Annotated in this window: 53 protein-coding genes and 4 riboswitches; of the genes, 30 read left to right on the top strand and 23 right to left on the bottom strand. The window is 42.8% G+C overall.

The window, feature by feature from the left end; all coding sequences use genetic code 11:
• Window positions 1–109 precede the first annotated feature (109 nt).
• On the top strand, window positions 110–1,408 hold the full coding sequence (locus tag FD17_RS09360) for a cation:dicarboxylate symporter family transporter (protein WP_057825927.1): 1,299 nt from the start codon (window positions 110–112) through the stop codon (window positions 1,406–1,408).
• A gap of 113 nt (window positions 1,409–1,521) precedes the next feature.
• Here the strand turns inward: FD17_RS09360 and tenA are convergent, their stop codons facing one another.
• From tenA to FD17_RS09340, 4 genes are all read right to left on the bottom strand, one after another.
• Window positions 1,522–2,205 carry a thiaminase II gene (gene tenA / locus FD17_RS09355; RefSeq protein ID WP_477218325.1) on the bottom strand — a complete coding sequence of 228 codons (684 nt, stop codon included), beginning with the start codon at window positions 2,203–2,205 and terminating at the stop codon, window positions 1,522–1,524.
• A gap of 37 nt (window positions 2,206–2,242) precedes the next feature.
• Window positions 2,243–2,827 carry an ECF transporter S component gene (locus FD17_RS09350; protein WP_057825926.1) on the bottom strand — a complete coding sequence of 195 codons (585 nt, stop codon included), beginning with the start codon at window positions 2,825–2,827 and terminating at the stop codon, window positions 2,243–2,245.
• Window positions 2,824–3,543 (bottom strand): TenA family protein, encoded by a 720-nt coding sequence (locus tag FD17_RS09345; RefSeq protein WP_057825925.1) that lies wholly within the window; start codon window positions 3,541–3,543, stop codon window positions 2,824–2,826. Before FD17_RS09345 ends, FD17_RS09350 begins: the two co-directional genes overlap by 4 nt.
• 152 nt (window positions 3,544–3,695) lie before the next feature.
• A riboswitch (TPP riboswitch) is annotated at window positions 3,696–3,786 on the bottom strand.
• A 670-nt stretch (window positions 3,787–4,456) separates the two neighbouring features.
• Window positions 4,457–4,622: riboswitch (M-box (ykoK) riboswitch) on the bottom strand.
• Window positions 4,623–4,679: 57 nt separating this feature from the next.
• Window positions 4,680–6,194, bottom strand: coding sequence for a multicopper oxidase family protein (locus FD17_RS09340; protein WP_057825924.1), 1,515 nt, complete (start codon window positions 6,192–6,194; stop codon window positions 4,680–4,682).
• Window positions 6,195–6,308: 114 nt separating this feature from the next.
• Between FD17_RS09340 and FD17_RS09335 the strand changes: the two genes are divergently transcribed.
• Window positions 6,309–6,653, top strand: a complete 345-nt coding sequence (locus FD17_RS09335; RefSeq protein WP_057825923.1) for a hypothetical protein — start codon at window positions 6,309–6,311, stop codon at window positions 6,651–6,653.
• 70 nt (window positions 6,654–6,723) lie between these two features.
• Window positions 6,724–6,969 (top strand): hypothetical protein, encoded by a 246-nt coding sequence (locus tag FD17_RS09330; protein ID WP_057825919.1) that lies wholly within the window; start codon window positions 6,724–6,726, stop codon window positions 6,967–6,969.
• Between the two features lie 296 nt (window positions 6,970–7,265).
• Here the strand turns inward: FD17_RS09330 and FD17_RS09325 are convergent, their stop codons facing one another.
• The 5 genes from FD17_RS09325 to thiS form a co-directional block, all read right to left on the bottom strand.
• Complete coding sequence (locus FD17_RS09325; protein ID WP_057825916.1) at window positions 7,266–8,513, bottom strand: dicarboxylate/amino acid:cation symporter; 1,248 nt, start codon at window positions 8,511–8,513, stop codon at window positions 7,266–7,268.
• A gap of 17 nt (window positions 8,514–8,530) precedes the next feature.
• On the bottom strand, window positions 8,531–9,751 hold the full coding sequence (locus tag FD17_RS09320) for a M20 family metallo-hydrolase (RefSeq protein ID WP_057825914.1): 1,221 nt from the start codon (window positions 9,749–9,751) through the stop codon (window positions 8,531–8,533).
• Between the two features lie 10 nt (window positions 9,752–9,761).
• Window positions 9,762–10,538: a thiazole synthase gene (locus tag FD17_RS09315; RefSeq protein ID WP_057825913.1), complete on the bottom strand. Its 777-nt coding sequence runs from the start codon at window positions 10,536–10,538 to the stop codon at window positions 9,762–9,764.
• Window positions 10,539–10,549: 11 nt separating this feature from the next.
• Complete coding sequence (thiF, locus tag FD17_RS09310) at window positions 10,550–11,197, bottom strand: sulfur carrier protein ThiS adenylyltransferase ThiF (RefSeq protein ID WP_057825911.1); 648 nt, start codon at window positions 11,195–11,197, stop codon at window positions 10,550–10,552.
• A gap of 197 nt (window positions 11,198–11,394) precedes the next feature.
• Complete coding sequence (gene thiS / locus FD17_RS09305; protein ID WP_057825909.1) at window positions 11,395–11,592, bottom strand: sulfur carrier protein ThiS; 198 nt, start codon at window positions 11,590–11,592, stop codon at window positions 11,395–11,397.
• 130 nt (window positions 11,593–11,722) lie between these two features.
• Window positions 11,723–11,815: riboswitch (TPP riboswitch) on the bottom strand.
• 142 nt (window positions 11,816–11,957) lie between these two features.
• Here thiS and thiE point away from each other — a divergent pair.
• The 8 genes from thiE to FD17_RS09260 all read left to right on the top strand — a co-directional run bounded on the left by thiE (window position 11,958) and on the right by FD17_RS09260 (window position 18,687).
• On the top strand, window positions 11,958–12,590 hold the full coding sequence (thiE, locus tag FD17_RS09300) for a thiamine phosphate synthase (protein ID WP_057825906.1): 633 nt from the start codon (window positions 11,958–11,960) through the stop codon (window positions 12,588–12,590).
• A 113-nt stretch (window positions 12,591–12,703) separates the two neighbouring features.
• Window positions 12,704–14,617, top strand: coding sequence for a S53 family peptidase (locus tag FD17_RS09295; RefSeq protein ID WP_057825903.1), 1,914 nt, complete (start codon window positions 12,704–12,706; stop codon window positions 14,615–14,617).
• A gap of 306 nt (window positions 14,618–14,923) precedes the next feature.
• Window positions 14,924–15,268, top strand: coding sequence for a hypothetical protein (locus FD17_RS09290; RefSeq protein ID WP_338092500.1), 345 nt, complete (start codon window positions 14,924–14,926; stop codon window positions 15,266–15,268).
• A gap of 210 nt (window positions 15,269–15,478) precedes the next feature.
• Window positions 15,479–15,709: a helix-turn-helix transcriptional regulator gene (locus FD17_RS09285; protein ID WP_020281415.1), complete on the top strand. Its 231-nt coding sequence runs from the start codon at window positions 15,479–15,481 to the stop codon at window positions 15,707–15,709.
• Window positions 15,706–16,053 carry a hypothetical protein gene (locus FD17_RS09280; RefSeq protein ID WP_057825900.1) on the top strand — a complete coding sequence of 116 codons (348 nt, stop codon included), beginning with the start codon at window positions 15,706–15,708 and terminating at the stop codon, window positions 16,051–16,053. The genes FD17_RS09285 and FD17_RS09280 overlap by 4 nt, the downstream gene beginning before the upstream one ends.
• A 14-nt stretch (window positions 16,054–16,067) precedes the next feature.
• On the top strand, window positions 16,068–16,955 hold the full coding sequence (locus FD17_RS09275; protein ID WP_057825898.1) for an ABC transporter ATP-binding protein: 888 nt from the start codon (window positions 16,068–16,070) through the stop codon (window positions 16,953–16,955).
• Window positions 16,956–16,959: 4 nt separating this feature from the next.
• Window positions 16,960–17,730 carry an ABC transporter permease gene (locus FD17_RS09270; protein ID WP_057825896.1) on the top strand — a complete coding sequence of 257 codons (771 nt, stop codon included), beginning with the start codon at window positions 16,960–16,962 and terminating at the stop codon, window positions 17,728–17,730.
• A gap of 762 nt (window positions 17,731–18,492) precedes the next feature.
• Window positions 18,493–18,687 (top strand): hypothetical protein, encoded by a 195-nt coding sequence (locus FD17_RS09260; RefSeq protein ID WP_057825892.1) that lies wholly within the window; start codon window positions 18,493–18,495, stop codon window positions 18,685–18,687.
• A gap of 170 nt (window positions 18,688–18,857) precedes the next feature.
• Here the strand turns inward: FD17_RS09260 and FD17_RS09255 are convergent, their stop codons facing one another.
• Complete coding sequence (locus tag FD17_RS09255) at window positions 18,858–19,337, bottom strand: Type 1 glutamine amidotransferase-like domain-containing protein (protein WP_082617185.1); 480 nt, start codon at window positions 19,335–19,337, stop codon at window positions 18,858–18,860.
• Window positions 19,334–19,603 (bottom strand): type II toxin-antitoxin system prevent-host-death family antitoxin, encoded by a 270-nt coding sequence (locus tag FD17_RS09250; protein WP_057825890.1) that lies wholly within the window; start codon window positions 19,601–19,603, stop codon window positions 19,334–19,336. The genes FD17_RS09255 and FD17_RS09250 overlap by 4 nt, the downstream gene beginning before the upstream one ends.
• A 160-nt stretch (window positions 19,604–19,763) precedes the next feature.
• Between FD17_RS09250 and FD17_RS09245 the strand changes: the two genes are divergently transcribed.
• From FD17_RS09245 to FD17_RS09235, 3 genes are all read left to right on the top strand, one after another.
• On the top strand, window positions 19,764–20,810 hold the full coding sequence (locus FD17_RS09245) for an LLM class flavin-dependent oxidoreductase (protein WP_057825928.1): 1,047 nt from the start codon (window positions 19,764–19,766) through the stop codon (window positions 20,808–20,810).
• A gap of 2 nt (window positions 20,811–20,812) precedes the next feature.
• On the top strand, window positions 20,813–21,496 hold the full coding sequence (locus tag FD17_RS09240; RefSeq protein WP_057825889.1) for an NADPH-dependent F420 reductase: 684 nt from the start codon (window positions 20,813–20,815) through the stop codon (window positions 21,494–21,496).
• Between the two features lie 148 nt (window positions 21,497–21,644).
• On the top strand, window positions 21,645–21,950 hold the full coding sequence (locus FD17_RS09235; RefSeq protein ID WP_057825886.1) for a hypothetical protein: 306 nt from the start codon (window positions 21,645–21,647) through the stop codon (window positions 21,948–21,950).
• A gap of 98 nt (window positions 21,951–22,048) precedes the next feature.
• On the opposite strand, the gene FD17_RS09230 is transcribed toward FD17_RS09235, so the two are convergent.
• The 4 genes from FD17_RS09230 to zwf all read right to left on the bottom strand — a co-directional run bounded on the left by FD17_RS09230 (window position 22,049) and on the right by zwf (window position 26,292).
• Entirely contained in the window at window positions 22,049–22,363 is a 315-nt protein-coding gene (locus FD17_RS09230; RefSeq protein ID WP_057825882.1) for a helix-turn-helix domain-containing protein, read from the bottom strand.
• A gap of 6 nt (window positions 22,364–22,369) precedes the next feature.
• Window positions 22,370–22,714 carry a type II toxin-antitoxin system RelE/ParE family toxin gene (locus tag FD17_RS09225; protein WP_235803202.1) on the bottom strand — a complete coding sequence of 115 codons (345 nt, stop codon included), beginning with the start codon at window positions 22,712–22,714 and terminating at the stop codon, window positions 22,370–22,372.
• 332 nt (window positions 22,715–23,046) lie between these two features.
• Complete coding sequence (gene gndA, locus FD17_RS09220) at window positions 23,047–24,480, bottom strand: NADP-dependent phosphogluconate dehydrogenase (RefSeq protein WP_057825876.1); 1,434 nt, start codon at window positions 24,478–24,480, stop codon at window positions 23,047–23,049.
• Between the two features lie 333 nt (window positions 24,481–24,813).
• Window positions 24,814–26,292 carry a glucose-6-phosphate dehydrogenase gene (gene zwf, locus FD17_RS09215; RefSeq protein ID WP_057825874.1) on the bottom strand — a complete coding sequence of 493 codons (1,479 nt, stop codon included), beginning with the start codon at window positions 26,290–26,292 and terminating at the stop codon, window positions 24,814–24,816.
• A 280-nt stretch (window positions 26,293–26,572) separates the two neighbouring features.
• Between zwf and FD17_RS09210 the strand changes: the two genes are divergently transcribed.
• The 3 genes from FD17_RS09210 to FD17_RS09200 all read left to right on the top strand — a co-directional run bounded on the left by FD17_RS09210 (window position 26,573) and on the right by FD17_RS09200 (window position 29,324).
• A complete protein-coding gene (locus FD17_RS09210; protein WP_057825871.1) occupies window positions 26,573–27,298 on the top strand; it encodes an Ig-like domain-containing protein in 726 nt (241 codons plus the stop codon).
• 132 nt (window positions 27,299–27,430) lie between these two features.
• Window positions 27,431–28,042 carry a sugar O-acetyltransferase gene (locus FD17_RS09205; RefSeq protein WP_057825868.1) on the top strand — a complete coding sequence of 204 codons (612 nt, stop codon included), beginning with the start codon at window positions 27,431–27,433 and terminating at the stop codon, window positions 28,040–28,042.
• 97 nt (window positions 28,043–28,139) lie between these two features.
• A complete protein-coding gene (locus tag FD17_RS09200) occupies window positions 28,140–29,324 on the top strand; it encodes an MDR family MFS transporter (RefSeq protein ID WP_057825866.1) in 1,185 nt (394 codons plus the stop codon).
• A 92-nt stretch (window positions 29,325–29,416) separates the two neighbouring features.
• Here the strand turns inward: FD17_RS09200 and nrdI are convergent, their stop codons facing one another.
• The 3 genes from nrdI to FD17_RS09185 form a co-directional block, all read right to left on the bottom strand.
• Window positions 29,417–29,881 carry a class Ib ribonucleoside-diphosphate reductase assembly flavoprotein NrdI gene (gene nrdI / locus FD17_RS09195; protein WP_225363451.1) on the bottom strand — a complete coding sequence of 155 codons (465 nt, stop codon included), beginning with the start codon at window positions 29,879–29,881 and terminating at the stop codon, window positions 29,417–29,419.
• 72 nt (window positions 29,882–29,953) lie between these two features.
• Window positions 29,954–33,070: a YfhO family protein gene (locus FD17_RS09190; protein WP_057825861.1), complete on the bottom strand. Its 3,117-nt coding sequence runs from the start codon at window positions 33,068–33,070 to the stop codon at window positions 29,954–29,956.
• A 121-nt stretch (window positions 33,071–33,191) separates the two neighbouring features.
• The gene (locus FD17_RS09185; RefSeq protein ID WP_057825858.1) at window positions 33,192–34,583 is read right to left on the bottom strand and encodes a hemolysin family protein; all 1,392 of its coding nucleotides are present in this window, start codon (window positions 34,581–34,583) and stop codon (window positions 33,192–33,194) included.
• Between the two features lie 203 nt (window positions 34,584–34,786).
• On the opposite strand from FD17_RS09185, the gene FD17_RS09180 reads away from it, so the two are divergent.
• The 3 genes from FD17_RS09180 (at window position 34,787) to FD17_RS09170 (ending at window position 36,530) form a co-directional block, all read left to right on the top strand.
• Window positions 34,787–35,152: a hypothetical protein gene (locus FD17_RS09180; RefSeq protein WP_057825856.1), complete on the top strand. Its 366-nt coding sequence runs from the start codon at window positions 34,787–34,789 to the stop codon at window positions 35,150–35,152.
• Between the two features lie 212 nt (window positions 35,153–35,364).
• Window positions 35,365–35,703, top strand: coding sequence for a toxin-antitoxin system HicB family antitoxin (locus FD17_RS09175; RefSeq protein WP_156653617.1), 339 nt, complete (start codon window positions 35,365–35,367; stop codon window positions 35,701–35,703).
• A 5-nt stretch (window positions 35,704–35,708) separates the two neighbouring features.
• Window positions 35,709–36,530 carry an SPFH domain-containing protein gene (locus FD17_RS09170; protein ID WP_057825850.1) on the top strand — a complete coding sequence of 274 codons (822 nt, stop codon included), beginning with the start codon at window positions 35,709–35,711 and terminating at the stop codon, window positions 36,528–36,530.
• A gap of 94 nt (window positions 36,531–36,624) precedes the next feature.
• Here the strand turns inward: FD17_RS09170 and FD17_RS09165 are convergent, their stop codons facing one another.
• Both FD17_RS09165 and FD17_RS09160 read right to left on the bottom strand, forming a co-directional pair.
• The gene (locus tag FD17_RS09165; RefSeq protein WP_057825848.1) at window positions 36,625–37,557 is read right to left on the bottom strand and encodes an AEC family transporter; all 933 of its coding nucleotides are present in this window, start codon (window positions 37,555–37,557) and stop codon (window positions 36,625–36,627) included.
• A 24-nt stretch (window positions 37,558–37,581) separates the two neighbouring features.
• Window positions 37,582–38,421, bottom strand: a complete 840-nt coding sequence (locus tag FD17_RS09160; protein ID WP_057825846.1) for an aldo/keto reductase — start codon at window positions 38,419–38,421, stop codon at window positions 37,582–37,584.
• 176 nt (window positions 38,422–38,597) lie between these two features.
• Between FD17_RS09160 and FD17_RS09155 the strand changes: the two genes are divergently transcribed.
• The 6 genes from FD17_RS09155 to FD17_RS09130 all read left to right on the top strand — a co-directional run bounded on the left by FD17_RS09155 (window position 38,598) and on the right by FD17_RS09130 (window position 49,432).
• Window positions 38,598–40,976 carry an HAD-IC family P-type ATPase gene (locus FD17_RS09155; protein WP_057825843.1) on the top strand — a complete coding sequence of 793 codons (2,379 nt, stop codon included), beginning with the start codon at window positions 38,598–38,600 and terminating at the stop codon, window positions 40,974–40,976.
• A 107-nt stretch (window positions 40,977–41,083) separates the two neighbouring features.
• A complete protein-coding gene (locus FD17_RS09150; protein ID WP_057825839.1) occupies window positions 41,084–41,611 on the top strand; it encodes a DUF1836 domain-containing protein in 528 nt (175 codons plus the stop codon).
• Window positions 41,612–41,851: 240 nt separating this feature from the next.
• Entirely contained in the window at window positions 41,852–44,470 is a 2,619-nt protein-coding gene (gene adhE, locus FD17_RS09145) for a bifunctional acetaldehyde-CoA/alcohol dehydrogenase (protein ID WP_057825837.1), read from the top strand.
• A gap of 535 nt (window positions 44,471–45,005) precedes the next feature.
• The gene (locus FD17_RS09140) at window positions 45,006–45,548 is read left to right on the top strand and encodes a hypothetical protein (RefSeq protein ID WP_057825834.1); all 543 of its coding nucleotides are present in this window, start codon (window positions 45,006–45,008) and stop codon (window positions 45,546–45,548) included.
• Between the two features lie 104 nt (window positions 45,549–45,652).
• Window positions 45,653–45,848: riboswitch (cobalamin riboswitch) on the top strand.
• A gap of 199 nt (window positions 45,849–46,047) precedes the next feature.
• Window positions 46,048–48,354: a DUF5776 domain-containing protein gene (locus tag FD17_RS09135; RefSeq protein WP_057825832.1), complete on the top strand. Its 2,307-nt coding sequence runs from the start codon at window positions 46,048–46,050 to the stop codon at window positions 48,352–48,354.
• Window positions 48,355–48,385: 31 nt separating this feature from the next.
• A complete protein-coding gene (locus FD17_RS09130; RefSeq protein ID WP_057825829.1) occupies window positions 48,386–49,432 on the top strand; it encodes a prenyltransferase/squalene oxidase repeat-containing protein in 1,047 nt (348 codons plus the stop codon).
• 83 nt (window positions 49,433–49,515) lie between these two features.
• Here the strand turns inward: FD17_RS09130 and FD17_RS09125 are convergent, their stop codons facing one another.
• Window positions 49,516–49,854, bottom strand: a complete 339-nt coding sequence (locus tag FD17_RS09125) for a hypothetical protein (protein ID WP_057825827.1) — start codon at window positions 49,852–49,854, stop codon at window positions 49,516–49,518.
• Between the two features lie 139 nt (window positions 49,855–49,993).
• Here FD17_RS09125 and FD17_RS09120 point away from each other — a divergent pair, with 139 nt between their 5' ends.
• Window positions 49,994–50,635, top strand: a complete 642-nt coding sequence (locus FD17_RS09120; RefSeq protein ID WP_057825825.1) for an HD domain-containing protein — start codon at window positions 49,994–49,996, stop codon at window positions 50,633–50,635.
• Here the strand turns inward: FD17_RS09120 and FD17_RS09115 are convergent.
• Both FD17_RS09115 and ybaK read right to left on the bottom strand, forming a co-directional pair.
• Window positions 50,628–51,362: a hypothetical protein gene (locus FD17_RS09115; protein ID WP_057825823.1), complete on the bottom strand. Its 735-nt coding sequence runs from the start codon at window positions 51,360–51,362 to the stop codon at window positions 50,628–50,630. The genes FD17_RS09120 and FD17_RS09115 overlap by 8 nt on opposite strands.
• 4 nt (window positions 51,363–51,366) lie before the next feature.
• Window positions 51,367–51,867 carry a Cys-tRNA(Pro) deacylase gene (ybaK, locus tag FD17_RS09110; protein ID WP_057825821.1) on the bottom strand — a complete coding sequence of 167 codons (501 nt, stop codon included), beginning with the start codon at window positions 51,865–51,867 and terminating at the stop codon, window positions 51,367–51,369.
• A gap of 119 nt (window positions 51,868–51,986) precedes the next feature.
• Here ybaK and FD17_RS09105 point away from each other — a divergent pair, with 119 nt between their 5' ends.
• The 3 genes from FD17_RS09105 (at window position 51,987) to FD17_RS09095 (ending at window position 56,016) form a co-directional block, all read left to right on the top strand.
• The gene (locus FD17_RS09105) at window positions 51,987–52,718 is read left to right on the top strand and encodes a GntR family transcriptional regulator (protein ID WP_057825819.1); all 732 of its coding nucleotides are present in this window, start codon (window positions 51,987–51,989) and stop codon (window positions 52,716–52,718) included.
• Window positions 52,719–53,061: 343 nt separating this feature from the next.
• Complete coding sequence (locus FD17_RS13195; RefSeq protein ID WP_156653615.1) at window positions 53,062–53,247, top strand: hypothetical protein; 186 nt, start codon at window positions 53,062–53,064, stop codon at window positions 53,245–53,247.
• A 381-nt stretch (window positions 53,248–53,628) separates the two neighbouring features.
• The gene (locus tag FD17_RS09095) at window positions 53,629–56,016 is read left to right on the top strand and encodes a phosphoketolase family protein (RefSeq protein ID WP_057825816.1); all 2,388 of its coding nucleotides are present in this window, start codon (window positions 53,629–53,631) and stop codon (window positions 56,014–56,016) included.
• Window positions 56,017–56,103 lie beyond the last annotated feature (87 nt).

Genomic DNA, 56,103 nt, shown 5'->3' with positions numbered 1-56,103 from the left:
AGGGTAGGACGTTGCCACGCAATTTAGAAAGTCTTCAATGGTATTTACTATTGAAGGCTTTTGTTTTATATTAAAACAGTACATATTTTAAGGAAATACGGGTGAAATTATGAAGCGGTATAAAGCTTACCGGCTGACTTTGGGCTGGCAGATCGTTATTGGTCTGGTACTTGGTGTCTTTTTTGGGGTTATCTTTTATAAAAATAACGCCGCAATAACGGTTATGCAGAACATTGGAACCATGTTTATCAACTTGATCCAAATGATTGTATTACCAATCGTTGTTTCATGTTTAACGGTTGGAATTGCCAGTATGGGTGATATTAAGAAACTTGGTCGAGTTGGATTGAAGACCATCATCTATTTTGAGTTAATGACGACCATTGCGATTGCACTTGGGATGATTGTTGCCAACGTGCTGCATCCTGGAACGTTGATTGATATTCATTCCCTGCATGGATCAGACATAAGTCAGTATATGGCAACAGCCAAAACGGCTCAACATACTGGAATTTGGGGAACGTTAATTGGGATTATTCCTACCAACATCTTCAAATCATTAGCAAATGGCGACATGATGCCGGTTATCTTCTTCTCAGTATTCTTTGGATTAGGAATTGCGGCTATTGGTGAAAAGGGAAAGATCCTGATCGATGGTTTAAATGCAGTTGCTGAAGTTATGTTCAAAGTAACCAACTGGGTTATGCATGCTGCTCCAATTGGTGTTTGTGCTTTAATCGGGGTTGCCTTGGCTGAAATGGGAATTGGTGCTTTAATCCCGCTAGGTTACTTTGTGGCGATTGCGTACGTCACGATGACAGCGTTTATTTTAGTCATCATGGGAATTGTTGCTAAGATCTTTGGCTTTAGTATCTTTGATCTACTGTTGGTGATCAAAGATGAAATCATTTTGGCGTTCTCAACAGCCAGTTCAGAGGCCGTTTTACCTAAGATGATCGAGAAAATGGATAAATTTGGGACCAGTCAGGGAATTGTTTCATTTGTGATTCCAACCGGCTATACATTTAACTTGGATGGTTCGGCAATTTATCAATCGATTGCTGCATTATTCCTCGCTCAGGCCTATCATATTAACCTCTCCATCGGCCAACAGATTACCTTGTTAGTTGTCCTGATGATTACTTCAAAGGGAATGGCCGGGGTGCCAGGAGCCTCATTTGTTGTCTTGCTGGCAACCATCTCCACCATTGGCGTTCCAGTCACTGGTTTGACCTTTATTGCTGGGATCGACCGAATTGTTGATATGGGTCGGACAGCCGTTAACGTTGTTGGTAACTCCCTTGCCACGGTTGTGATTGGTAAATCAGAAAAAGAATTTGATGAAGAAAAGTCGAAAAAATACATTGCTTCATTTAAAAAGCATTCCGTTGTCGAAAACGCTGAATAGATACTTAGGTAACGCAATCATAAACGACGACAGGAAGTATCTATAAATAATAGCTCTCAAGTGGGTTAACCATCTCACTTGAGAGCTATTTTTTGATATTAATTGATAATTATTTATTTCGTGAGTGCATCCCAATTTTCATGCTTCAATGACATTTGCCAATAGCCCAATTCATAAGCGCTGCTCTTAATGAACACATCGGTCATCTGTTGACGTTCAGCCTTATCGACTTGGCTGGCGGCGAGGTTGGTCAGTTGGATCATTTGGTTTACGCTGTCGGTGTAACCCTCGCTGTCATAAGTCTCAATCCATTGCTGGTAAAGTGAAACCGGTGATCCCTGAGAAATAACGGCTTTACCGATTTCGTTGTATAACCAGTAACATGGCAGCAACGCAGAAATCGCACGTTGTGGGGTTCCCCGGTATAGTGCTGCGTACATATGGTTGACGTAGTTATAAGCAGTTGGGGCGATTGGCGTCAAGGCGATCTCGTTTTTGGTAATATTTAGTTGGGTAAAGAAGCCCTTCCGAACGGCAATTTCGCCATTTTTCAAACCTTGGGCACCTTTTCTTAAAAAATCGATGGCAGCTGGGTCATCCAACTGATCCGCAATTAGATCGTGAAGTTTTCCAAATTCACTGAGGTAATAGCGATCCTGCAATAGATAATAGCGGAATGTGGACATTGGTAGTTCGCCGGCCGTCAGTTGTTTGATAAATGGATGGTTCACGCTTTGCAGCCACAGTGGTTGGGCGAGTTCATGTAATTGATCTGTAAATGTTGTGATTGTTTTCAAAATATTTCTCCTATCTTAGATTCAAATATAAGTTTTGCTAGTTTTTGGCAGGAGCTTCCTGGCGCCAAAGTTTATCAAATCGAAGAGTAATCAATTTCACCATGACACCGTCAAAAAGTAGGGCTGAAATGGTTCGGGTAATGAACAGCCCCAACAGCATTAATAATCCATAATGGCTGTATCCGGATGCAAAATAATCCCAGACAAAACTGGCAACGGTCGCACCAATTGCACCCAGAAGACAGCTGTTCCATGAAAATGCTTGGTATCTTTTTGTTTTAGGAAAAAAGCCAAATTCATTACCGGCACCTTGGACGATCCCATATGCCAACGTGAACGCACCCCACTGGGAACCGAGAAACATTTCAACGATTGATGCCAGCGTCTCGCCAATGGTTCCTGAACCAATAGCTGGCACAAAATACATACTGAGTGGTGCGGCAATGAACCAGAGCCCAGCAAAGAAATTATCAACGTACGGACTCAATCCGGTGGGGGTCGCTGCAACCCTGGCGATATTGTACAGTGAATTTACAACGTATTGATAAATAACACCACAGATAATTCCAATTAGTGCAACAAGGATAATTTGTTGGACGTGCCAATGTGATGATCGGGTCATAACAAATCACCTCCATCTGAGTTCAGTACATGATGTCCCCAGTTGTCCCATGTCAATTGTTTATAGGCAGCGTCCCAGAAATACCACTCTAGAAGGATGCTGCGAACAAACTGCTGCTTAACCTGTTCCAAATGTTCAGGGCTTGCATTGGCTGCCTCTCGGTCAATAACCTTAAGGAAGCGGTTTGAGATTCCATCCTGGCCTGCTAAATGGGGATCTTGAACCGCCTTGACCCAAGAATAAAAGGCGTTATCCGGTTTGACTTTCTTGGTATCAGCAAGGTATTTTCCAAGTTCGATATACAACCAGTTACCTGCCTCGAAGGGGGTAAGCAGATCAAGGAGCGAGCCTTGAGCGATTGGTGAGAGAATATGTGATCGATAAATGAACGTTACAGGTTGAATTGGTTGGTAGCGCTGATCTGTCCAGCTATCTGATGTATTTTCGGTTAGAGATTTAAAAAGTTCGTTGACGGTCCCAAGATGAGTACTCAACTGGTCTGCGAACATTCGTTGATCTTCAATTGTCGTACTTTTTGCGACCAAGTTAGCTTGAACGACTGTTTCGGCGTCGGCATATCGTAAATCTTGCTGAATATAATAATTAAGTGCTTTACTGTCCAGCCGATCATTGATAACAGCTTGAATGAAAGGATGGGCCATGTTGGCTTTTAAATATGGCTGGGCTGCTTGAATTAATTCCTGTGAAAATGACAAAGTCTTCAACTCCTTAAATATAAATAGCAACGGGCAACAATTAAAGACTGCCTCCTTCCTACCATTCTGTTTAAGGGGTCATCAAGTCCATGAAATTAAAAAAGCCCACTTTGAGATTCAAAGTGGGCTTTCAGTCATTTTCACAAAAGCTGATTGACTAAAATGGGTCTCCCTACGGCAGTATTAACTGCATCAGGTTCCATGGGTATTTCTCAGCTGTTTTCAGCGCCCCAGACCACAAAATGATTGATTTAATTAATGTACATTTGTATTACACACGAAACGCGGGTAAAAGTCAAGCAGACTGTTGATGCTCCGGACATTAAAAGCCGTCAACGAGTTTACGTTGACGGCCTTATAATAGTATTTTCGATAAGATCGCAGTTACTTTTCAAGAATCAGCTTCCGCCGGATTCTTGGAGGTTTCGTCCTCATAATTACGATTATTATCGTTTTATGTGTGGCAATTTTGATCGATTAATTGATTCCTCCCCAATTAGTTTCCTAAAAGGTGAAGTGTTTTTCGACTTTGAGTAGCCGATCAAGCACAAGTACGCCAGTACCTAAATGCTCAAGACCACCGAGAAATTGTATTAACCGAATTCCCAAAAAGTTGAATCCTCTAAACAAACGAAGTCGAGAAATTTCTTGTGATACATCTAGCGGTAAAGCTAATAATCAAGAAACAAATACGTTTAGAGTCATCAAACATTTATCAATTCGGGAAGATCGGTTATAACAATTTCTCGTTAAACTTGAGGTTGTAAGAGAGTTATCACAACCGGGCTTCCCTTGGTAGACTGATGCTTCGTCGCTCCTGGGTCTGTAAATTCGTTTGTCATAACTCTCACCTCTTTAAAGTTTTTTAGTAATGAAAAGTGTCCAGCCGCTTCGCGACTGGACACTTCAAAAACACTTACGCCAGTCGTTGAGCTTTAGCACTATGTGATGTAGTTAATAATTAACAGCCACATTAGTCCTAGCCTTACTTTGACTGGGACAGCTGACTCATTGGCGTCTTTCGACGTTTCTGAGCAGTAGCATTTTTCACATAGGAGCCTCACCTAACAGCTTTATTCATTTTTCATTCCACAGTTTATAGTATCACGTCAGGCAGACATGCGCAACAATTAAGCTTACATATCCATTCCGGGAATGTTAAGATCTTCAACTTTAACGCCACGTTCTTTGGCGAATGCATTCATTAAAGTATCCATATCCATGAGTTTATATTGCTTTGGATGATCCGGATCATAGACTTCAAATTGGGCCATCATACCGCCATCTTCGTGTTCAATGATATGGCAGTGGTTCATGTAGACACCAAGATGATCGAACCAAACCTTCAGCCGAACCGTTTCACCAGGGTTTACACCAACGGTATCCTTCAGACCATTTTCGTTAGGATAAGGTGCATGACCATTTCTGGAAACAACTCTAAATTGCGTTCCGTGCATGTGGTAGGGGTGAACCATACCGTTGCTCATGTCGTTGGTATTGCTGATGTCCCAGTATTCAACGTTACCGAGCTTTTGCTTGTCATCAATCCGCTGCATATCAAATTTCTTACCATTCATCATGACTTCTTCATCCATGCCGGACATGACAACTTTGTGGACAGGTGCGCCTGGTGTGACGTCTGGATCTGGAATATCAACCAGATGATCAGGCAATTTAGTGTTGTCTGGTGCAAATTCGTGAATTCTAAACCGCATGATCGGCACATCATCGCAGTACATAGTGACTTCATCGCCAGGTTTGTATTTGCCAAAGTCGACGATGACTTCAGCCCGTTCTGCACATGTCAGCATTAAGTGGGTGAAATCAACGGGTTCAGGAAGAACGCCGCCATCGGATGCAATTTGAGTGAATTTCAAATCGTCACTGAAATGCAGACGCCATTCACGGCGATTGGCACCATCGAGAAGGCGTAATCTGAGCCGCTGTGTCGTTACATCAAAGTATGGATTAATGGTACCGTTGATCATGGCTGTTGGCCCCTGCACGCCGTCAGGGTCATAGTCGGCCATGTAGTCCCATTGGTTGTCCTTGTGGAATCGACGATCCTGTAAAATAACCGGAATATCGTCAACACCGTAATTTCTTGGGAATGGTAGCTTACTTTCAACGTCATCTTTGACGACAACAGCAGTTGCCAAACCTTTCCAAACATGCTGAGCAGTTGCTGGACACGGATGGGCGTGCAGCCAGAGCGTTGCGGCAACCTGATCGCATTTGAATTCAATCTGGGTGCTTTCGCCAGGATAGACCGGTGCGTGACAGCCACCATCGGTAATTGGACCGGGAACGTTTAATCCGTGCCAATGGAAGGTTGTTAATTCTGGTAATTCGTTTTTGAGGGTGATGTGAATCATTTTGCCCTTTTTAAATAAAATTGTTTTGCCAAGCAGATCGGTATTATATCCCCAAGTCTTGGTCTTCTTACCAGGTAATAACTGAACTTCACCGGTTTGGGCGATCACCGTGTAATACATATCGGTATCGGTTTCCTTATCCGGTTTCAAAAGTTCTGGAATTTTTAACGGTTGTTGGGGCGTTTTGGGCTCCTCCAATGGAATAAAGCCGCCATCGTGTGTATTGTAGGCAGGCTCATCAAAAAAGTAATCAGTATAAACTTTTCGTTCTGACATATTATCCGCATCCTTTGATTATTTTTGGATTCAATTTAATCTTACTACTTAATTAGGCGGTGTAACAGAATTTGTGGCATAATGGAATTACAGAGTATAAGAGGAGGTGTCACTGTGGCAGATGTAGTAACTTTCGATAAGTTGGACGACGCAGCAACAAAAAAGGCGGTTGGGGATTTTATTGAATTTTATCTTCGTTGGTTCAAGAAAAACGACCTTGAGATTTTAGCTGAATACAAGATCGATTGGTATTTAGCCGACATCAATCACTACATTTTCGAGAACAAATCCTTTACGCCAGAACAAATGAAAGATGATTTACTTGAACAGCGCGGCAAAGATCTTAAACACGTTATTTCGGTAATCAACCCTGAGTATTACGATGATGGTAGTCTTAAGGCAGAATCCTGGGATAAATGGTATCACGAAAAGTTCGAAAAAGTTCCAAAGAGAGACTAGTCTTTTGAATATACTTTCAATTGTGAATTTGCTATGATTGAGTTAGATAAAGTAGTAAGGAGGGATTTTCATGGCTAAAGAAAAGACCGAGCATTCAAAGAATCAGATGAATCCAAAGAAGCTGGAATATAAGACTGACGTTGATGTCCATCAAATGGTGATCAATAAGTCAGTGATGGCATTGAAAGTACCAACAATTCTTGCGCAAAAGAAAGCTCAGGGGTTATTAACCAAAGCCATTGACGATGGAATTACCCCTTACTACCTCAAGCAGGAAACAATTGAACGTTTGGGTGGCATTAGTCATCATGAATAGAACAAGAGTGTGACGAGACCCGGGTTGACACCGCCAAGTAGGCTAGACGGGCTTTCAGCCAGTCGTCGCAGCACAAGCGATTAAGGCCAATGATGAACTGTTTTTGTTCATTGTTGGCCTTAATTGTTTGTGCAGTAGGGCCCTGGGTCGTCGGAACATGTTTCTACTAGAGAGAATCACAAGCAGCAAAGGACCCACAGATCATTTTCCATTTGGTCTGTGGGTCCTTATTTGTGGTAGAAAAGTGTTGCGGTTTCCCGCATAAAGCTATGGTGCATCAATTCGAAGAAGTGATCTCACAAGTTGTGTTTTGGTGCCAATTTGTTGGCAGGAACTTTGTACGGTTCTCTGTTTAAGGATTTCTCATCAGAAGCGACGGCAATTGCGGTTGTCGTATCCCCAACCACATTTAAGACCGTTCTGAACATTCCCGAGAACCAGTCGATTCCTGCCAAGACTGCGATACTTTGCATTGGCAGTCCCAAAGTTGGGACGACAATCGTCAATGCGACCAGGCCACCGCCGGGAACGACAACCGTTCCCAGGCAGGCAATCACTGATAGTAGGACAATCTTGACCATTGACATTGGTGAAACGGACATTCCATACAATTGTGTCAATGTTAAACACGATAGGGACAGATACATCGCCAATCCGTTACTGTTCAGTGCCATTCCCAGTGGCAGGACCAGTTGGCTGATCGATTTTTCAACCCCTAAGCGACCTTCAGCGTCTTCCATTTCAATTGGCAGCGAAATCGCTGAAGAAGTGGTGGTAAATGCAACTAAAATGATTCTTGAAAAACCGCGGACTAATCCTCTCAGCGGCACTTTTGCGTACCAGCTGATAAAGCCAAACAGGACAATCAAGAAAGTCATACTGCCGAGGCCAAATGCGGTTAGGAATTTGAGCAGGGGCAAAATGACTTTAATCCCGCTGGTTGCGGTTACCCAAGCCATCAGTGCGGCGATTCCAATTGGTGCCAGCTTCATCACGAGCATGACCAGCTTGACAGTTAGCTGATTCATCTGTTTAACAAGGCTCAACACTTGATTGAATTTGCCGTCTTTGTTGGCGCGATTGAGGACAATTCCAAATAATATCGCGAAGATAATGACTTGAATGACATTGCCTTTTGCCAATGCGTCAAAAATATTGGTCGGAAAGAAGTCCAAAACGGTCTGACTAAAATTAGTCGAGGCTTTGGCGACGGTTCCAGAGGTACTAAGAGATGCCAGCTTGATACCATTTCCAGGATTGACCGCATAACCAATTGCCAGTCCGAGAACTGCCGCAATCAGCGTTGTTATCAAAAACCACATTGCTGTCTTGCCACCCAATCTTCCCAGTTGATCGGATTTCAAGCTGCCAAGGGCTTCGATAACGGCGCCAAATATCAGCAGGACGACCGCCATTTGGATTAAACGCAGGAAAATATTTCCCAGCAGCTGAATGCCGGCAATCTTTGGACCAAATGCCAATCCAAGGCCTGCGCCGACAATCATGCCAATCCCGATTTGTGCAGTGATACTAATGTGTTTCAAGTTACTTCCCCCAAACATTAATAGGCTTGTTGGTGAAGACTCTCCGTTAACAATTCAACCCCGCGGAGTAAATCTTCCTGACTCGTGTTTTCTTCAGGGGCGTGGCTGATACCGTTGATGCTTGGCACAAAAATCATTGTGGTGCGAGTCACTTTGGCCATGATTTGACTGTCGTGGCCGGCGCCGGATGCTAATTGAGTTGAGCTGAAGCCCAACCGATCGGCAATTTTTTGATTGGCTGCCAGTAATTGATCATCCAAATGGGTGACGTCACTTTTGGCCCAACGGTTAACGCTGTTGATGATATTTGTGTCCTGTGATCGTTCAACCACTTGGTTGATGATTTGCTCAAATTGATCAAGAACGGCTTCGTTGTTGTGGCGTGTATCGATGGAGAAGGTGACCAGTCCGGGGATGACGTTGGAGGTATTTGGCGAAATATGCATTTCACCGACCGTGAACGTCAGGCCCTTATCGAGTTGATGGGCTTGTTGACTCAAGTCACTGATCAAAGTGACGGCCATTTCCAGTGCATCCGCCCGTTCGTCCATCGGTGTCGTTCCGGCATGATTCGCGATTCCCTTAACTGTGACCGTGAACCTACGCTGGCCGACAATCGAAGTTACTAAACCAATTTGAAGATGGTGGTCAATCAATCGTGGCCCTTGTTCAATGTGCAGCTCAGTAAAGGTTGACGGCAATTCAGGTCGACCACTTTTTACACCGGTTATTTTCAACTTGGCAACGGCATTTCTTCTGGCATCCTCGAAGGAGACACCGTTTGGATCGGTCATTGCCAAATTGATCGGTTGACCTGTGTAATGCTTGGAGCCGGTAAACGTATCCGGAAAACGACTGCCTTCTTCTTCACTAAAAGAAATTAAGCGCAACGTTTTCTTCGGCCGGCCGACTGATTCCAGCAGGTTTTCAATTGCCTGCAAACCGCCAAGGACACCATACAAGCCGTCAAATCGGCCGCCTTGAGCCACGGTATCAATGTGTGAACCGGCCGCAATGATTTGATCGGGGTGAACCGTCCCGGGGATATCCATGTAGGTTGTCCCAAAATCATCCACAGTAACGTCAAATCCAAGCTGCAGTCCCCAGTTAATAACCTGCTGTTGGGCGCTGATCCAGGTTGGCGAATACACAAGTCGGTTTTGACCAACTTCGCCCTTTGATAAGGCATTAATGGTACCGATTCGATGTGATAATTGATTCAGTTGGGTTGTTGTCATATGACCGCCCCTATTTCACCGCGCTGACACCGGTAAGTGGAGATGACGCAACGGCGCCGTGTTCGATAACTCGTCCCGGTTTTGCCAAATAAGCTTTCCGGCCGGCTTCAACAGCCAGCTTGAATGCTTCGGCCATTAACGGAATGTTGCCGGCAGTTGCCATTGAGGTGTTGGCCATCACAGCAGCAGCGCCCATTTCCATTGCTTCGGCAGCTTGACTTGGACGACCGATTCCGGCATCCACGATGATTGGAACGTCGATTTCGTCAATCAGAATTTGAATCAAATCTTTGGTTGACAGGCCCTTGTTGGTTCCGATTGGAGCACCCAAAGGCATGACGGTTGCAGCACCGGCATCCACCAACTGACGGGCAACGTTCAAGTCCGGCAGCATGTAAGGCATAACGATGAAGCCTTCTTTTGCCAGAACTTCGGTTGCTTTCAGAGTTTCATAGTTGTCCGGCATCAAATATTTCTTGTCGGGAACAACTTCCAATTTAACAAAATCACTGCCGCTTAATTCGCGGGCAATTCGAGCTGTTCGGATTGCTTCTTCGGCATTGGTTGAGCCTGAAGTGTTGGGCAGAATGGTGATGCCTTCGGGGATGTAATTTAAAATGTTTTCTTTCCCGGTATTATTGCGTCGCAATGCCATCGTAATAATTTGGGCTTTGGCGTTATTAATTGCTGAATCGATCAAATCATAAGAATACTTTCCTGATCCTAAAATAAAACGTGAGGTAAAGGCGTGTCCGCCAATTACCAGTTCATCTTTTTCGTTTGCCATAAAAATTCTCCTTAGATTTCTTTGTCGCCTAAAATTAATCTGGTCACCATGTTGGCTTCATGACCGGCCGCAATCATAACCCGCGGTGCCATGAGGCCTTCAGCTCCCAAAGATGTTCCATCGCCTGCAATGTACAGGTTGGAACGGGGATGCTTAGTCGTAATCGTATTGGAACTGTGGATGCCGGCCATTCCGGTTCCCATGACAATTGGCTTGTCAGGGTAGAACTCGGAAGCCGCATCCAGCAGCATTGCTTTGGCTGCCGGATTATCAAATGCTTCGGTGATAATATCGGCATCCGCAAACAATTCTTTAACGTTGTCGTGAGTGACTTTTACCTGGTGGATGTTAATTTCCACAAAGGGATTAAACTCCTGCAGGTTTTGTTTCATCGCAACAACTTTTGGCATATCCACCTGGCTTAACTTGAACTGCTGGCGGTTGAGGTTGCTCAACTCGACAGTGTCAAAGTCGATTAATGTCAGGTGACCGACGCCAATTCGGGTCAGGGCAATCGCAATGTTTGAGCCTAGACCGCCGGCACCGGCGATCGTAACGTGAGCCGCAGCCAACTTTTCGGTTGAACCTTTGACGTTGCGTTCCTTCATGCCTTCATAAACGTCGTTAATCTTTAATCCTTGAATTTCTGGTTCCTGCATGTCGTAATCGACTCCTTAATGATGAGTGAGCGAATCCAAGCGGTTAGAAGTCGCCAAGTAGGCTAGGCGTTTCACGGCCGTCGGACTGTAAGTCTCCTCGAAGATAAATCCCTGGTCTTGGGATTTGTCTTGGAGGTGCTTACAAGGATATCTTTGCTTGGATTCGCTGTCCTAAAAGTGAGCGAATCCAAGCTATTCTAGCCGCCACCCACAAATGAAATAAGTTCCAGTTTGTCGTTTTCAGAAATTTTCGTGGTATCAAAATCTGCGCGGTGAACGATTGTGCCGTTTTGTTCAACAACGATATTTTCGATCGGTGCGCTCCTTTGGTTTAGAAACTCAGCGATTGTTTGACCAACCACACCGGATTCCTCTGCGCCATTCACAAGTACCATACAAAAAGACCCCTTTCTTCAAGTTCCGAAGAAAGAGGCCCGTAGATTTAATCGCTCATCGTTTAATTTCAATTTACAGAAAAGAAAAGCCTTCTTTTCCGCAAAAAGAAGGTTTAAAGTCATTATAAAATCGACGTTAAATTCGCTCTTCCTTCGGCAGTCCAAACTACATCAGGTTCGATGGGTATAATCTCAGCCATTTCAGGCACCCCAGACGAAATATTCAGTTAGGCTTGATTCAATTCAAGCTCATGACTTATTTATAACCGGTTACAATATGAAAGTCAAGCAGGAAATACTTCTATACATTTTGCCGAGGTTCAATTACACTGATGGCAAAAGCGAAAATATTGGAGGAAATGAATGTGAAACTGACAAATCGACCACTTTATCTTGTGACGGATCACACCGGATTAACCGATGAACAGTTCTTTAACGCCATTGAACAGGGATGCCAAAATGGTGTTGGCTTGGTTCAGCTGCGGCAAAAGGAGGGGACCAGTCGGGAAATCTTTGAACTGGCCCAACAAGTAAAAGCGATCACCGATAAATACAAAATTCCTTTGATTATTGATGACCGATTGGATATTGCTCAAGCAGTCGATGCAGCAGGAGTCCATCTCGGCCAAAGCGACTTGCCCGTTGACGTTGCCCGTCGGATTCTTGGACCAAAGAAGATTATTGGAGCGACCGCCAAGACTTTGAAGCAGGCAAAAACGGCCGAAGAAGTGGGCGCCGACTATTTGGGAACCGGGGCAATTTTCCCAACCACTACTCACGTTAAGACTGTCCATACTTCAGTCGAAACATTGGGTAAAATTAAGCGAGCAGTTGGCATCACAGTTTACGCAATCGGCGGACTGAAAGCTGATAACGTGGATGCCATTGATGGCGCGCATGTTGATGGTGTCGCCGTTGTTTCGGCGATTATGAAGGCGCAGAATCCGGCTGCGGCTACCAGGGAATTGCGGGATGCGATTGAGGAAGCAATTGGGTAAATTATTTTAGGCTACAAACCAAGTTCATATAAGTAGTTTGATTGCCAGTTAGTGGTACTATTAGTGTGAAATTACTGTAATAGCATGTCACACTAATAGGGGAAGTGGACGTTATGAAGAGTTGGGTAAAAGCCACGATTATGTCTGTTTTTAGTCTTGCAAGTATTTTTGTGGCGCAGACAGTTTTCGCCGCATCCAATCCCATTGGACAAGCATATAGTGATCTAGGTTCCTCTGGAGTTTATCGGCCTACACCTGTAAAAGCTAACACAACAACTAGTTTCGATATTTTTTTGAAGCCACATAATTTTCAAGAATTCTTTCAACAGGCTATGGATGTGAACACTCCGGATAATCTGCAGTTCAAAAATTATTTAACACCATCAGATATTCAGTCAAAATATGGTCAACCATCAACTGTGACTAATAGTTGGAAGGCATACTTAAAGAAACATCACTTGCGAACTTTGGTGTATGACAACGGAATCCAATTAACTGTGACTGGAAAGGTAAAATACATTGATAAGACTTTCCACGTAAACATGAATACTGCTACTTACCACAGCAATCCACTACAGTTTGGTAGTAAAAAGCCAAACATTCCTTCAAAACTGGCAAATACGGTGTGGACTGTGTTGGGGATGACCGATCATAATCGAAATTATGTAATGCCTAACAGCAACATGCCTCTCGTAAAGAAGGGTAACGATTATTCTTTTTCCGGCTTCACCAACCGATTTGTGAATCAATATGATGTTCAGCCCTTATATGATCAAGGTATGACAGGTAAAGGACAAACCATTGGCATTATTGCGTTTGGAAATATCAAGAAAAGTAATGCCTATCATTTTTGGAAACATGAAAATGCAAGCACTGACATGCATCGACTCACGACCAAGGTGGTTCCTGGTGATATGTACAAGGGTAATCTGGTCAGTCTCAATGAAGGCGAAACAACGATGGATGTTGAATATGCAGGCTCTGTCGCCCCACAAGCAAATGTGAGAATTTACTGGATTCGAAGCCCGTATCCAACAGTTATGAATATGATTAACGCTTACGCTACTGCATTAAACGAAAACAAAGCAAGTAGCTTATCAACCAGTTGGGGACTTTTTGGGAGTTCATACTTGAATTTGTTAGTTAAACATAAGGTTTTAAGCTCAAAATATTTGGATGTTTTAAATTTTGTGCTTGCTCAAGCCGCAATCCAAGGTGTTTCGAGCTTTGTCGCTTCAGGCGATACAGGTGCTTTGAATTTTGACGTTAAGGGTATTTCAGGTAATCATTTGTTGATGGATCGTTCTATAAATGGAAACTTGCCATTTGATGCAAACCCGTGGATAACATCGACAGGTGGCACTACATTACCCTTTGATGGAAATCTTCCGACTAAGGGAAATGAAAAATCACTTGGGAAAGTCACAATTTCTAGCGAAAGAAGTTGGGGGACAGATTATATATGGCCACTTATAGGCAATCCGGATAGACTTGCTCAAGTCCCAGATAGAATCGATGGGCTGTTGAGAGGCAGTGGTGGCGGATTTAATAAACTTACGAGTACCCCAACTTACCAACAAGGGGTACCTGGCGTGAATACCTTCAATGCCAGAAATTATGTCTCAAGTCTGAATCAATTTGTTTTGGGCGCACCACTTGTCCATGGAACCGATTCAGGAAGAAATTATCCTGATGTTTCTGCAGATGCCGACCCCGAAACAGGGTACAAGGTATATTACAAAAAAGATGGCATTCAGTGGCCCCCAAGTGGTGGAACCAGCATTGTAGCTCCACAATATGCCGCAATGGCAGCTGTTATTAATAGCCAGCCAGGTCGTGCACGAATGGGATTCTGGAATGCTCAAATCTATCAGCTAGCCCAGAAATCTGATTCACCGTTCCACCCATTAAATGCGACAACTGATAATTCAAATTTGTATTATACTGGTCAGCCAGGAACAGTCTACAATCAAGCAAGTGGATTAGGAACAACGGACTTCTCAAAGCTGGCAGAAGATTATAAATAACATAATGGAGTCATCATCACTTTACACAGTGTATGGTGACTCTATTATTTTACTTAATTCCATTCGCAGCTGTGTGAGAACAAATCGTTTTGAATTATTTCAAGCATTTTTTGCTTCCTTGCCAGTGATATAATGTTATTTAGCAACGGATTCAAGATAGGTTTCCGGTTTCCGCAAACCAAATAATGACCGAGAAATGAACACGTATCATTAATAATCATAATCATCGTTAAGTATATTTCGTATGGATCGACTCACTCATTTGGGGCCATCTATGATAATAATCAAACAGTGATGCAAGACCTGATGACATTTTTATTTAGTAATTTATTTTCTTGTTTGCTGATCATCACAATTGTGTTCTTAATTGCCAGTTTAAGCCGCACAAGCTCAATTGCCGCAGTAGTTGGTTTACTATTTATTTTTATGGGAACGCCTATTTCGAATTTGTTAATCCGAATGGTCGGCAACGGTTCTTCAATTATTAAATGGTACCCAGGAAATATGTTTAATGTTGCATTTCAGTTCTTGACGCCAGGTACGATTCATCAGTCACTATTAAGTGACGGTGAGCTGATTATTGGAAATCTGATTTGGGCTGGACTGTTTATTGCTATTGGGTACCATGCGTTCAAGAAAAAGCGTATTTGAGTGATTCATTTAAATGAGTTGAGTGTTAATTATCTTTTTGATGATTAGCACTTTTTTATACTTTAAAAAGTAAAGCTTATTCGAATGTTATCAAATAAAACATAACAAAAAGAAAAGTATACTTTACTTTAGGAAAAGATGGGTATACTATATAGACAATTCAAAAAGAAACCGGTGCTTTTGAAGATTGGGGGTAAGTCAATGAGTCGAATGAAGGATAGCAACGATCGGATAGATAACAAGGTATATGAGTATCGTGTTTTACGTCATCTGTCACAGTCGGAGCTGGCGGATGCGGTTGGCGTGTCAAAACAAACGATATTGGTTATGGAAAAAGGAAATTACTCCCCATCACTAATTCTGGCATTCCGATTAGCCGATTATTTTGGAGCATCAATTACTGATATTTTTAATTATCACAAAGGAGACGAAGAGCAATGAAAATTCATTCACTGTCTGATATTCCGGCCTGGTTATTTTATCCATTGAAGACTTGGACGGATTCCAGTTACAACCACTATAACTTATTTTTATCCTTGATTATGATTGAGGTTTTATTTGCCCTGGGGGCCTGGTGGTATCTTTACAAAAAGATTGGCAAGAGCGATGAGCGAACTGATCGGATTTATCTTCGGGCAACCATGTTGTGTTTTGTAGTAGTCATTGCGTGTGAAAGTATATTTCCAACCGAATACTTGCTGAAACAGTTTGAGGTTCTTAAATATGGAATTGGGATGTTAGCTGCGGACATTTATCTCTTTGTCGTCTATCGTAGAAGCAACTAAAGAAGGCCAAAGCAATGAAAATTTTATCTGTAAGTAATTTAAACCAGTCGTTTGGATCTCGACATGTTCTGAATGACATTTCTTTTGATATTAAAAGTGGAACAATTGTTGGGTTGGTCGGCCCAAACGGCGCAGGAAAGTCGACGATTATGAAGGACATTCTGGGATTGTTGGATTATCAATCAGGGACGATCACTGTTGCCGGAACTAATACTTCTTTTCAAGATCATAGACCATTGAAGCAAGTTGGTGCATTGATTGAATATCCTGGTTTATATCCATTTCTCACGGGCTGGGATAATTTGAAACTATTCGCTACATCAACAGTTAACGTTGAAAAGGTTGTGTCTGGGCTTCATATGAGTTCTTACATTAAGAAACGAGCCGGCCATTATTCATTGGGGATGAAACAAAAGCTTGGTATCGCATTGGCCCTTGTTAATGAGCCGGACCTAGTCATTTTGGATGAACCAATGAATGGCTTGGACCCGCAATCGGTTAAAGACTTGAGAGACCTAATTAAGCAGATGGCTGAAAATGGAACAACTTTCTTGATTTCATCACATATTCTGAGTGAATTGGAGAAACTGGCTGATGATTTAATCGTGATAAAGAAAGGCAGAATCATCCAGCATACAAGTATGAAAGAAATGTTGAACCAGGATAGTCACTTTATTATTTTGAAGACCAGTGACGACCGTGCAGCAAATAGTCTTGTTGTGAATGCAGGATATCAAGTTACTGCCAGTCAACCATTGACAATTATTGAAAGTGAATCAGATGAAGTTGCTAAAATACTAAGTTTACTTTCAGAAAACAATATCGAAGTCATCGATTTTCAGCATAATGAAGGTAACTTAGAACACTCGTTGCTAACAGTATTGGCAGAAGAGAAGGTGTAGGGTCATGATGATTTTAATTCGACAAGAGCTTTTTAAGTTATTTAAGAAGCACAGTACATGGATTTCATTAATTGTTATGATGGTAATTCAGATTGGATTTGCAGTAATGACTAAGATTCATCCAGATGTGTTCAATCCACAAGAAACCTATACAACTGGATACTATGCGACAACATTGTTAGTTTTCTATCTTATTGCTGCAAGTAGTTCGATTATCACGATGGAATTCCAATATGGAACGATTAAAAATTTACTATATCGGGAATATTCTCGTGGCAAAATCTTAATTAGCAAGTGGATCACCCTTCTGGTTTATTCAGTTGCATGGCTTGTCTGGATCAATATCAGTTCATTGTTAATTAAGTTTATCCTGTTTCCAAAAGTAGACTTAGGTGCAAACTTAGGTCATGGGTATACGGTGTTGACGAGTACAATTGTCGTTGATCTTGCCAACCTGTTAACTGTATGGTTGATCTTAAGCATTGTGATACTTCTCAGTAATTTGTTTAAGAACTCCGCTGCTGCGATTTCAGTTGGCATTATCGGTTCTTTTGTCACTAATATAATGTCTGGGATGAGTGCTCAGCTAGTTATTAAATGGCCGTGGTTAAAGTGGAATCCTTTGAATATGCTACAATATCCGGATCAAATCCTTTCTCCTAGTGAAATTCATCTGACCCGGTTGACATTGACTCAGTTATTTTCAGGAAATCTCGTTTACATTGTTTTATTACTGGGAGCAGGGTATCTTGTGTTCCAGCATCGAACAGTCTGATCCTTCAGAAAATAATTTTTGTCAATATTTCAGTAGATATGTAACGTTCAGATTAACTGTGAGTGTTTGAAAGTCAGGCTAGTTAAACTCAGGGATTCTGTGTCTTTGATGAAAGGTTAACGGGAAGGGGAAACAGTCATGCAAGTAATCATAAAGAGCTTTGGCATATTTCTATCATGGGTAAGCAGTGGATTCCTAATTTACTTCTTTGTGACACTATCAGGCAGTACAGATGTCCGATTGAATTGGTACTTTGTTGCCATTGTACTGTTTATCATATTTGTGGTCCAAACAATATTTATATACAGGGAGCAAAGAAAACATAACGGGAGCGAAATATAGTTGTTAATTTAATATTTAAGCAAAAATGTCCATTTATACTAAGAAGCCCCTCAATCAATTGTTTTATTATTGATTGATGGGCCTCTCTGTGTGTCATGGTGAGTAATGGTTGTCTAAATTAATTGAATATCGATCGGATATCAAGAATGCCTTCCTGTTTGAAGTGTTATGTCTAATTCGGCCCGCTTACAATGAATATTAACAAATGTGCTAAGCATAGCTTGATACATATACTAGACGTTACTACCTAGAGTCTAGAGAAACATCTGTTGAAATAGTTACAAAAGAGTTGCACCGAATTCCGCTTTTCCTTGTTAGAGCTAATTTTGAAGTCATCCACCACACCGCCTATGTCCAAACGACTTATAATATAAGTGTGGAAACGATCATCTGTTTGGATCAGCATAAGGGGTGATTTTGATGCGAATTAATAAAAATATTCCTCGAGATTATCAGCTCTGGCTGTCAATTTCTGGTTTGGCTATCTCAATTTTGATCTTCTTTGGTGGTCATCCGGTTATGTTCACCATTCTCTGGTGGGTGCAATTGATTCTTGGGGTTGCGGCTTTGATTGGGATTGTGTACTTTGGTCAAAAAGCATTAAAAAATCGATAAGGAAAAATGTAAAAACGCGTTACCAACACATTTTCTGTTTTGAAAATATTGGCAACGCGTTATTTTATCTCATGATGGGATAAGGACTGCCATACTGCGATAGGCAAAACATAATTTTTGCAGATGCTATTCATTACGGTAAACATGCTTAATTCAGATATATAGAGTACCTATCCCAATAGCTTTGCTGCCCCATCCCTGATCACAATTCCCTCGTCATTTCTTAATCGTGTAACGTTGCTATTGGTGCTTGATTCAAATGCTTTTATTGAGCTTTCCAACTGTGGATTATCTTGCGAATGTTTGTCGTAGTGTGGATAAATCCGAATACTTGTCGCATCAATTGAAGCGGTGTCCGAATCATTATTAAAGTTATCTTCGGGATACAGTTGAGTAAATAAATCCAGGTCGGGACCGAGGACGATTGCACCGGCACTAATTCCATAAACTGGTTTTCCGTTCAAAATCAGCTTTTTGAGTAGGGCAACTGATCCGGTCTGCCTTAAACTGTCAAATAGAATAAATTCATAACCACCATTTAAAATAATTGCTTTCGCTGTTTTTAACAGGTTGGAATCATCTTTGAAAACATCAAATAGAATGATATTTTCAAAGCCTAAATTTTCAAGAGTAGCCTTTAGATCAATCATTTTGGGATGGTTTTTTCCTTTTCTACATCTTCTATTGAATGCAAGGAGCCGTTACGTGCGTGTTTAACAATCTGGATTAACTCATTGGCCACTTGGTTTTGTTCGAACTTCTCGAACTCGTCAATATCAACAATAGCATACTTACCATAGCCATTTTTAGTTAGAATGACAGGATTATTGGGTGTTACTTCCTCTAAAAGTTTATTATATGAACGCAGCTCAGAAATGGGCTTAATGTTTTTAATGCCAAGATTTGGTGTTTTCATATCTCCACCTCCTGTTGCAAGTATACAGGCAGTGCTGCAAATTTGCAACGGAACATCTTGAGGCAATTTCATTAGCCATTTTAGTTGCTTTTTACCCCCAAGTACTATAATCTATTATCATACTTACAAATAGTAAGCGACAGGAGGAAAAAGCATGAGCATGGTTGATGTAGATAAATTACAATTTGGGCTGGAAACGTTTGGTGATATTGTTTCGGCTGAGGACGGTGAGCTTTTAACTGCCGGCCAATCAATTCGTCAAATCGTTAAGGAAGGCCAATTAGCCGACAAGTTGGGAGTTGACGTTTTTGGTGTCGGTGAACATCATCGTCCCGATTACAGTGTTTCAAGTCCTGAAATTGTACTGGGCTCGATTGCTTCGGTAACTGAACACATCAAGCTGGCAACCGCCGTTACCGTGTTGAGTTCCGATGATCCGGTTCGGGTGTACGAACGGTTCGCCACTCTCGAAGGATTATCCGAAGGCCGTGCGCAAGTCATGCTTGGCCGTGGCTCATTTACGGAATCCTTCCCGCTGTTTGGCTATGATTTAACCGACTATGACGATTTATTCAACGAAAAATTAGAAATGTACAGTCAATTGATCAAAGAAAAGCCGATCACTTGGCATGGCAAATTCACCCAGTCACTCAAGGATCAGGACGTTTATCCAAAGACTGATTATAACGGCATTGAGACCTATATTGGAATTGGCGGCTCACCTGAATCAATTATCAGAACAGCAAAGTACGGCTACAAAGTGATCCTGGCGATCATTGGCGGGCAGGCTGACCGCTTTGTTCCATACTTGAACTTGTATAAAAAAGCAGCTGAAAAGTACAACATGCCACTTCAACCCGTTGCCGTTCACTCTCACGGCTTTATCGCCGACGACGAGGACGAAGCCGTTGAAGTTGCTTGGAAGAACATCAAGGCCAATTTCGACCGCATCGGCTTAACCCGTGGATGGGCACCGATGAGCCGTGAACAGTTCGATGGGGAGACCAAGGTAGGTTCCTTCTACGTTGGCAATCCGGAACACGTTGCTCAAAGAATGGCCCGGACGATCAACTTGATGAACCTTGGCCGGTTTGACCTCGTGTACGGCGCAGGTAACCAGACCGCAGCTCAACGTGAACGCATGATCGAATTATACGGAACCAAAGTGATTCCTCGCGTTAAAGAAATCCTGTCCGAGGAGGGCTAATCATGACAGAAATTAAAAATGTCGGCATCCTGGGTGCCGGAAAAGTGGGCATTGTGTTAGCCCAGCTGGCATTAAAGGCCGGCTATCACGTCCGGATTTCAGGGTCAGGTTCGGTTGAGAAGATTGCTATGACCATTGAAACCCTGGTGCCGGGTGCGACTCCAGCCACGAACCAGGGGGTTGTATCGAAGAGTGATTTGATTATTTTGGCGATTCCACTGAGTCGATACAAGAATATCAAGTCTAAGCTGCTCAAAGGCAAATTAGTGATTGATGCGATGAACTATTGGTGGGAAACTGACGGCATCCGAGAAGAAGTCTTGGATCCATCATCGACTTCCAGCGAGCAGGTTCAGAAGTATTTCAATAAGAGTACCATCGTCAAAACCTTTAACCACATGGGCTACCATAATCTTCAAGAAGAGGCCAAGCCAGCCGGTGCCGAGAATCGTAAAGCACTATTTGTGACTGGTGATAACAAAGAAGCCGTTGATGAAGTGGCTGAGTTTGTGGATACCATGGGTTTTGACACCGTGGTTCACTATGATATTGCCGATGGGATTATGACTGAGCCCGGCAGTGAGCTGTTTGGTGCCAGCTTGACCAAAGCAGACCTGCAGAATGTGATTGATCATTTTGATGAGACTGATTTTGGGAAGAAGATTAAGGCGGAAGAAAAGGGTTAGAGCTTAATGTTTCCAAAATAATTTAGGCCAAGTAATTTGAGAGTTCATTTCTCAAGTTACTTGGCTTTTTTTAGTTGCGTGTCTGACTTGGTTTGCTGGGGGTGTGTATGCTGTGATACTGTTATTGGTGAACTGGAGGTTAGGCTATTTGAAAATTACACAAAGAATAACTGAGAATATAATAAATCAAATTGATGATAGAACTATGGCGAGATTGCCTTCATTACTTGGCTTAGTTACTTTACTTTCACTTGGGCTGTATTTTGTTGACTCTCTCCAACAGGTTGCATCAATTGTTTTGGATATTTCATTGTTTGGATGGGCTGACTTGATGGCTGTTTTGCTGACTAGGCGAGGAATAAATGTTTATTTGAGCATTACAGTTTCGACGGTCCTCATGGTTACTGCGGGTACGCTGTTGTATTTTTGTCTTGGTGTAATTACAGGAAGCTAATTTTTTCATAGTTAATAGAAAACCAGCTATCTTCTTGATCATGATTGGTCAAAGGGATGGCTGGTTTTAAAATTGACTTTAATTATTAGAAGTACTTATCATTCATGGGTAAACAAATGGTCAAGTAACTCTGGATTATCCATCAAAACTTGTAAGAGTCGTTTTGCTGATCCGTTGGGATTGCTACGCCCAATTTCCCAACTTTGGACAGTTCGAACTGATACCCCCAGTTCGACTGCAAGTCTTTGTTGGGTAAGATGATGTTGGTCACGGAAAAGCTTGATGCTTTTCGCATTAATATTGGGGATCTTCAATGGCACTCGCATAATGGTCACATCTGAATCATCGCCATCGGCAAGCTTATTTAAAGCATTTAAACTTTGGTCTAAAGTTTCATCTGATAAATTTCCCATTTGAAGTCACTCCTTAGTTGAATGATAGTTGTGTCGTAGATGCTGGATTACTTTCTGAATTTTTTGTTTCTGTGTATCCGTTAAGTTTGCCTGGTCTTTCTTAGCATAAACGGTTAAAAAATAGACAGTTTTTTGGACTAAGGTAAAGTAGATAATACGGTAGCTTCCACTCTTTCCTCGGGCGCTGCTTTCCTGTTCAAAACGGAGCTTGATGGCACCCCCTGTACCTTGAATGAGCACTCCAGGAAAACCATTAGTCCGCGAGTTGATTGGTGCATTTTGATAATATTCAGTCAGATAAGTTGCCAAGTTTGATTTGTCAATAGCGGTAAGACCCAAATGCTGCCACATTCGGTTGAAGGGCTTAGGGAAGATGAATTTCAATTCGTCATTAATTGTACTCGCCTCTTGCTATTTATTTCTAGAATTAGTATATACGATTATTTCGTACTTATCAATATTTTTGTTTAGAAAAGGACAGCAACCGCCGGTTTTGCGGTTGCTGTCCTTTTGCTAATTGATACTTAAAAGTTTTTGGTTATATTGCAAATTAGGCTGTCTTTGAGGACAGCTCCAACCCATCTGATTCTTCCGCTTAACCGATAAAAGGCCTTAACCGCAAAACCAGCGGTTAAGGCCTTTTATCAATTAATGCTCGGAATCACCCGATGGGTTTCCGCTCACTACTGTTCTTCATACCAAGTATAATGGAAGCTTCCTGGGCGGTCGACACGTTCGTACGTGTGGGCACCGAAGTAGTCCCGTTGTGCTTGGAGCAAGTTTGCTGGTACAACTTCTGAACGATATGAATCGTAGTATGATACGGCGGCTGCCAATGATGGTACTGGTACGCCGGCCTTTGTTGCCAATGCTACGACGTCACGTGCTGATTCTTGATACTTCTTTGCAATATCAGTGAAGTATGGGTCCAAAAGCAGGTTTTGCAATTCTGGATTCTTGTCATAGGCATCGGTAATGTTTTGAAGGAATCGGGCACGAATAATGCATCCGGCTCTCCAAATCTTTGCCATTTCGCCTAACTTGATATTCCACTCGTATTGTTCTGAAGCGGCCTTCAATTGAGCAAAGCCTTGAGCGTAACTCATAACTTTACCGAAGTAGAGGGCTTCACGAACCTTTTCAACGATTTCTTTCTTGTCGAAGTCAACTTTGCCTTCTGGCTTAGGAAGTACTTTAGATGCTGCAACACGTTCCTTCTTGATCATTGAAATATAACGTGCGTATACGGCTTCGGTGATAACTGATTGGTCAACACCGACTTCGAGGGCATCCTGTGAACTCCACTTACCGGTACCTTTGTTGGCACCACGGTCGAGAATCATATCAACGATAGGCTTAGTCTTGTCATCACCAATATCATCTTTATGAGTTAAAATGTCGGCGGTAATTTCGATTAAGTAGCTGTCGAGTTCGCCTTTGTTCCAGTCTTTGAAGATGTCAGCCAATTCATCAACTGAGTAGCCGGCAAGGTTTCTTAAAATGTTGTAACTTTCATCGATTAACTCTTCATCACCATATTCGATGCCGTTATGAACCATCTTGACATAGTGTCCGGCACCATTAGGTCCAATATAGGTGACACAAGGTTCGCCATCAGCTGGTGCTTTGGCAGCGATTTGCTTGAGAATTGGTTCTACCAAATCATAAGCTTCTTTTTGGCCGCCTGGCATCAATGATGGACCTTGTAAGGCACCAAGTTCACCACCGGATACACCCATTCCGATAAAGTTGATTCCTGATTTATCAAGACGGGCATTTCGAGCCATCGTATCGTGGAAGTTTGTGTTACCACCATCGATAAGAACATCGCCCTTATCAAGCAGTGGAAGTAATTCATCAATAACGGCATCGGTTGGTTTACCAGCCTTAACCATTAAAATAATTCTACGAGGAGTTTCAAGTGATTTAACAAAGTCTTCAATCTTGTAACTTGGAACGAGTTTCTTGTCTCCGTGATCCTTCATAACTTCTTCAGTCTTGGAGCCGGTTCTGTTGAAAATGCCAACAGTGTAACCGCGGCTTTCGATGTTAAGGGCTAAGTTCTTACCCATAACAGCCATACCAACAACACCAATGTTTGCTTTTTGATCAGCCATTTCAAAACCATCCTTTTCTATATAAGAATTACTACACGTTAAGTGTATCATCTCACAAAGTGAAAGTGAAACAAAAACGCGCTGGGGCGGTATGCCTAATTGGTTAAATGAAAGATTGTGAAAATGAAAACGGATTATTAAGAAATCGCTTACACGGTTCAAAACCGCTTTTAGAAACAGGTACAGGGGTTTAATCATTTCATAAGATGATAAAATATGTGATTATTTTCAAGAAATCGTAAAAAATTTACATTTATATGGATCATCAAAATGAACCCAAACAAAAACTGCCGGAAAACGATTTTCGCTTTCCGACAGTTTCATTATTAAAGATTACTTGTTCAATTTGTATACCCATTCACGGTGGTCACGGGCAAGTAATTCATCGGCTGATACTGGACCCATTGATCCTGGAATGTAGTTAGGGAACATTGGTTGTTGAATATCCCAAACACGGCGGATTTGATCAACAAACTTCCAAGCATTGGCAACTTCTGGCCAGCTTGCAAAGTTGGTACCGTCGCCCTTCAAAACGTCGTGGATTAAACGTTCGTAAGGTTGTGGAGTTTCCTTGGTTCTCTTTGAATCTTCAAGGTATTGCAGCTGAACGGGTTCAGTGTGGAATCCTTGTTCGCTGTTCTTGGCGTTAACCATCAGTGAGAAACCTTGGTTAGGCTCAATGAAGATGGTCAAAACATTGGCGTTAAGTGGTGCGCTTCCACTTTGTGGGAAGGCGAAGATATCAACTAACGGCTTCTTGAAGACAACGTCGACACGAGTGAACTTGTCGGCAAGCTTCTTACCGGTTCTAATGTAGAATGGTGTGCCTGACCAACGGTAGTTATCAAATAATAACTTACCGGCAACGAAGGTTTCGGTATTTGAATCCTTTGGAACACCGTCTTCTTCACGGTATTCTTTGCCGTTACCAACAGCAGCGTATTGACCACGGACGAAGTTGCTTGAAGCTTCAGCAACGTTGTAGACACGGAGACTACGCAATGCCTTAACTTTTTCAGCACGGATATCAGTATCCTTGAAAGCAACTGGTTGTTCCATGGCAAGCAGGCTGACAATTTGCATGATATGGTTTTGAACCATGTCACGAAGAGCACCGGAATTGTCGTAGTAACCGGCACGTTCTTCAACACCCAGCTTTTCAGCCAGGGTTACTTGAATATTGTCGATATAACGGTTGTTCCAGAGAGCTTCGAAAATGGTGTTGCCAAAACGAATTGCTTCGATGTTTTGGATCATTTCCTTACCTAAGTAATGGTCAATTCTGAAGATCTGGTTTTCTTCAAATGCATGGCTTAAGTCATCATTTAATTGTTTTGCTGATTCATAATCACGGCCGAACGGCTTTTCAATAACCAGACGGTTAAAGCCATTGCCTTCTGACAGAAGGTGTTGAGCTTTAAGGTTTTTAGCAACTGTTCCGAAGAAGTTGGGTGCCATTGAAATGTAGAACACACGGTTCCCGTTCAATTGGTATTTCTTGTCCAGTTCATTTGCCTTATCTTTTAATACAGAATAATGTTCGAGGTCGGTTACATCATGAGGTACAAAGTAGAAATGGCTGGCAAAGTCAGCAATTTGCTTTTTGTTGGTTGATTCCTTAGAAACAGATTTTACAACCATTTCACGGAATTTTTCATCATCAAATTTGTAACGGGAAGTCCCAATCACAGCAAAGTGATCACGGATATTTCCCTTCTCGAAAAGCTTTAACATTGCGGGATAAAGTTTACGAGTGGCAAGGTCACCAGTTGCTCCAAAGAGCATAATCAAAGAACGTCTTTCAGTTGGCAAAATGTTCACTCCTATCAGAATATTAACTCAGTAATTTGGTACATGTCTATACCAGTTCCCCAACATTATATAACACAAATTAGCCCAACGAAAGCGAATTCAGCATGTAAATGAATAAAATTTACAGGCATATCATTTTCATAATAACAACCCGAAATCACATGACTGTTCGGTGAGGCTTTTCTTAAGAAAAGGATAAATGAAGACTGTTTTGACGGCATTTTTATGGCAATCATTTATAATGAATCATGCAAAATAAAGATTAGGGAGCAATATCATAATGAAGAAATTTAAGTTTATCGCGTTCTTCGCGGTCCTGGCATCATTACTCGTTGGATTCAGCGTTAACGCGTCTGCAAGTTCTCCGTCACTCAAAGTCAATAATATCTATACGACTTCCAAGGCAGTTACCGGAACGGCTACCAAAGGTGTTTCAATTATTGTTCGGAACGCTAAGAAGACAACCCTTGCCAGCACAACTGCCGACAGCACCACTGGTAAGTTCAGCGCAGCTTTGCATACCAATGTTAAAGCCAACCAAAAGCTTTATGTGTTTGCCCGCAAGTCATCAACTTCATACTTCTACCGAATTATGACCGTTAAGACACCAAAGGCTTCAACCTCTACCACAACAAGTAACAGTTCAAAATCTTCAAGCAGCAAGATTACCATCTCAGAACCAACCGGCCGTTGGCAATCAGGTAACAACAACGGATACAGCGTTGTCACCAACTTCAGCCAAAAGGGTGGTTTGAACCAGGGCTTGTATAAGAATGGCAAGTATCAAAAGAAGCTGATCAACTTTGCCAACTACAAAGTAACCACTTATTCAAAGACTTTCTGGGGAATTACTTACCGTGAACGTGGAAGCAAGACTTACCACAAGTTCTATCTGAGATTTACTGATAATACCCATTTCATTATCGTTAATAAAGCCAACCACGCAATCAAAGTGCAGTATGGCAACACACCACTTCACTACTATAAATTTGCGCTTGTAAAATAGTTAGATAAAATTAACTTATCAACCGGCTTAAAGGCAATTGACCTTGGCCGGTTTTTTGTTGGGCAAATTGGTCTGTCAGGCAGGCCCAATATGCTATGATTACCTTGATATAACGAGTTTGGAGGCCTTACCATGGATGAAAATGAAAGAATGCTTTCCGGAAAGCTGACCAATCCACGAGATCCGGAATTATTGAAGCGGCAGAGGTTGGCCCACCGGCTGACGAAAATGTACAATGATACGTTTGATGATGAGACAGAGAAACGCACAGAAGTATTGAAGCAGCTCCTGCCCAACTCTTCAGAGCGAATTTACCTGCAGGGGCCGATCTTTGTGGATTACGGCACCCACATCAAAATTGGTGATCGCTTTTACGGCAACACTAACATCACCTTTTTAGACAGTGGCATGATTACCATCGGCGACAATGTGCTGCTGGGGCCAAACGTCAGCTTGGTTACCCCAATGCATCCGCTTCGCTATGAAGATCGGAACTTTTCTGCTCATAACGATTTGCCCGGCAAGGAATATACCAAGCCGATCACTATTGAGGATAATTGTTGGCTGGCATCAAACGTCACTGTAGTCGGTGGCGTTACGATTGGTCATGGATCGGTTATTGGTGCCGGAAGCGTGGTCACACATGATATTCCAGCCAATTCATTGGCCGTTGGCAATCCATGTCGGGTTTTGCGGAAGATTACCGATCAAGACGACATTCGGTTAAAGAAGGAATTATTTTAGAAATCTTTCGGTTATGAATACAGTTTCTACCCGTAGTATGCGAAAATGGGGATAGAGGAATTTGAGTCGAAAATATGTTAATGAGGGGACTGATTAATTGATAAAACAACGAAACGAGATCAGATTTAATTCTGTCATTATTTATTCCCTTATTCTGAATGCCGGTGCTGCCTTTATGTGGCCGTTGGTAACGGTCTATCTGCATAATTACCTACATAAATCCTTAACGCTGGCAGGGATGGTTCTACTGGCGATGTCATGTTTTATGATGCTTGGTAACTTTTTGGGTGGTTATTTGTTCGACCATTGGTCACCTTATAAAGCGACAATTATCAGTGCGCTGATTTCCACTTCGGCAATCTTCACGCTGGTATTCTTCCATGGCTGGCCAATGTTTGGCATTATGCTGCTGTTTGTGGGATTTGGTGACGGTGCCTGTATGACCCTGTTGAATTCCTATGCCGCCAGTATCAAGACCCGATCAACAAGGGCAATCTTTAATATCCTCTATATTGGCCAAAACGTCGGGATTGTGATTGGAACGTTAATGGTGGGGTTCCTGCTTAAACATGGTGTGACGGTGGTATTCGGCGTGACGTCCATCTTTTATGCCGCACTGGTGCTCATTACCATTCTGGAATTCAGAGTTAACGTTGATCGACGCGTATCAGGCAAGCCCGTTAAGCCGGGGGCACCTGTGGAAACCAAAGTTGGTGGGATGATCCTGGCGATTTGTGGCGTGGTGCTGTCAGTTTATCTGGCCTACGCACTATGGGAAAGTGTCATTCCGGTTCACATGACCAACCTCAACATTCCGTTTGAAAACTACAGCTTATTGTGGACCTTGAACGGCTTGATGATTGTGATTGGTCAGCCATTTGTTAACCGGATCGGGACTCATTTCAAGCTCAGCACCCAGACTTACGTCGGTGTGACGATTTTTGCTGCATCATTTCTGTGGCTGATATTTGCTCGAGATTACACAGCATTTGTGTTGGTCATGATTGTGACAACAATCGGCGAGATGATCGGCTTTCCTGGGATTCCGGCTTGGATTGACAGCCTATCGACACCCCAGACACGAGGAAAGTTCCAAGGGTTGTATAACCTGTTCATGTCTTGTGGTCGGGCACTTGGCCCACTGATTGGTGGGATTGTGTTGGACTACGCTTCATATCGAGAACTGTTCTCGTTTGCTGCCGGGTTGATTATTGCCTTCGCAATTATTCTGTGGGTGATGAATCGACTTAGGATGCATAAAAGCCAAGCAGATCTTGGGTAGTTCGTTTGGAAATGTTTGAACTTCATAAATAAAGACAGCAAAAAGGCGGTTGACCAGAAATTTCTGATCAATCGCCTTTACTATATCAAGGATTAACTTTTTGCCAATAATTTATAAATCCGCTCAACGTCGCGGCCGGTTCCTCTCAACTCGTAATCAGCGAGGAAAGGAACGTTGAACTGCGAAGCGTAACGCTTGGCAGTCAAGCAGTACTGTTCGTTGAAGTTCCGATTGCCGCTGCCGACAATGCCATGACATAATTTTGCGTTGTCGTTATAGGCAATGTATTCGCCAAGGGCGTTGGTCATTAATTCTTTAACGCCATTGTCGATGCCGTTGCCGCCATCCAGATAGGTTGGCACGAAAGCAAAATATGGTTCGGTTTCATCATCAAAATCAGTTTGTTCACTGATTTCTTTCGATACAACCAATGGATTGGCAGGATCCTGGTCGTGCATGCCGGCTGCGTAACTTGCCAGGTTTTTTAAAAAGGCACGGGTATTTCCCTCAATTGAAATGAATAGTATTTTGATCGGACTCAAGGTGGACCTCCTCATATGATGAAAAATGATTTCGTTTTAGTGATTCGCTAACTCTTACTTTACCGATTGCCATTGACCTTGGCAAGCTTAATTTGAAGAACAGCTGCCATGCTTGGCTGCATGGCGTTTTTTGTTCTGCTTAGGGACGAGTTTACCGATGATACCAAATCCAAGCAGCACAATAAATGCCAACCAACTGATGCCAGACAACAGCTTACCAATTTTAATGCCGGGAGTTGTGTAATCGAGCTTGATTTGATGACTTCCAGCCGGTAGATTGGCACCGACAAAGCCTTTATTGACAACGAAGGTTTTGTCAGGCTTGCCGTCAATTGTCAGCTTCCAGCCGGTTGAATAAGGAATTGATGTGACCATCGTTCCGGCTTTGGCATTATTCGTCGTTCCACTGACGTGATTGCCTTTCACCTTTAAATTGGCGGGCTTTGTCTGCTTGAGCTTCTGCATTTGGGTGTCATAACTCTTGTTATAAGGCATGGCAACCAGCTTGGCTGATTTGAACTTGATATTCTTAACCTGATTGAAGTCCAAAGCAATGTTCTTGCGCTGATGGGTTGAATAGCCCAGGTTGAGGACGATGTTGCTGATCTGACGATAATTGGAAAGGTTATTGTTATCGTATTGGTTATAACCATTTTGATGGTCCTTAGCGAATGCATTAAACAGATATCCACCAAAGGTCGGCTTCAAAATACTATGACGATATTCGTCCATCTTTCCCATCTTGGAGTAGAGCTTGTTGTCCAACAGGAACTTGTTGGCCATCCATTGACGGTGTTCGGCAGGCGTTCCATCAGTCTGCTTGATGCCGGAAAGCACCAGGAATAACTCAGTGTTCTTAGTGGCCTTTGGGTTTTTAACTTTAAGTGTGTAGTCAATTGGATTGCCGGCAACGTCTGAGGTCATTTCCTTTAGGCCGTTGATGTTCTTGTAGTGATTGGTTTCAATAATTGACCGGTTGGTAGCCAGCAGGTCCTTGGTCTTTTGCAGATTGGCGCCGAGGCTGACCTGTTCGTGTGGCTGATCAACCAACTTGTCCGAATTGGATTTATTGATAATTCCCAGACGGTATTTGGTCAACTGACGGCCGTTATAGACAATCTTTGAGGTGTCCATTTTGACCGTGTAGCCGATCTTTTTTTGTGGTGATTTGTAGTTCAAGGGATGGGTATTGTACTTGGATTTGTTAACCACGGCCCCTTGGGTCATCACCCGTTCACGATTGACTTCACTCATCTTGTTGTACGCAGATGGGGAAACGGTCTTGAACTGGGTGTATACCAGCGGCAGTGCGTTATTTGACTTGTAAATGGTTGTGCCATACATATTTTCAATCGCCTGAACGGCATCTACCCGAGCTTTGGCTGGGAAGACTTTGATTTGACCGTTCTTGTCACGAACCGGTTTGTACCCATAGGGCGTAACCGGCGGATTCTTGGTGTTGGCTTTGGCAAACATGTATTTAACCCCCAACAAGTTATTGAAGGCTGTTCGATAATCTCCCTGGGCAATCGGCGTATTCATCGAGAACTGGCTGTTGCCAACCGATTGTGAGAATTTGCCGAGATAGCCATTTTGAAGGGTTAGATAGACTGAAGTATCGTTAAGCCCACTGTTAATTGGAAAATCAGTATTGGTGTTTGAGTAATTGGCTAAGTTTTGAATGTGCGTATTGTAGTGATACTTGGGATTCATTGAAACTCTAAAGAAACCTGGCAGCTTATCCAAATACTTTTGGGCGCCACTGAAGTAATCATTGCTAAAACGAGTTGCCAGTCCGCGGTTCAATTGCTGCAGCGCCAGCTTACTGGAGTGGGGGCTGTAGATTCCGATGATGTTTGCTGAAATATTTAATAAGAAAACTGCTGAAACCAGGGTGATCTTGGTTGATTGCTTCCAGTTGAAGACCATACTGCAGAGAACGACGATTACAGTCAATAACAGGATGCCATAGACAACGAAATCGTGGGGTTGGAGATTCATCCAGAAACCGCCAAGCGTCCAGACAAGGGCAATCAGGCCGACTGATGCACCACTGAACCACGCAATATCATTTCTGGTGAAATCACCAAGATGCTCGATGAAGACCATGGTTGCGAATGCAAACAGAACGTTCACAAGGAACACCCAACGGTTGGAGGGGGTCGAAATGGCGTTCATAACTGCGCCGACAGCCGGCAGCAGGATTCCAACCACCATGGTGATCAACGCCACGTTTTGCCACAGGTAGTGCTTAAAGTGCCTCAGCATGTAAACCAGTCCGAGATATGATAAACCAGAGATACCAATCACCAGCCAGAAATTCATTGCCCGGCCGGTTGGTAGAATCGCGCTGGGGATGTCCAGATAATATTGCAACGGGAAGAAAAGCATCCCGTTGGCAAAGTTATCGTTAAGCCGAGTTGATCCCATTGCTAAGATAATTGTTGGCAAAAAGACAATTGCCGACATTCCAAGGCCGATGACTGCTGATAGAATCAGCTTACCAAAGGCTTTCAAAGGTTCAAAGTCTGCCCACTTTCTCAAGCTGAGCATTCGGATGACAACATAGGCAATTGAGCCAAGACCCAGAATCCAGGCAAAGTAGAAGTTACTCAAGAAGACCATAAAGACAGTGAACATCAGTGGCAGCCAGGATTTGTTATGCAGGACTCTGTCGATTCCATAACACAGGAGTGGGAAGTAAATGAGTGGCAGAATAAAGAATGGGTGATGCAGTGCGGTTGCCAACGCATAACCGTTGAAAGCATAGGCTAAAGAACCGATAACCCGACTGCTTCTTTTAAATTTATACGATGAAGAATACAGCATAAAGCTCAGACCGGAGAAATACATCCGCAAGAACACAAGGAACGCGAAGGCATTTTCAATCTGATTCTTTGGAAACAGCACGATGAGGTAATTAAAGATATCGCCAATAACATAGTATGAAAGGTTGGTCAGCTGATCGGATCCCAAGCTGATATTCCAAGCCCAATGTGTAAAACCACCACTTGGGTTATGCAGGAATTCCAGGATCATATGCCTAAGCTGAAGAAGGATTGGATAATGCTGCGCCATCCCATCCAGTTCCCAAATCATTGATCGACCTGTTAAGTACAAGCAGCCGACTAAAACACAGATCAAAGCGGTAAACAGCACCGTATACGTGATCCAAGCAGGTGTTTTTTGCCATAGCTTTTTCACTTATTAGTTCCCCCTTAGACATTAATAGTGCCATATCGGCATTGTTATAAATCGTTTCTATATGTAAAAAGACTGCTCGCAAAACAAATGTCTTGTCACAGTCTTATTGAAGTTTCAATCATTAATCGTCTTGGTTGTCCTTTTCGTCTTGAGCAGCTTTTTGAGCTGGAGTATGCTTGCTGACCTCGAACCAATTGATAAATGAGTTCTCATAGTCAACGATCTTAAAGTCGAAGTTTTCAAACGAAATGACGTCGCCGGCTTTAATGTCCGGGTAGTTGTCCAAGAAGTATCCGGCCAAAGTAACGGCATCTGAATTGGTAAACTCAGGGAAGTCGGCATCAAAGTACCGCTCAAAATCATGGGTGGTCAACTTTCCGTTAACTTGGTAAGTTCCGTTAGGCTGTTTGAAAATGTAGTCAGTAATTGAAGGATCAATTTCGTCTCGGACTGTTCCAAACAACTCTTCATAAATATCTTTATCAGTAATGATTCCTGAAGTTCCACCATATTCGTCAACGACCACAACGATTGGTGTCCGTTTTTGGATCATTTGATGGAGGACGTCGGTGATTGGCGTCATTTCAGGGGTGGTTGAAATATCTCTGAGCAGACGGTCAATCTTAATGGTTGGGTCAACTTGAGATTGGCGAATTAAATCGTAGTTGTAGACATAACCCAGAATCTTATCTTTATCGCCATTGGCAACAACCGGGATTCGGCTGAATTTCTGCTGCAGATAAACCTGCACAGCTTCTTTAACGGTCGTCGTGATGTCGATAACCACGAGTTGAGTCCGGTCGATCATGATATCCTTGGCAACCTTATCATTTAGCTGGAAGGCCCGCTGCATGTACAGGTAGTCGTTTTGTTCCAGGGCACCGCTCTTAACGGCATTTCTTGAAAGGTTTAAGATTTCGGCCTGAGAAAATGATTCGTCGTTTTCGTTGGCAACCTTTAAGCCCAGCATCTTGACAATTCCATTGGCTGAAATATTTAACAGCCAAACGAATGGGTAGAAGATCACGTGGAAGTAATGCAATGGTGTGCTGATAAATGACAACACGGCCATTGGCATATCAATACTGATGTTCTTTGGCACAATTTCAGTTAAAACAACTTCCAAATAAGTCAGGATGATAATTCCAAGCACGGCACCAACAGCGTGGGCTGCGGTTGGATCAATTGGTGAGTTATGGATTTCCATGACATCAACCAAAATTGTTACAACGAAAGATTCACCCAAGTAACCTAAAATGATACCGGCCAAGCTGACACCAACCTGGGTTGTGGAGAGATATTCGTTCAAGTTGGTAACCATGTGGATTTCACGGTCAAGTTTTTTGATGCCCTTGGCTTTTTTACCTTTTGCTTCTATTAAGTTCTTCTTGCGCTCTTCCAGTGCGCTTGCCCGGGTTTGAACCAGGGAAAATTCACTTGCCACGAAGAAGGCAGCGAAGAAAAATGTTACGATCACAATAATTAGATTAGTCAGTATCTGGCTATCGTCCAAAATTCAATTCCTCATTTCAAAAATGATATATATAGTAAAAACCAATTCCATCTGTAAATTTCAGATTACATCTAATTATACGCCCGCACAAGGTATTTTTTAAGTGGTTTGAAATATTATTAGCTATTAATGGTTGTTTTTCTTAACTTTAATTCCAAATCAGTGCTAGCATTAAGGTAGACCAAAATAAAGGGGATGTTATCATGGCTGAAAAGGTAAGAGAAAGTGCTGCCGAAAAGAAAGCCGATGCTGAAGAACGAGATAATGATAAAAACCTCAAGTACACCGACGATCAAGTTAAGAAAGCAGTTGATCTGATTAATGATCAAGGATACGTCACCAAGAAGGATATTCCTGAAATGGACGACGATGACTGGTCAAAGGGATTCGCTGCCAAAATCGACGACGTATTTAAAAACAGCGACAAAGATCCATACATCTATTACGAAAAGTTTGACTATGCCGGTGGTGAAATCGACACAATCATTTGGAACATGGATGTTATCAAGACCCGTGACGATGCTTTAAAGAAGTTAGCTGATATTATGGGCAAGAAGATCGTTCGTTAATCTTTTTAATCAAATCAATTGGTAAATTTAACAATCCAGTTAAGATTGCGAACTTTACCGATATAAAACAGGATTGCTGATTATTTCCAGAAATGGAGATGGTTGGTAATCCTGTTTTTTATTTGTCGGATTACTATGGGAATGATATCATGATGATATCAAATGCATGGATTAATTGGTTTTGGATGTCAATTAAAAAGGACGGATAAATGATGGGGGAAGTATCTCGCGAAAAGCGATTTCTATTACGTCTTGACCAGGGCCTTTATGATAAGGTCGCAAGCGAGGCAACAGAAAAGAATCAAAGTGTGAATGCGTATATTGTCAGTATTCTAGAAGCTGCCGAGGACAACATCAATTTTGAACACCGTCAATTTGTTGGCAGGGTGATTCCCGGTAAGCAGATTTTGATTGACAGCGGTCTGGTTTCGGTATCGGGGATTTATTACCGGTATTTGATTGATGATAACGCCAAGGTGGATAAGCATGCCGATTATACGGTCATTGAAGCAAACGGCAACATATTAACGCTGCGAAAAATAAAGGAGTAACCACTATGCCATTAGGAATTAAGATTGTGCCTCAAAATAACCAGGGATTAGTTGAAACTTTCGGCAAGTATCATCGGAGTGTCACATCCGGGTTTCATTTCTATCTGCCATTCGTCCAAAAGATCCGGACAGTCAGTCTGGCGATGGAGCCAAAGTCCCTGCCCAACTATTCAATCATTACCAAAGATAACGCCGACGTATCGGCCAGCCTGACCTTGAACTACCACGTGACCGATGCAGTTAAGTACCAATATGAAAATACGGATTCGGTTGAATCCATGGCTCAATTGGTTCGGGGACATCTTCGAGACATCATCGGCCGAATGGATTTGAACGAAGCTTTGGGATCCACTGCTAAGATTAATCAGGAATTAGCTGTAGCGATTGGTGATCTGACCAATACTTACGGGATTAACGTGGACCGGATCAACATCGATGAATTAACCCCATCGACTGCCATTCAGGAAGCCATGGACAAACAATTGACCGCCGATCGTGAACGGGTCGCCGCAATTGCCAAGGCTGAAGGAGAGGCTAAATCTATCGAATTGACTACTAAAGCCAAGAACGATGCTTTAAAGGCAACCGCCAAAGCTGAGGCCGAAGCCACCCGCACTCGTGCCGATGCTGAAAGATATCGGATTGATACGGTCCAGGCCGGCTTGTCGTCAGCCGATGACAAGTACTTCCAAAACCAGTCGATCAATGCCTTCAGTGAACTCGCAAATTCACCGGCCAATACTATCGTTGTTTCTGATGACAAGATTGGTGAGCTGGGCCAGCTTCCCGTCGTCGGTAAGTTGTTGAAAAAGGGTGCCGACCAGTAATACTGCAAATTGATAAATTGAGCCATGAAGACAAATAAGACGCAGCTCCCAATATTTAGGGAACAGCGTCTTATTTTTGGAAGCAAACTCAGGATTAAAATGCCATCATCAACGCAAAGACGATTGGAATTGTCGCCAAGCTTAAGATCGTCGACAAACTCATTAACGCCACCGCCGGGCTTGCATCACCATATGCCTGCAGCGTGAACAAGACAACCAGGCCGGCTGTTGGACAGGCAGCCATCAAGACGGTGGTATTTAAAGCAACGCCCGAAACGGTGAGAGCCTGGAGAATAAACATTGCGACAATTGGGAACAACAGGTTGCGGAAAAAGATTGCCAGCCATAGATGCCAGTCAATCAACTGCCGACTGATCCGAATATTGCCAAGACTGTTACCAATGACGATCATCGATAACGGCGTGTTGATCGAGCTGACGTAATGAATCACCCTGTCTACCGGTACCGGCATTTTAAATGAAATCAAGAAAATGCCTAATCCCAGAAAGATCGCGATGATATTTGGATTAATGATAATTTCTCTGAAGTTCTGCCAGTGATCGGTTTCCTTTTTGGAAGTCTTGAACAGTGAAACGCCGTGAGTCCAGCTAAAGATGTTAAAGCCAGCCAGGGATGCCACCGCAAAAAAGACACCGGCATTCCCAAACAGGGCACTGGTCAGTGGAATTCCCATGAATCCGGCGTTGGAATAAATGCTGCCGTATTTGGTGATTCGCTGGAGGTTGATATTACTGATTCTGCCGAATGAAAACTTGGCGATGATGATTTCGACTATGTAGAACAAAAAGATGCCGACACATACCAGCATCAACTGTTTCATTCGGGTAGCGGAATAATTTTGTTCAAACGCTCCAATGATTAAGCAGGGGGAAACAATATATAAGAGAATATTTGTCAGATCGTTTGAAGTCTGGGTGTGCATGAACCCGACTTTATTGATCAAAACACCAATTAACATAAGGACAAACATTAAAACAATCTGGTTTGTCAGTTGACCAAGGGCCATGCCATCACTTCCTTTGGACGATCATTAATATTGTTTGCCAAGTTCATACACCAATTCCGGTTCATTTCCGGTTCGTTGGTTTTTATTCATCACGTCCAGCATTCTCATCTCATCGCTGTTCAGTTCGAAATCCAGTTCGGTGTTTTCCTTGATTCGTTCTGGTGATTTTGACTTTGGGATGATTGAGATTCCTCTTTGCAGGTCCCAGCGTAAGACGATTTGAGCCGGTGTCTTGCCGTGGTGCTTGGCCATCTTATCCAGCATTGGATTGTCCAACACAATGCCTCTGCCCAGTGGACTCCAAGCCTGAGTGACAATCGACATTTTTTTGTCGAAATCGATCATCGGTTGCTGGGTTAAGTAGGGATGGGTTTCAATTTGGTTAACGACCGGCATTTCATCCGCCTGCGTTTTCAGCAGTTCAAGCTGTGAGCGGGTGAAGTTACTGACACCGATTGATCTGGCCTTCCCCTGTTTTTTTAATTCTTCCATGGCTTTCCAGGTTTCAAAGAAGTGTTCGGCGACCGGCCAATGAATGAGTAATAAATCAACATAGTCGGTTCCCAGCTGCTGCAGTGAAAAGTCGGTACTGTTGATGGTCAGGTCGTGTCCCTGATTCATTTCGGTGACTTTATCAATAATGAAGACATCTTCTCGACGGGCGACTCTTTTGATGGTGTCGCCGAGCATTTTTTCATTCCGGTACAATTGAGCGGTATCAAACATCCGGTAACCGCTTTCGTATGCCGTGGTAATTGCTGTATCCATGAGTTCGGGATTATCCAATTTGTAAGTTCCAAATCCCAGCATCGGCATTTTATGGCCATCTGCTAATTGATAGGTACTTTTATCTGGTTGAAACATATTAGTTCCCCCTTGCGTGTTAGTTAGATTTATTTTAGCATACCCACCAGTCAATGTTTGACCGCGTTCCCCTGTAAAATCAATAAGAATCATATAAACTTGATTTAAAGGGTCTAAATAAATGTGATTTTTTCCGTTAATTTTGTACAATTGTTGTAAAGAGAGGTGTTAACCGAATGGCAGACGTAAATAGTTCAAATACTGATCCTGATGTTGGCCTGAGTGATATTCAGGTTCGACAGCAGATTCGCGACGGTAACCAAAATACCGGCGAAGAGTCATTGACTCGAAGTGTTTCAGATATTCTTCGAGACAATACATTTACGCTCTTCAACTTGATTAACGTGGTTCTGGGTGCCCTGATCTTTTATACGGGCAGCTACAAGAACCTCCTATTTTTGGGGATTGCCTTCTTTAACACTGCGATCGGAATTATTCAGGAAATCCGTTCGAAACGCCAAGTCGATAAAATGGTCCTGCTGGCTGAGGGCAAGATCAACGTCATTCGAAACGGTGAGGATATGCAAATTCATTCCGATGATATCGTTCTTGGAGATATCATTCAGCTTGGCCGCGGGGACCAAATTCCCGTTGACGGCGAGGTTGTCAGATCACGTGGGATGGAAGTTGATGAATCGCCGATTACCGGTGAGTCGGAAACCATTTCAAAGAACCAGGGGGATGCCTTAACATCCGGGACTTATCTAGTTGGCGGTTCCGGTAAGATGCGGGTGACCAAAGTCGGTTCGGATACCTTCGTTAATCATTTATCCAATGAAGCCGTGCAGGGCGAGGACACCTCAAGCATTCTGCTTAACACAATTAATCGAATTATTAAAGTTTTGACCTATGTCATCATTCCACTGGGCATCGTGTTGTTCGTTGCCAAATTATATGGTGGGACCGGCATCAATCGGGCCATTCTAGGTTCATCCGCCGCCATGATTGGAATGATCCCTGAAGGCCTGGTGCTGTTGACGTCAATGACGCTGGCGGTTTCTGCCATGCATTTGGCCCGCAAGAAAACGCTGGTTCGTGATTTACCGGCGATTGAAACCCTGGCCCGAGTTGATGTGATTTGTCTGGATAAGACTGGGACCATTACCAGTGGTGATTTAAAATTTGTTCAAGCGATTCCAATGATGAAAGGCGTTCCTGTCGAAGAAGTTGAAAAAGTGGTTGCTGCCATTACGTATGGAACCGGCGATACTAACGAAACTGCAAACGCCATTAAAAATGCGATTGATGATCACGAATTAAAGACTGAGAAAATCATTCCATTCTCCTCAGATCGAAAATGGAGCGGGGTGGGTCTGAGTGACGGCCACGACTATGTTTTTGGTGCGCCTCAGTTCATATTTGAGCATTTGGATCATCCGGCTCAGGCAACCATTACTGAAAATGCCAAGAAGGGTTATCGTGTGTTGGCGGTCGCTCAAGTCGATGACCTCGATCCGCGAAAGCCGCTTCAAGCGCCTAAACTAATCGGCCTTGTCCTAATTTCCGACGTGATTCGACCAAATGCTGCCAATACGTTCCAATACTTCCGAAATCAAGATGTGACGATTAAAGTGATCTCCGGTGATGATCCGACCACGGTTTCAACCATTGCCGAACATGCAGGAATTCAAAATGCCGAACACAGCATTGATATGACCACGGTCAAGGATGACGAAGATTTTGGTGAAATTGCGGCCAAGAATACTGTTTTTGGCCGGGTTACCCCTGATCAGAAAAAGCGTCTGATTGCCGGTCTCCAAGACCGCAAACATACCGTTGCCATGACCGGTGACGGTGTTAATGACTTGCTGGCACTGCGCCAGGCGGATTGTGGAATTGCTATGGCTTCCGGTAGTGAAAGCACCAAGAGTATTGCCGATTTTGTGCTGATTAATTCTAATTTTGACGCCATGATTGATGTGTTGAAAGAGGGCCGTCGGGTTATTAATAACATCGAGAGGGTCGCTTCAATGTATCTGATCAAGACGATGTACTCGGTTGCCTTGTCCTTTATCTTCGTGTTCTTTGCGATGGGCTACCCATTTGAACCAATTCAGCTGACACCAATTACGTCGTTAATGGTCGGCATTCCATCGTTCTTCCTGGCGTTAGAGCCCAACTTCAATAAGATCACCAACCAGTTTATGAAGCAGGTGCTGATTATTTCGACTCCGGCTGCGGTCTGTATCGTCGGCTATGTCATGCTGATTGAAGTGATCGGCCTGTTCTTTGGACTGAAATATGAATTTACTTCTACTTTGTGCGTCCTGTTGACAGGGGCAATCTGCTGGCTGGCGCTGGTAATGGTATCTCGACCTTTGAACCGACTGAAAATCGGTTTGGATGTCCTGGTACTCGTCGTGTTCTTGACGATCATCGTCTTCTTCAATAACATCTTCTCACTGGTTTCGTTCTTCGATAAGGACATTTGGCTGTATGCAATTCCGTTGATTGCGACAGCTTATCCGCTATACATGTTCATGCAGGGAGTCATCGCGACCGTGCTGAACAAGCGGGAGAAGAGAAGACTCCAGCGGCAATCGGAAAACCAATAAGATTATCAATGACGGCTGAGATTATTTGAGCCGTTATTTTTATAGACTATTTCATCTAGTGTTTAATACTAGATAACGTGGTATAATAAATACGAAGGAGTGATAACATGGCATACAATGAAGAACAGTATGAACAGTGGGAACAAAAGCTCAAGTTGGTGGAATTGCCGCTTTGGGCCGATTTACCAAAATTTGAATTGTACATGGATCAACTCGTGGCACTGGTGAACGAAACGCTGGGGCCAATCGGAATTGATAAAGTCACTCCGGCGATGATCAACAATTATGTCAAGAATAAAGCGATTATGGCACCGGTAAAGAAAAAGTATCAGACCATGCAGGTGGCTGATGTGATTTTGATCAGCCTTCTGAAGCCGGCATTCTCATTAGAAACGATTCGTCACGGAATTGATCAGGTGACGGCCAACATTTATCCCCAACAGGCATACGACACGTTTATTAAACGGCTCCTGTTCTCATTCAAGAATATGGACAGCCGAAACAGCCGGGCCCTGGAAGAAAAGAATCTCAACGATAAATTGATGCAGGTTGCCGTCAATGTCATTATTGATCGAATTCAATCTGAAAAGCTGTTATCGATCATTCAGAAGCCGTTAACGAGAGTGACGAAATAACCAAGAGTCGTGAAATCATTCACATATAAATAATGGAACCGCTTTCATAGAAAAAGGACTTGTTGAACAAGCCCTTTTTCTTTTGTTTACTGTTAGAACAGTCTGGAAGCACTTACAAAAAATAAATTGTGATTTTTTGAACAAAACTGTTTACATTTTGAAAATACGTGATATTATTAATCTTGTGAAAAAGATAACAAAGAACAAACAACCTACAAACTTTTCATTGGAGGAAAATCAATGATTGATAACAAAGCAAAAGAAACCAAATCAGCAAAGGCTGAAACAACCGATGTTGATACTATGATTAACGGATTAGTATCAAAGGCTCAAAAAGCCCTCGAAATTATGGATTCATTTGATCAGGAAAAAGTTGACCACATCACTCACCAAATGGTAATGGCCGGCCAAGACAAACATATGGATCTGGCAATCATGGCCTATGAAGAAACCGGCCGTGGGGTTGCTGAAGATAAAGCCATTAAGAATATGTATGCCACTGAAGAAATCTGGCACAGCATCCGCGACCACAAGACCGTGGGCGTTATCAAGGATGATAAAGAACGTCAACTGATTACCGTTGCTGAACCTCTGGGTGTTCTTGCAGGAATCACACCAGTTACCAACCCAACTTCTACTACTTTATTCAAATCAATTATTTCAATGAAGACTCGAAACCCAATCATCTTCAGCTTCCATCCACAAGCATTGAAGTCATCAATTGCCGCTGCCAAGATTGTTCGTGACGCTGCGATTGCTGCCGGTGCTCCTGAAGGCTGTATCCAATGGATTGAAGAACCAAGTATCGAAGCTACCAACAAGCTGATCAACAACCCCGGCGTTGCAAGTACCCTTGCTACTGGTGGTCCCGGCATGGTTAAGGCTGCTTACTCAACTGGAAAGCCTGCTTTGGGTGTTGGCCCTGGTAACGGTCCTGTCTATATTGAAAAGACTGCCAACATTCTGCGTGCCGTAAATGATTTGGTTCTCTCAAAGACATTTGATAACGGTATGATTTGTGCCACTGAAAACAGTGCAGTTATCGATACTGACATTTATGCCGAAGTTAAGAAACAATTGGTTAAGAACGGTGTCTTCTTCGTTGAAAAGAAGGACCAGGCCAAATTAGCCGAAGCAATGTTCAACCCTAAGACTTGCGCTGTTAAAGGCCCAATCGCCGGTAAATCAGCAAAGGTTATTGCTAAATTAGCCGGTATCAAAGTTCCTGACAACACAAAGGTTTTGGCAGCCGAAATTACCGGTGTTGGTCCTAAATACCCATTGTCAGCTGAAAAGCTGAGCCCAGTTATCAGTATTTACAAATCAAAGAACCATGAAGAAGGATTCAAGATCTGTGACGAATTACTTCACTTTGGTGGAATGGGACACACTGCCGGCATCCAAACTTTGGATGACGACTTGGCCCTCAAGTTCGGTGAGCAGATGAAGGCAGCCCGTGTTCTGGTTAACACACCAGGTGGATTCGGTGGCCTTGGTAACCTTTATAACGAAATGACACCATCATTGACTTTGGGTACCGGTTCATGGGGAGCTAACTCAATTTCTCATAACGTTACCGACTATGACCTGTTGAACATCAAAACTATCGCAAAGAGACGAAATAATATGCAATGGATTAAGTTACCTCGTGTTTACTTTGAAAAGACTTCAGTTCGTTACCTGATGGATATGCCTGGAATCAAGAAGGTATTTATTGTAACCAGCCCAGAAATGGTTGAATTTGGTTACGTTGACAAGGTGCTTGATGAATTGAAACGCCGTCCAGACGGAGTTGAATACTCATTATTCTCAAGCGTTGAGCCAGACCCAACAACTGACACAGTTGAAAAGGGTGTTCGTCAAATGAACGCCTTCAAGCCTGACACAATTATTGCCCTTGGTGGTGGTTCACCACTGGATGCCGCTAAGAACATGTGGTTATTCTACGAAGACCCTAAGACCAGCTTCTTCGGTGCAAAGCAGAAGTTCCTGGATATCAGAAAGCGGGCATACCGTTTCAACAAGCCTAAGAAGGCTCAGATGATCGCGATCCCAACTACTTCAGGTACCGGTTCAGAAGTAACACCATTCGCTGTTATCACTGATTCAAAGACTCATGTTAAGTACCCATTGGCTGACTATGCCTTGACACCAGATGTAGCAATTGTTGACCCACAATTTGTCGAAACTGTACCAAAGGGCAACATTGCCGCTTCAGGTTTGGATACTTTATGCCACGGAATCGAATCATTCGTATCAACCATGGCATCAGATTACACTCGTCCATTGTCACTGCAAGCTATCAAGCTGGTATTTGACAACTTGGCAGATTCGTACAATGGCAACATGCACGCCAAGGAAGAAATGCATAACGCCGCAACCCTTGCCGGAATGGCATTCGCTAACGCATTCCTTGGAATTACCCATTCAGTTGCCCACAAACTTGGCGGAGAGTTTGGCCTGACTCATGGTATTGCAATTGCAATCACAATGCCTCATGTCATCCGTTACAATGCCAAATTACCTGAAAAGATCGCCGCATGGCCTAAGTACGAGTACTTCCGTGCCAACAAGGACTATGCAGAAATTGCCCGTTACGTTGGTATCCAAGGCAAGAACGACGATGAATTGATCGAAGGATTAGTTCAAAAGATTATCAAGTTGGCTCATGAAGTAGGCGTAACCTTAAGCTTGAAGGCTTGGGGCGTAGACAAAGCCAAATTCGATGCAGCTGTTGATCGTCTGTCAGTATTGGCATACGAAGATCAATGCACAACTGCCAATCCAAAGGAACCTTTGATTGCCGATCTGAAGCAGATTATGATTGACGATTATGAGGGGACTAATGTAGAAAAATAAGTGAGCGGAACAAACCGTTTAGCTTCTGAGTATTAATGGAATAACCGGTAGTGATGCGATTCATGCATCATTACCGGTTATTTTATTAAACGGAGGAAGCTGGTTTGTGGAGCTGTCCTCGGAGGCAGACGAATCCTGAAAAGATACTTAAATATCCAAAGTAATTTGTAGTATCAATGATTTGATGGATCCAAAAAATCAATCTTAGAAAAAGTCAGTGATGACTGGTTTTCTCATCATTGGCTTTTTTAGTTATGCAGTAGGGGCCAGGGTCGTCGCCAAGTAGGCTAGGCAGGCGTTCCTCCGGCCGTCGGAGCTGTCCTCAAAGACAGACTAAACCGAGGAAGAGCGTTAAATATCCCAATCAAGGTGTAGCATGTCAAATCAAATTTTATGGAAATAATAGTTAACCACATTAACAAAACGTAATCAATATATAACTACATTTGCAAAAAAATAAGCGGTGTCATAATAGATCCGGATGGGTAATTTGCTAAATATTACCCAAAAGCATTTAAATAAAGGGGAAAAAATTATGACAAGAAATCATAAGTCGCTAATAATTCTTACCGTAGCAATGGGAACCTTACTTCTTATCCCAACCGCGGCGAATGCAAGTACTGTTAACTATGGGGCTTTGGCACGCTCAAGCCAGAATGATCATATTAATTTTAAGTTTCGTTTTAATAAACGACTGAGTCATGTTTCGGATAAACTCCATGAGGCCTTGGGAAGCGTTGCCGTATATGATACCAAGATTCAAAATAGGAGTGAATACAACGTAAAATTTTATTTCTCAAAGCTATGGTTTGCCAACTTGAGTGGTTATCGATTATATGATCGACCTGTCTTTCAGCCAACAAAGTCGGTGGTCGTGAAAGCACATTCAACTAAAGTTGTAAATAACAGTTTCCGAGATACTTTGGATGCTTCATACAGTTACTTTGTACCACAAAAGAAAAAGCAATTTGTTATTCAATATTTTAAAAACAACAAGTATTATCTTGGGAAAGTTAATGATCTTCATCACAAATTGAGCAAGGTTGGTTGGAACCCAACGTGGAAATGGTCTAACTAGGCTCTTGATAACTTTTAAATGACCGTCTGGTAAACTACCGGGCGGTTTTTATTATTGAGTTATCTTAATATGATTCTTATCAGTAATTAATTTCTCGAAATCCCATAAACTATTCCTCATGATATGCTATAATTTTCTATGTTAAGAAGCATAATAAAACGGAAAAAGGTGAAAAACCTTTACAGCCCCTTCGCTACTGTAAGATTGACGAAGCTGTCACAACTCACTGGTTCACACTGGAAAGAGGACAGTTGTAGGAAGAGATCAAGTCAGGATACGTTTGTTATGCCGATTGCAAAGCTTCTTAGGGTCGGCTTTGTCAATTAATAGCGTATCTATCGGATATTTCGTGTGTTCAAATTCAATGTCTGAATTTAGGTTATTAGTGATTAAAGAAGCGGCCCTGGCTAGTTAATACTAGCCGGGCTTTTTTGTTGTGTTCAATTGTTTGTCTTGTTGAGGTTTCATCACTATTGGATTATTGGAGGAGAACAGACGCATGAAGAAAAAACAGTTTATATATTGGCTATCACTGGTAGTAGGGATGTTCCTGCTATTTATTGGTGGCGGTAATTTTGTCAAAGCAGATACCGCTGCTGATGTGGATTCGGCGATTACGACAGGGGTTAAGCTGACTTCCCAAAAGAAGACGCTTGATGCCTGGGATGCCGCAATTCTGGCAACCAGCGATAACGGGATTACCGATGCTCAGACGCAAAATGCCTATAACACGATTATTACCACAAATGGCTTTATCAGCGGGAAGGATCAAGATCTTGCCGGCGTTTCAAACGTCGCTGGAATGATTGGGCTTCGGGCACTTGGTAACGATCCTCAAAACGTTGAAAAGAAGAATTTGGCTGCCCAAGTGGTCAATGATCCTGCGCGAAAAGTTGCCAAAGTCGATTTATACACAATTATCAATGATTTGGAAGGCTTAAGCACTGGTAGTTATGGCAAGGACAGTGAAGCTGCCCGCACCGAATTGACCAAAGAAGTATTAGCAGCCCAAGATTCAAAGACTGGGGTTTGGAAAACCAGCTGGGGAGATGTTGATCCCACTGGCCGGGCAATTCTTGCACTTTCAATGAACATGAGCCAACCCGGGGTTCCTGCTGCCATTCAAAAAGCAGTGACCGAAGTTGAAAATAATTACTATCTAAAAGACGGTGGATTTGGTACCAGTGACGCTGCCAACAAGGAAGACCAGTATAACAATATCACCATGACCAACGGCCTTGCTGCAGCTGGTGTTGATGTTTATACATCATTAAATGGCAAGTCCGACTATAAAGCACCGGTTCAACAGTTGCTGGATCAGAAAGATGTTTCTTCCGACAGCAATTCAATGCTCTTACAGCAGGCAACATACACATTGCAACAGGCTAAATTTACCAAAGATGGTGGCCAGGGCTGGATCTTCTCATTTGCCCAAAATCCAACATTTAGAGCCCGTGAACTGGGACAATTAAATGATGCTGCAGCCGCTCAAAGACAGGCCATCAATAATGACTCGAAGTCGTCTGAGACCGATAAAACAACAGCAATTAATTCAATCAACCAAACGCTTGAAACATACATTACCAAGATTAACGGCGACACCAACAGTGAGGCGGCAATTGCCGACCGGGCAGTTGGGGTTGCCTCAATTAACAATATCAAAGTTGTTGATACCAATGCCAACAGCAATTCAACCAGCGGCACGGTCATTAATAACAATTACACCACAATTATCAACCAACCAAGTTCATCGAGTTCGTCGATCTCTTCGGCTGCTTCAAGCAGTTCGACTGCACCAATTGTCCAACCAACGATTCCAAAGAAGCCCAAGAGTGCCAAGGGATCATACGTCTATGCTTTAACCACGGTTAAGTTGTATAAAGGGACTCATTTTACCAAGCATAATCTTGTTACGACTTATCACAAGCAAAGCAGAACCAAACGCCCGATGTTCCTTGTCATCCGACAGACCACCAATACACAAGGCAAAACCGTTTATAAGGTTAAAAATGTTAATAGCGGCAAGACCGGCTATACGCTGGCCTCTGGTAAGTATTTATCCAATGCTTACTATTCTGCTAAAGTGACCCGAATTAAAGCAATTAGTTCCAAGGGTATCAACGAATACAGCAATCTCAAACTCACACATAAAAAGCATCATGTTAAGAAAAACAAATCGTTAGCTGTTCGAAAAGTTGTTGGCTATGGTCACACAAGCCGCTTGTTATTAACGAACGGCCGTTACGTTTCAGGCAATAAGAAGTTGGTAATGGCTACCAAGATTACTAAGTCCAGCAGTCAAAATGCCGATAGCTCAACGACAACGGTTGCCCCTAATCCGACAACTCCAAGCTCATCGTCATCTACTTCAACAACAGTTCCGACTACACCAACAGTTCCAACCACACCGACGAATGGATCATCGACAAACAATTCTAATAACAATTCCACGAATGGTTCAGGAACGAATGATAATTCCGGTTCAAATACCAATACCACAAATGAAACGGTCACTGTCAGCGTCAATGCCAACGGATCCGTGCTGGCCAGTGGAAGTGTCACCCTTACCAAAGGTGCTACAGCATTAGATGCCTTGAAGGCATTGGCTGCCAAGAACAATTTGGCAGTGACAATTACCGGTTCAGGAATTACCGCTTACGTCAAAGGCATCAATGGCTACAATGCAGGTCCTGCCGGAACCATGACGGGTTGGCTGTATTCAATCAATGGCAGTGAGCCCAACACCTCGATGGGTGCTTACACGATCAAGGATGGCGACAAAATTTCTATGAACTATAACAAGTAGGATTCAAGCTTTTAAAAAGAAAGGATTTATGATGAATAAATTATTGAAACATGTCTTGGTGTCTGCAGCTGCGGTTTTGGCCACAATGACATTCGCTACCAGTGCAACGGCAGCTTCCGTGCATAAAGCTGCGACTTCCACGATTCATCGGCGAACTGCACTCACATATCGTTATGCGAAAAAAATGCTGAAAGAAAACAAGACCGGATTATCCGGCAAAACCAGTGCCCTTTTTAGCCGTAAATTATACCCGGACACTGGTGCGGCATCTGGCTATTCGGATTTTCTGCTTGGGTTGAGAGGAAACCACTACAAATTCACAACTCACGAAAAGAATTTGTTGCGCAAAAATTTGGTTGTTAAAAGCACCAGTACTTCTGCCAGCTTGGCCAACGCTGTCATGGCGGTTCAAGCAATGGGAATGAATGCAACTAATTTTAAGCTTTATCATCACAAGAAGGGCACAAATCTTGTTTCTCGGCTTTATCATGCAAATGTTTCAAAGCAGACATCCAGTTCACAAGCTGAAACCTTGATTGCCGTTTCAATGAGCAGCCGATTCAAGCAGCCCAGCGGTGCCAAGTTCAGCAAAGCCAGCTTGAGTGCCCGATTGGTTAACTCTCAATTGAACAATAACGGCTGGACATACAATAATGCCCAAGGTGCCAAAGACTCCGACGTCACCAGTATGGTCCTGACTGGTCTGTATCGCGGCAAGTCTAAAGCTTCAACTGTTGAATCAAGCATTCAAAAGGGCCAAAAGTTCTTGTACAGCCTTGCTCAGGGTAATGGTGCCTTTGGCTACACGTATGCCTGCAAAACCACGCCCAACGCCAATTCGACTGCGGAGGCGATCATTGCATTATCCAATAATTCTGCCACCAATAAATATGTCAACTCAACTGCTATGCGGACAGGTCAGAAAGCCACTCCACTATACGCAATGTTGAGATATGTTAACAATTCAGGCTCCATCAAAAAAGCCACAAGTCAACTTTACGGTGTTGGTCAGGTCAACCTGGCTGTTGCGGCTTATAAAGCGGCTTTGAAGAATCGGTCGGTTTACTCAATTAACTAATTTGTTCAATTAATGAGATTTACTCAATAAAGAAGCCCCAACGACACATTTGCTTGTGCGTTGGGGCTTCTTTTATGGTGATATTATTTAAATATCTCAAACTTACCTTTATAGTCATTTCCATCCCACAGGGGCGTGACATCTTCGACTTGAATGTCGAAATACACAAAATTTCCGTCACCGTCCCATATGGGGGATGTGCTGAATTTTGCCCGACACTGCCCCAACAGGTTGATGATTTTCAAAACCGGAGACAGGTCATATTTTCCAAAATGGTCGGTCATGTTGAGAGATTGAATATCTGAGATTTCATAGATAAACATCGGATCTTCGGTATCAGTGGCGTAGTGTTTAACAACCGGCTTGCCTTCGAAGGCTAATGCAGTCGCCTGCTTTAAGAATTCAATTTTACTTTGGCCCATTGATGAACAGCTCCTTTTTTATCATTTTTGAGCTTTTATATTGGACGTAAAACGATTTTTCACATCAGAAAAGATATACTATATGATAGCGTAAGTGAAGAATGTATGATATTCAATATTAAATTAGAGGAGTTGCCACATGATAAATGGATTAAGACAAATTCGCGAGTTCGTTCAACAAGAACTTGGCTATGAAACCACTGGTCACGACTACACCCACATTGAACGGGTCGTCAGTTTGGCAAAATTAATCTTAAAGGGTGAAGAGGCCGATGAGTCGCTGGTGACTATTGCTGCTTATCTGCATGATGTCAGCGATGACAAGGTCACGACGAACCCGGCAGCCAAGAGAAAGGCGATTGTGGATGAATTGACCAGTGTGGGCTACGATGACGATTTCGTCAAAAAAGTCTTTGAAATCATTGATAACATGTCGTACAGTGCCAATTTAAAAACTCACCACAAGCTGTCACTGGAAGGGCAAATTGTCCAGGATGCTGACCGATTGGACGCAATTGGTGCCATCGGGATTGCCCGAACATTTTACTTTGGCGGTCACTTTGGCGAAATTATGTACAATCCCCGGATCATGCCGCGGACGGGGATGGATAAGGCGGAGTACCGCAAACGGGGAACGGTGATTAATCATTTTTATGAGAAATTGTTCAAGCTTAAGGATGAAATGAATACCCCGACAGCCAAAAAAATCGCCGAACACCGCCAACAGGTCATGCAGGACTTTGTAGGCGAATTTGTCGACGAATGGAATGGAACTAAATGAATCGGAAAATGAGATTCATGATGATTGAAATCAATAGGTTGAATAATGAAACCACCACAATGATCATCGTCAAGTGACTTAACAGACTGAAAAAGCCTGCCTGAAGTGGCGTTACAGAAATAACTAAGGTCACCAGAACCAAAAAGGTGACAGCCTGCCAGAAACCCTGCTTGGAATTTTGAAAGTCCGCTTGGCTGAGGTCGAAGCCGCCGATGCAGATGTTGGCGGCGACCACCAAGAAGATCAGCATGGACGGCCAGCTGAATGCCGGCATCATGAAGGTCATTTGACTAAATGACTGCTGGGTAGCCGTCACCAGTGATTGGTAGATTTCTGGAATGGTGAATTTTGCCAGTAGTAAAGTTGCCAGACAGCAGCCGAAGATCGGGGCCACACCAATGAACAGGTTGCCCATGTTCTGATACAGGTTGCGGCTATTCCACGTATGGTGGACGTATCCCAAGCTGTTGTTCTCAGCCGAAGGGATGCGCAACAGCCGGACTTGATCGACATGATGACCAAAAACCAGAGCGACAATCAAGTGACTGGTTTCATGGATGATAATTCCCAAGAAGCCAAAGCCGATTTGGCCGCCGACACCAAAACGATTGGCAATCTGCTGCTTGGTGCGGTGGTTAATTGTTGAGAGCAAAAAGATAAAAAGAAATGGTACTCCGATCACTAATCCGAGTACCAATCCAATGTTTGTCAGAATATATTTGAGCATGCAGTCATTCCTTTATGTCGGCAAATTTTCCGCCGATCAGATTGACCATCTGCTGGGCATCAACTTTAACCGAGCGACCGATTTGACCGGATGAGACGATGATCTCGCCCATTTCTTTGGCTTCCTGATCAACATAGATTGGGTAGTGGAACTTTTCCCAAATCCCAATTGGTGTGTTGGCACCATGTTGGTAACCGGTAGTCTTCAACAGGTCCTTGAGGGGGACCAAGTTCACTTTTTTATTCCCGGATACTTTGGCAAGCTTTTTTTCGTCCAAGTGTTCGTCAACTGGGACGACACCGACAACTGGCCCGGTCTTTTTACCGGAGAACACCAGGGTCTTGAAAATCTGATGTTCGTCAGTGTCCACGTGATCGACACTGATCTGTTCAACGTCGCCTTCCTTGTGGGTTGGAAATTCCATTTGGACAAAGGAAATTTTGTGCTTGTCTAAAATTTGTTCAACTAAAGTTTTATGAACCTTGTTTTTATTTTTCTTTGACATTTGATAACACCTCAACGACATTTTATCACAACATGACAAGTAATCTGTCTGAACAAAATTAGATAATCTGTTATACTTTATTCCAACAGATCAATTTAACGATTTAATAAGGAGCACAAATGGCTGATTTAGTATACCGCAACATCATGAAGGACTTGAAGAATCGCATTCAGGCAAATGAATTTGAATCAAAAAAGCTGCCTGATGAACGAAGCCTCAGTGAATCCTATGGTGTTAGCCGCAGTTCAATAAAACGCGCTTTGAATGTTTTGGCCAATCAGGGGATCATTTTCAAAAAACGGGGATCGGGAACGTTTATTAATCCGCTGTACCAAAAGAATCAAACAATATTCCAATACGAAGGGTCCAACCTGGGAGTTACCGACAGCTTTAAGAGCGACGGCCAGACTCCCCAAATTAAGCTGCTGGATTTCAAAGTCATTCCGGCAAGTGAAGAACTTCAAACCGAATTGTTTTTAAATCCGGGGGAATTTGTGTACGAAATTAAGCGCCTGCGTTCATTTGACGACAGTCCGTTCATGATCGAGTTGGGTTATATTCCAATTAGGGTGGCTCCGGAATTAAATAAGGAACGAGTTGAAGGTTCCATCTTCAACTACTTCGAAGATGCAACCGGAACTTCGGTCACCAAGTCATTTATGACAATCACGGCAGATCCGTCAACCAAAGAAGACCAGGAACTGTTAGGCTTGAAGCCGGTGGAGCCGGTCGGCGTAATGGAAGGCATTTTCTTCCTGGATGATGGTACTCCGTTTGAAGTTTCAAATATGCGAATTCATTATAAGTATTTGAATTATAATACGTTTGTGAATTTGGATGAAGATAAGTAGAGAGCAACGAGAGCCGGGTGGTACGGTTTCTAAGGCAACTCTGACTGAAACCCTGGGCTTGGGTTTTAGTCAGAGTTGCCTTAGAAGTTAGTACCAGGCTCGTCGGAGCTCGTTTCGGCACGGTAAGATGGAAGCTCAAAAGAGCAAACTCTGCAAAACGATTCCACAAAGCAACCTAATTGTTGGGGCTAAGTTAGCATCTGGTCCGTCGCCAAGTAGGCTAGGCAGGCTTACAGCCGGTCGTCGAAGCTCGTTTTGGCACGATAAAAAGGGAGCTCAAGAGAGCAAACTTTGCAAAACCATTCCACAAAAGCAAATCTCACCCACGAAAGAAGGCACCCTCATGAACCTATACATCATGGTAATTTTTGCCGCACTCGGCCTATTCGTTTTATCTTACGGTTGGCGGCAAAAGAATCGTCCGGCAGTGAGGGTTGTCTTTATCATTTTCGGAATTCTACTGTTAGTCTTTGCAGGAATTACCGCAACGCCACAAGGGACAGAGATTGTTTCACACATGATTCAGTAGCTTATAAAATGTGTAAACGGACTGCAGTAAATCGATAATTGATTTACTGTTTTTTTGACTCTTCTTTTCACCGTTTTCTCATTTGAAAATCTCAGTTTAAAGGCATTCATTTCATGGAACAAATTGACCAGGTAAAATTCCTGAAAATTTTGTTACAAAACATTAATAATAGTGGACTATGGATTTGATATCGTCCATAATGGCTTATAAGTATAGGATTTCAGGTCACAAAATATTGGACCGTATCAATTTTCTAAAAGGTTGACTTTTTGAAAATATCGTTTAGTATTAGTGATGTAAATTGATCAATTTTTGTTGGTGAATTTTTACGGACATTCTATACAGAAGTTTGTTGCTAAATCGAAGAAGGAGTGTTAATTAATGACAGTAGATTACGATTCCAAAGAATATTTGGAACTAGTTGATAAGTACTGGCGTGCCGCTAATTACCTTTCAGTAGGTCAATTGTTTTTGCGCGACAACCCATTGCTTAAGAAGCCTTTAGAAGCCAAAGATGTAAAGGTTAAGCCTATTGGTCACTGGGGAACTATCGTTTCTCAAAACCTTATCTATGCAGAATTGAACCGTGTTATTAACAAATACGATTTGAACATGTTCTACATCGAAGGTTCAGGTCATGGTGGCCAAGTTATGGTTTCCAACTCATACCTTGATGGCAGTTATTCAGATATCTATCCAAATATCAGCCAAGATGAAAAAGGTATGGCTAAGTTGTTCAAGCAATTCTCATTCCCAGGTGGAGTTGCTTCTCATGCCGCACCAGAAACTCCAGGTTCAATCCATGAAGGTGGAGAACTTGGATACTCACTTTCACATGGTACCGGTGCTATCTTAGACAACCCAGATGTAATCGCTGCTGTTGAAATTGGTGATGGTGAATCAGAAACCGGCCCATTGGCTGCTTCATGGTTCTCTGACAAGTTCATCAACCCAATTACTGATGGTGCTGTTCTTCCTATCATTAACATGAACGGTTTCAAGATTTCAAACCCTACTATCCTTTCACGTATGAGTGACGAAGACTTAACCAGTTACTTCAAGGGAATGGGCTGGGATCCATACTTTGTTGAAGCAGCTGCTGATACAGATCATGCCAAGGTTGAAGAAGACTTTGCCAAGACTCTTGATCATGTTATTGAAGAAATTAAGTCAATTCAAAAGAATGCTCGTGAAAACGAAACTCCTGACAATGTTAAATTGCCTAACTGGCCAATGATTGTCTTCCGTTCACCTAAAGGCTGGACTGGTCCTAAGAAGGATCTCGATGGTAACCCTATCGAAGGTTCATTCCGTGCTCACCAAGTTCCAATTCCTGTTGCTGCAGGCTCAATGGAACACAAAGACTTGCTCATCAACTGGATGAAGTCATACAAGCCAGAAGAATTATTTGATGACAATGGTACACTTTTACCAGAAATTCGCGAAGTTGCTCCTAAGGGCGACAAGCGTATGTCAGTTAACCCAATCACTAACGGTGGTATCAAGCCAGAACCATTGAAGCTTCCTGATATTCACGACTTCGAAGTTAAATTTGATCGTGGTGTTACTCAGAAGCAAGATATGATTGAATGGTCAAACTGGTTGGAAAAAGTTGCAGAACTTAACCCAACCAACTTCCGTGGATTCGGTCCTGATGAAACTAAGTCAAACCGTCTTTACAGCTTGCTTGACGATTCTAAGCGTCAATGGATGGAAGACATTCACGAACCATATGATGAAGATCTTTCAAACCATGGTCGTGTTATCGACTCACAACTTTCAGAACACCAAGCAGAAGGTTGGCTTGAAGGTTATGTATTGACTGGTCGTCATGGATTCTTTGCTACTTACGAATCATTCGGACGTGTTGTTGACTCAATGTTGACTCAACACATGAAGTGGTTGCGTAAAGCTTCAGAACAATACTGGAGAAAGCAATATCCTTCATTGAACTTTGTTGATACTTCAACAGTATTCCAGCAAGATCATAATGGTTATACCCACCAAGATCCAGGTATGTTAACTCATTTAGCTGAGAAGAAGCCTGAATTCATCCGTGAGTATCTTCCAGCCGATGCTAACGAATTGTTAGCTGTTGGTGATGTTGCATTCAGAACTTACGAAAAGATCAACTTGATTGTTACTTCAAAGCACCCACGTCGTCAATGGTACACAATGGATGAAGCACAAAACCTCGTTAAGAATGGTCTTGGCTACATCGATTGGGCATCAACTGACCAAGGTCAAGAACCAGATGTTGTCTTTGCTGCCGCAGGTTCAGAACCTAACTTGGAAGCATTGGCTGCTATCTCAATCTTGAACAAGGAATTCCCTGAAATGAAGATTCGTTACATCAACGTTGTTGATTTATTGAAGCTTCGTTCACCTAAGGTTGACCCTCGTGGATTGAGTGACGAAGACTTTGACAACTTGTTCACTACTGACAAGCCTGTTATCTTCGCATTCCATGGCTTCGAAGGACTTATCAAGGATATCTTCTTCGACCGTCACAATCACAACCTTCATGTTCATGGCTACCGTGAAAATGGTGATATCACTACACCATTCGACATGCGTGTCTTGAACCAATTGGATCGTTTCGACCTTGCCAAGGAAGCTGTTCAAGATATTCCAGCTTACACTGTTAAGGCTAGTTACTTCATCCAACGCATGAATGACACTATCGACAAGCATAATGCATTCATCCGTCAAGAAGGTACTGATCTTCCAGAAGTTGTTGACTGGAAATGGGAAGGCCTCAAGAAGTAATTTAATTTTTGATAATTAATTACTAAAACCAAAGAAGCTCGAAATCTAATTTAGATTTCGGCTCTTCGTCAACTGTTGTTGGTGAAT

Origin of the sequence: Lentilactobacillus sunkii DSM 19904 (assembly GCF_001435575.1) — a bacterium.
GTDB classification, from domain to species: domain Bacteria; phylum Bacillota; class Bacilli; order Lactobacillales; family Lactobacillaceae; genus Lentilactobacillus; species Lentilactobacillus sunkii.
This window is presented reverse-complemented; position numbering and strand designations above follow the sequence as displayed.

Bases quoted from the DNA above. Each gene is read 5' to 3' on its own strand.
- FD17_RS09230 (WP_057825882.1), bottom strand. From the start codon at position 22,363: ATGGGAAATTTATCAGATGAAACTTTAGACCAAAGTTTAAATGCTTTA.
- FD17_RS09285 (WP_020281415.1), top strand. From the start codon at position 15,479: ATGAAGGATAGCAACGATCGGATAGATAACAAGGTATATGAGTATCGT.
- gndA (WP_057825876.1), bottom strand. From the start codon at position 24,480: ATGGCTGATCAAAAAGCAAACATTGGTGTTGTTGGTATGGCTGTTATG.
- FD17_RS09155 (WP_057825843.1), top strand. From the start codon at position 38,598: ATGGCAGACGTAAATAGTTCAAATACTGATCCTGATGTTGGCCTGAGT.
- FD17_RS09120 (WP_057825825.1), top strand. From the start codon at position 49,994: ATGATAAATGGATTAAGACAAATTCGCGAGTTCGTTCAACAAGAACTT.
- FD17_RS09225 (WP_235803202.1), bottom strand. From the start codon at position 22,714: ATGTGGCAGCATTTGGGTCTTACCGCTATTGACAAATCAAACTTGGCA.
- FD17_RS09150 (WP_057825839.1), top strand. From the start codon at position 41,084: ATGGCATACAATGAAGAACAGTATGAACAGTGGGAACAAAAGCTCAAG.
- FD17_RS09290 (WP_338092500.1), top strand. From the start codon at position 14,924: ATGACATTTTTATTTAGTAATTTATTTTCTTGTTTGCTGATCATCACA.
- FD17_RS09125 (WP_057825827.1), bottom strand. From the start codon at position 49,854: ATGGGCCAAAGTAAAATTGAATTCTTAAAGCAGGCGACTGCATTAGCC.
- FD17_RS09315 (WP_057825913.1), bottom strand. From the start codon at position 10,538: ATGGCAAACGAAAAAGATGAACTGGTAATTGGCGGACACGCCTTTACC.
- FD17_RS09170 (WP_057825850.1), top strand. From the start codon at position 35,709: ATGCCATTAGGAATTAAGATTGTGCCTCAAAATAACCAGGGATTAGTT.
- FD17_RS09295 (WP_057825903.1), top strand. From the start codon at position 12,704: ATGAAGAGTTGGGTAAAAGCCACGATTATGTCTGTTTTTAGTCTTGCA.
- FD17_RS09330 (WP_057825919.1), top strand. From the start codon at position 6,724: ATGGCTAAAGAAAAGACCGAGCATTCAAAGAATCAGATGAATCCAAAG.
- adhE (WP_057825837.1), top strand. From the start codon at position 41,852: ATGATTGATAACAAAGCAAAAGAAACCAAATCAGCAAAGGCTGAAACA.
- FD17_RS09350 (WP_057825926.1), bottom strand. From the start codon at position 2,827: ATGACCCGATCATCACATTGGCACGTCCAACAAATTATCCTTGTTGCA.
- FD17_RS09245 (WP_057825928.1), top strand. From the start codon at position 19,764: ATGGTTGATGTAGATAAATTACAATTTGGGCTGGAAACGTTTGGTGAT.
- FD17_RS09360 (WP_057825927.1), top strand. From the start codon at position 110: ATGAAGCGGTATAAAGCTTACCGGCTGACTTTGGGCTGGCAGATCGTT.
- FD17_RS13195 (WP_156653615.1), top strand. From the start codon at position 53,062: ATGAACCTATACATCATGGTAATTTTTGCCGCACTCGGCCTATTCGTT.
- ybaK (WP_057825821.1), bottom strand. From the start codon at position 51,867: ATGTCAAAGAAAAATAAAAACAAGGTTCATAAAACTTTAGTTGAACAA.
- FD17_RS09270 (WP_057825896.1), top strand. From the start codon at position 16,960: ATGATGATTTTAATTCGACAAGAGCTTTTTAAGTTATTTAAGAAGCAC.
- FD17_RS09320 (WP_057825914.1), bottom strand. From the start codon at position 9,751: ATGACAACAACCCAACTGAATCAATTATCACATCGAATCGGTACCATT.
- FD17_RS09205 (WP_057825868.1), top strand. From the start codon at position 27,431: ATGGATGAAAATGAAAGAATGCTTTCCGGAAAGCTGACCAATCCACGA.
- FD17_RS09255 (WP_082617185.1), bottom strand. From the start codon at position 19,337: ATGATTGATCTAAAGGCTACTCTTGAAAATTTAGGCTTTGAAAATATC.
- FD17_RS09135 (WP_057825832.1), top strand. From the start codon at position 46,048: ATGAAGAAAAAACAGTTTATATATTGGCTATCACTGGTAGTAGGGATG.
- FD17_RS09175 (WP_156653617.1), top strand. From the start codon at position 35,365: ATGGGGGAAGTATCTCGCGAAAAGCGATTTCTATTACGTCTTGACCAG.
- FD17_RS09275 (WP_057825898.1), top strand. From the start codon at position 16,068: ATGAAAATTTTATCTGTAAGTAATTTAAACCAGTCGTTTGGATCTCGA.
- FD17_RS09105 (WP_057825819.1), top strand. From the start codon at position 51,987: ATGGCTGATTTAGTATACCGCAACATCATGAAGGACTTGAAGAATCGC.
- FD17_RS09260 (WP_057825892.1), top strand. From the start codon at position 18,493: ATGCGAATTAATAAAAATATTCCTCGAGATTATCAGCTCTGGCTGTCA.
- FD17_RS09160 (WP_057825846.1), bottom strand. From the start codon at position 38,421: ATGTTTCAACCAGATAAAAGTACCTATCAATTAGCAGATGGCCATAAA.
- FD17_RS09115 (WP_057825823.1), bottom strand. From the start codon at position 51,362: ATGCTCAAATATATTCTGACAAACATTGGATTGGTACTCGGATTAGTG.
- FD17_RS09095 (WP_057825816.1), top strand. From the start codon at position 53,629: ATGACAGTAGATTACGATTCCAAAGAATATTTGGAACTAGTTGATAAG.
- FD17_RS09130 (WP_057825829.1), top strand. From the start codon at position 48,386: ATGAATAAATTATTGAAACATGTCTTGGTGTCTGCAGCTGCGGTTTTG.
- thiS (WP_057825909.1), bottom strand. From the start codon at position 11,592: ATGGTACTTGTGAATGGCGCAGAGGAATCCGGTGTGGTTGGTCAAACA.
- FD17_RS09280 (WP_057825900.1), top strand. From the start codon at position 15,706: ATGAAAATTCATTCACTGTCTGATATTCCGGCCTGGTTATTTTATCCA.
- FD17_RS09180 (WP_057825856.1), top strand. From the start codon at position 34,787: ATGGCTGAAAAGGTAAGAGAAAGTGCTGCCGAAAAGAAAGCCGATGCT.
- FD17_RS09250 (WP_057825890.1), bottom strand. From the start codon at position 19,603: ATGAAAACACCAAATCTTGGCATTAAAAACATTAAGCCCATTTCTGAG.
- FD17_RS09340 (WP_057825924.1), bottom strand. From the start codon at position 6,194: ATGTCAGAACGAAAAGTTTATACTGATTACTTTTTTGATGAGCCTGCC.
- FD17_RS09165 (WP_057825848.1), bottom strand. From the start codon at position 37,557: ATGGCCCTTGGTCAACTGACAAACCAGATTGTTTTAATGTTTGTCCTT.
- nrdI (WP_225363451.1), bottom strand. From the start codon at position 29,881: ATGAGGAGGTCCACCTTGAGTCCGATCAAAATACTATTCATTTCAATT.
- FD17_RS09210 (WP_057825871.1), top strand. From the start codon at position 26,573: ATGAAGAAATTTAAGTTTATCGCGTTCTTCGCGGTCCTGGCATCATTA.
- FD17_RS09140 (WP_057825834.1), top strand. From the start codon at position 45,006: ATGACAAGAAATCATAAGTCGCTAATAATTCTTACCGTAGCAATGGGA.
- thiF (WP_057825911.1), bottom strand. From the start codon at position 11,197: ATGCAGGAACCAGAAATTCAAGGATTAAAGATTAACGACGTTTATGAA.
- FD17_RS09240 (WP_057825889.1), top strand. From the start codon at position 20,813: ATGACAGAAATTAAAAATGTCGGCATCCTGGGTGCCGGAAAAGTGGGC.